The sequence below is a fragment of the Oceanobacillus sp. M60 genome (assembly GCF_053839645.1).
In genome coordinates, this window is sequence record NZ_JBSSNH010000001.1 from 633,570 (window position 1) to 691,240 (window position 57,671).

At 39.1% G+C, this 57,671-nt stretch carries 58 protein-coding genes (2 of these 58 cut by a window edge); 24 read left to right on the forward strand and 34 right to left on the reverse strand.

Features of this window, described 5'->3' with window-relative positions; all coding sequences use genetic code 11:
• Positions 1–873, forward strand: the 3' portion of a protein-coding gene (locus ACW0TQ_RS03085; protein WP_332093920.1) for a DUF4352 domain-containing protein. The gene continues 252 nt to the left of window position 1, outside the view; only the last 873 of its 1,125 coding nucleotides appear in the window; the start codon falls outside the window, past its left edge; its stop codon occupies positions 871–873.
• Positions 874–979: 106 nt separating this feature from the next.
• Here the strand turns inward: ACW0TQ_RS03085 and ACW0TQ_RS03090 are convergent, their stop codons facing one another.
• The 15 genes from ACW0TQ_RS03090 to ACW0TQ_RS03160 all read right to left on the reverse strand — a co-directional run bounded on the left by ACW0TQ_RS03090 (position 980) and on the right by ACW0TQ_RS03160 (position 15,886).
• Positions 980–1,852 carry an AraC family transcriptional regulator gene (locus ACW0TQ_RS03090; RefSeq protein WP_455725323.1) on the reverse strand — a complete coding sequence of 291 codons (873 nt, stop codon included), beginning with the start codon at positions 1,850–1,852 and terminating at the stop codon, positions 980–982.
• Between the two features lie 91 nt (positions 1,853–1,943).
• Complete coding sequence (locus ACW0TQ_RS03095) at positions 1,944–2,924, reverse strand: zinc-dependent alcohol dehydrogenase family protein (RefSeq protein WP_193062713.1); 981 nt, start codon at positions 2,922–2,924, stop codon at positions 1,944–1,946.
• 95 nt (positions 2,925–3,019) lie between these two features.
• Positions 3,020–3,748, reverse strand: a complete 729-nt coding sequence (locus ACW0TQ_RS03100) for an ABC transporter permease (protein WP_193062711.1) — start codon at positions 3,746–3,748, stop codon at positions 3,020–3,022.
• Entirely contained in the window at positions 3,749–4,459 is a 711-nt protein-coding gene (locus tag ACW0TQ_RS03105; protein WP_455725324.1) for an ABC transporter permease, read from the reverse strand.
• Entirely contained in the window at positions 4,456–5,367 is a 912-nt protein-coding gene (locus ACW0TQ_RS03110; protein WP_455725325.1) for an ABC transporter ATP-binding protein, read from the reverse strand. The genes ACW0TQ_RS03105 and ACW0TQ_RS03110 overlap by 4 nt, the downstream gene beginning before the upstream one ends.
• 136 nt (positions 5,368–5,503) lie before the next feature.
• Complete coding sequence (locus tag ACW0TQ_RS03115) at positions 5,504–5,998, reverse strand: NUDIX hydrolase (protein ID WP_455725326.1); 495 nt, start codon at positions 5,996–5,998, stop codon at positions 5,504–5,506.
• Positions 5,999–6,041: 43 nt separating this feature from the next.
• The gene (locus ACW0TQ_RS03120; protein ID WP_455725327.1) at positions 6,042–7,409 is read right to left on the reverse strand and encodes a sensor histidine kinase; all 1,368 of its coding nucleotides are present in this window, start codon (positions 7,407–7,409) and stop codon (positions 6,042–6,044) included.
• Positions 7,406–8,074, reverse strand: coding sequence for a response regulator transcription factor (locus tag ACW0TQ_RS03125; protein WP_455725328.1), 669 nt, complete (start codon positions 8,072–8,074; stop codon positions 7,406–7,408). The genes ACW0TQ_RS03120 and ACW0TQ_RS03125 overlap by 4 nt, the downstream gene beginning before the upstream one ends.
• Positions 8,075–8,357: 283 nt before the next feature.
• Positions 8,358–9,518: an FAD/NAD(P)-binding protein gene (locus tag ACW0TQ_RS03130; protein ID WP_289584724.1), complete on the reverse strand. Its 1,161-nt coding sequence runs from the start codon at positions 9,516–9,518 to the stop codon at positions 8,358–8,360.
• Between the two features lie 126 nt (positions 9,519–9,644).
• Complete coding sequence (locus ACW0TQ_RS03135; RefSeq protein WP_193062692.1) at positions 9,645–10,004, reverse strand: hypothetical protein; 360 nt, start codon at positions 10,002–10,004, stop codon at positions 9,645–9,647.
• A gap of 254 nt (positions 10,005–10,258) precedes the next feature.
• Positions 10,259–10,384: a hypothetical protein gene (locus ACW0TQ_RS03140; RefSeq protein WP_256705596.1), complete on the reverse strand. Its 126-nt coding sequence runs from the start codon at positions 10,382–10,384 to the stop codon at positions 10,259–10,261.
• The gene (locus ACW0TQ_RS03145; RefSeq protein WP_193062690.1) at positions 10,384–11,613 is read right to left on the reverse strand and encodes a helix-turn-helix domain-containing protein; all 1,230 of its coding nucleotides are present in this window, start codon (positions 11,611–11,613) and stop codon (positions 10,384–10,386) included. The genes ACW0TQ_RS03140 and ACW0TQ_RS03145 overlap by 1 nt, the downstream gene beginning before the upstream one ends.
• Before the next feature lie 205 nt (positions 11,614–11,818).
• The gene (locus tag ACW0TQ_RS03150) at positions 11,819–13,270 is read right to left on the reverse strand and encodes a carbon starvation CstA family protein (RefSeq protein ID WP_343765040.1); all 1,452 of its coding nucleotides are present in this window, start codon (positions 13,268–13,270) and stop codon (positions 11,819–11,821) included.
• A gap of 148 nt (positions 13,271–13,418) precedes the next feature.
• Positions 13,419–14,150 carry a LytR/AlgR family response regulator transcription factor gene (locus ACW0TQ_RS03155; protein ID WP_455725329.1) on the reverse strand — a complete coding sequence of 244 codons (732 nt, stop codon included), beginning with the start codon at positions 14,148–14,150 and terminating at the stop codon, positions 13,419–13,421.
• The gene (locus tag ACW0TQ_RS03160) at positions 14,138–15,886 is read right to left on the reverse strand and encodes a LytS/YhcK type 5TM receptor domain-containing protein (protein WP_455725330.1); all 1,749 of its coding nucleotides are present in this window, start codon (positions 15,884–15,886) and stop codon (positions 14,138–14,140) included. Before ACW0TQ_RS03160 ends, ACW0TQ_RS03155 begins: the two co-directional genes overlap by 13 nt.
• A gap of 250 nt (positions 15,887–16,136) precedes the next feature.
• Here ACW0TQ_RS03160 and corA point away from each other — a divergent pair, with 250 nt between their 5' ends.
• Positions 16,137–17,087 (forward strand): magnesium/cobalt transporter CorA, encoded by a 951-nt coding sequence (gene corA, locus ACW0TQ_RS03165; protein WP_289584721.1) that lies wholly within the window; start codon positions 16,137–16,139, stop codon positions 17,085–17,087.
• A 52-nt stretch (positions 17,088–17,139) separates the two neighbouring features.
• Here corA and ACW0TQ_RS03170 read toward each other — a convergent pair whose 3' ends face one another.
• Positions 17,140–17,424 (reverse strand): YrhK family protein, encoded by a 285-nt coding sequence (locus tag ACW0TQ_RS03170; RefSeq protein WP_332093928.1) that lies wholly within the window; start codon positions 17,422–17,424, stop codon positions 17,140–17,142.
• Between the two features lie 617 nt (positions 17,425–18,041).
• Here ACW0TQ_RS03170 and ACW0TQ_RS03175 point away from each other — a divergent pair.
• The gene (locus ACW0TQ_RS03175) at positions 18,042–18,992 is read left to right on the forward strand and encodes a WD40/YVTN/BNR-like repeat-containing protein (protein ID WP_455725331.1); all 951 of its coding nucleotides are present in this window, start codon (positions 18,042–18,044) and stop codon (positions 18,990–18,992) included.
• The gene (locus ACW0TQ_RS03180) at positions 18,973–19,842 is read left to right on the forward strand and encodes a hypothetical protein (protein WP_455725332.1); all 870 of its coding nucleotides are present in this window, start codon (positions 18,973–18,975) and stop codon (positions 19,840–19,842) included. The genes ACW0TQ_RS03175 and ACW0TQ_RS03180 overlap by 20 nt, the downstream gene beginning before the upstream one ends.
• A 114-nt stretch (positions 19,843–19,956) precedes the next feature.
• Here ACW0TQ_RS03180 and murQ read toward each other — a convergent pair whose 3' ends face one another.
• The 7 genes from murQ to ACW0TQ_RS03215 all read right to left on the reverse strand — a co-directional run bounded on the left by murQ (position 19,957) and on the right by ACW0TQ_RS03215 (position 26,529).
• Positions 19,957–20,844, reverse strand: a complete 888-nt coding sequence (gene murQ / locus ACW0TQ_RS03185; protein ID WP_193062674.1) for an N-acetylmuramic acid 6-phosphate etherase — start codon at positions 20,842–20,844, stop codon at positions 19,957–19,959.
• Between the two features lie 32 nt (positions 20,845–20,876).
• Positions 20,877–21,899, reverse strand: a complete 1,023-nt coding sequence (locus ACW0TQ_RS03190; protein WP_193062673.1) for a serine hydrolase domain-containing protein — start codon at positions 21,897–21,899, stop codon at positions 20,877–20,879.
• Positions 21,886–22,878: an N-acetylglucosamine kinase gene (locus ACW0TQ_RS03195; protein WP_455725333.1), complete on the reverse strand. Its 993-nt coding sequence runs from the start codon at positions 22,876–22,878 to the stop codon at positions 21,886–21,888. Before ACW0TQ_RS03195 ends, ACW0TQ_RS03190 begins: the two co-directional genes overlap by 14 nt.
• 6 nt (positions 22,879–22,884) lie before the next feature.
• The gene (locus ACW0TQ_RS03200; protein WP_193062669.1) at positions 22,885–23,757 is read right to left on the reverse strand and encodes a MurR/RpiR family transcriptional regulator; all 873 of its coding nucleotides are present in this window, start codon (positions 23,755–23,757) and stop codon (positions 22,885–22,887) included.
• A gap of 52 nt (positions 23,758–23,809) precedes the next feature.
• The gene (gene anmK, locus ACW0TQ_RS03205) at positions 23,810–24,982 is read right to left on the reverse strand and encodes an anhydro-N-acetylmuramic acid kinase AnmK (RefSeq protein ID WP_193062667.1); all 1,173 of its coding nucleotides are present in this window, start codon (positions 24,980–24,982) and stop codon (positions 23,810–23,812) included.
• Positions 24,983–25,089: 107 nt separating this feature from the next.
• Positions 25,090–26,178, reverse strand: a complete 1,089-nt coding sequence (locus ACW0TQ_RS03210; RefSeq protein ID WP_256705592.1) for a DUF871 domain-containing protein — start codon at positions 26,176–26,178, stop codon at positions 25,090–25,092.
• Positions 26,179–26,208: 30 nt separating this feature from the next.
• The gene (locus tag ACW0TQ_RS03215; protein WP_246528981.1) at positions 26,209–26,529 is read right to left on the reverse strand and encodes a PTS lactose/cellobiose transporter subunit IIA; all 321 of its coding nucleotides are present in this window, start codon (positions 26,527–26,529) and stop codon (positions 26,209–26,211) included.
• Between the two features lie 270 nt (positions 26,530–26,799).
• Here ACW0TQ_RS03215 and ACW0TQ_RS03220 point away from each other — a divergent pair, with 270 nt between their 5' ends.
• The 3 genes from ACW0TQ_RS03220 to ACW0TQ_RS03230 all read left to right on the forward strand — a co-directional run bounded on the left by ACW0TQ_RS03220 (position 26,800) and on the right by ACW0TQ_RS03230 (position 28,809).
• Complete coding sequence (locus tag ACW0TQ_RS03220) at positions 26,800–27,108, forward strand: PTS sugar transporter subunit IIB (RefSeq protein ID WP_042531409.1); 309 nt, start codon at positions 26,800–26,802, stop codon at positions 27,106–27,108.
• A gap of 26 nt (positions 27,109–27,134) precedes the next feature.
• A complete protein-coding gene (locus ACW0TQ_RS03225; RefSeq protein ID WP_256705591.1) occupies positions 27,135–28,406 on the forward strand; it encodes a PTS sugar transporter subunit IIC in 1,272 nt (423 codons plus the stop codon).
• Positions 28,407–28,503: 97 nt separating this feature from the next.
• The gene (locus ACW0TQ_RS03230; protein ID WP_193062663.1) at positions 28,504–28,809 is read left to right on the forward strand and encodes a hypothetical protein; all 306 of its coding nucleotides are present in this window, start codon (positions 28,504–28,506) and stop codon (positions 28,807–28,809) included.
• Between the two features lie 91 nt (positions 28,810–28,900).
• Here ACW0TQ_RS03230 and hmpA read toward each other — a convergent pair whose 3' ends face one another.
• Positions 28,901–30,118 (reverse strand): NO-inducible flavohemoprotein, encoded by a 1,218-nt coding sequence (gene hmpA, locus ACW0TQ_RS03235; protein WP_455725334.1) that lies wholly within the window; start codon positions 30,116–30,118, stop codon positions 28,901–28,903.
• A 308-nt stretch (positions 30,119–30,426) separates the two neighbouring features.
• Between hmpA and ACW0TQ_RS03240 the strand changes: the two genes are divergently transcribed.
• Positions 30,427–30,867, forward strand: a complete 441-nt coding sequence (locus tag ACW0TQ_RS03240) for an RrF2 family transcriptional regulator (protein ID WP_193062659.1) — start codon at positions 30,427–30,429, stop codon at positions 30,865–30,867.
• Between the two features lie 267 nt (positions 30,868–31,134).
• Here the strand turns inward: ACW0TQ_RS03240 and ACW0TQ_RS03245 are convergent, their stop codons facing one another.
• The 5 genes from ACW0TQ_RS03245 to ACW0TQ_RS03265 all read right to left on the reverse strand — a co-directional run bounded on the left by ACW0TQ_RS03245 (position 31,135) and on the right by ACW0TQ_RS03265 (position 35,967).
• On the reverse strand, positions 31,135–32,004 hold the full coding sequence (locus ACW0TQ_RS03245; RefSeq protein WP_256705589.1) for a GNAT family N-acetyltransferase: 870 nt from the start codon (positions 32,002–32,004) through the stop codon (positions 31,135–31,137).
• A 115-nt stretch (positions 32,005–32,119) separates the two neighbouring features.
• A complete protein-coding gene (locus tag ACW0TQ_RS03250; protein ID WP_042531387.1) occupies positions 32,120–33,124 on the reverse strand; it encodes a LacI family DNA-binding transcriptional regulator in 1,005 nt (334 codons plus the stop codon).
• A 152-nt stretch (positions 33,125–33,276) separates the two neighbouring features.
• On the reverse strand, positions 33,277–34,215 hold the full coding sequence (locus tag ACW0TQ_RS03255; RefSeq protein ID WP_193062655.1) for a dihydrodipicolinate synthase family protein: 939 nt from the start codon (positions 34,213–34,215) through the stop codon (positions 33,277–33,279).
• Positions 34,216–34,321: 106 nt separating this feature from the next.
• The gene (locus tag ACW0TQ_RS03260) at positions 34,322–35,599 is read right to left on the reverse strand and encodes an Nramp family divalent metal transporter (protein ID WP_193062653.1); all 1,278 of its coding nucleotides are present in this window, start codon (positions 35,597–35,599) and stop codon (positions 34,322–34,324) included.
• Between the two features lie 107 nt (positions 35,600–35,706).
• Positions 35,707–35,967, reverse strand: coding sequence for a hypothetical protein (locus ACW0TQ_RS03265; RefSeq protein WP_193062651.1), 261 nt, complete (start codon positions 35,965–35,967; stop codon positions 35,707–35,709).
• A gap of 162 nt (positions 35,968–36,129) precedes the next feature.
• Here ACW0TQ_RS03265 and ACW0TQ_RS03270 point away from each other — a divergent pair, with 162 nt between their 5' ends.
• The gene (locus ACW0TQ_RS03270; protein ID WP_289584709.1) at positions 36,130–37,299 is read left to right on the forward strand and encodes a short-chain dehydrogenase; all 1,170 of its coding nucleotides are present in this window, start codon (positions 36,130–36,132) and stop codon (positions 37,297–37,299) included.
• A gap of 198 nt (positions 37,300–37,497) precedes the next feature.
• The gene (locus ACW0TQ_RS03275) at positions 37,498–37,719 is read left to right on the forward strand and encodes a hypothetical protein (RefSeq protein WP_193062647.1); all 222 of its coding nucleotides are present in this window, start codon (positions 37,498–37,500) and stop codon (positions 37,717–37,719) included.
• 69 nt (positions 37,720–37,788) lie between these two features.
• Here ACW0TQ_RS03275 and ACW0TQ_RS03280 read toward each other — a convergent pair whose 3' ends face one another.
• On the reverse strand, positions 37,789–39,786 hold the full coding sequence (locus ACW0TQ_RS03280; RefSeq protein ID WP_455725335.1) for a penicillin-binding transpeptidase domain-containing protein: 1,998 nt from the start codon (positions 39,784–39,786) through the stop codon (positions 37,789–37,791).
• 12 nt (positions 39,787–39,798) lie between these two features.
• Positions 39,799–40,722 carry a class A beta-lactamase gene (bla, locus tag ACW0TQ_RS03285; protein WP_455725336.1) on the reverse strand — a complete coding sequence of 308 codons (924 nt, stop codon included), beginning with the start codon at positions 40,720–40,722 and terminating at the stop codon, positions 39,799–39,801.
• Positions 40,723–40,986: 264 nt separating this feature from the next.
• Between bla and ACW0TQ_RS03290 the strand changes: the two genes are divergently transcribed.
• The 3 genes from ACW0TQ_RS03290 (at position 40,987) to ACW0TQ_RS03300 (ending at position 43,794) form a co-directional block, all read left to right on the forward strand.
• Positions 40,987–42,771, forward strand: coding sequence for a BlaR1 family beta-lactam sensor/signal transducer (locus ACW0TQ_RS03290; RefSeq protein ID WP_455725337.1), 1,785 nt, complete (start codon positions 40,987–40,989; stop codon positions 42,769–42,771).
• Positions 42,772–42,787: 16 nt separating this feature from the next.
• The gene (gene blaI, locus ACW0TQ_RS03295; protein ID WP_042531371.1) at positions 42,788–43,174 is read left to right on the forward strand and encodes a penicillinase repressor BlaI; all 387 of its coding nucleotides are present in this window, start codon (positions 42,788–42,790) and stop codon (positions 43,172–43,174) included.
• 89 nt (positions 43,175–43,263) lie between these two features.
• On the forward strand, positions 43,264–43,794 hold the full coding sequence (locus ACW0TQ_RS03300) for a GNAT family N-acetyltransferase (RefSeq protein ID WP_455725338.1): 531 nt from the start codon (positions 43,264–43,266) through the stop codon (positions 43,792–43,794).
• A gap of 133 nt (positions 43,795–43,927) precedes the next feature.
• Here the strand turns inward: ACW0TQ_RS03300 and ACW0TQ_RS03305 are convergent, their stop codons facing one another.
• Complete coding sequence (locus ACW0TQ_RS03305) at positions 43,928–44,578, reverse strand: FusB/FusC family EF-G-binding protein (protein ID WP_341172440.1); 651 nt, start codon at positions 44,576–44,578, stop codon at positions 43,928–43,930.
• A 291-nt stretch (positions 44,579–44,869) separates the two neighbouring features.
• Here ACW0TQ_RS03305 and ACW0TQ_RS03310 point away from each other — a divergent pair, with 291 nt between their 5' ends.
• The 6 genes from ACW0TQ_RS03310 (at position 44,870) to ACW0TQ_RS03335 (ending at position 50,853) form a co-directional block, all read left to right on the forward strand.
• Positions 44,870–45,613: a hypothetical protein gene (locus ACW0TQ_RS03310; RefSeq protein WP_455725339.1), complete on the forward strand. Its 744-nt coding sequence runs from the start codon at positions 44,870–44,872 to the stop codon at positions 45,611–45,613.
• 180 nt (positions 45,614–45,793) lie between these two features.
• Positions 45,794–46,543, forward strand: coding sequence for a class I SAM-dependent DNA methyltransferase (locus tag ACW0TQ_RS03315; protein ID WP_042531366.1), 750 nt, complete (start codon positions 45,794–45,796; stop codon positions 46,541–46,543).
• Between the two features lie 15 nt (positions 46,544–46,558).
• Positions 46,559–46,726 carry a hypothetical protein gene (locus tag ACW0TQ_RS03320; RefSeq protein WP_175297024.1) on the forward strand — a complete coding sequence of 56 codons (168 nt, stop codon included), beginning with the start codon at positions 46,559–46,561 and terminating at the stop codon, positions 46,724–46,726.
• A 406-nt stretch (positions 46,727–47,132) separates the two neighbouring features.
• Complete coding sequence (locus ACW0TQ_RS03325) at positions 47,133–47,888, forward strand: MurR/RpiR family transcriptional regulator (protein WP_042531364.1); 756 nt, start codon at positions 47,133–47,135, stop codon at positions 47,886–47,888.
• A gap of 42 nt (positions 47,889–47,930) precedes the next feature.
• Positions 47,931–49,496 (forward strand): alpha-glucoside-specific PTS transporter subunit IIBC, encoded by a 1,566-nt coding sequence (locus tag ACW0TQ_RS03330; RefSeq protein ID WP_042531362.1) that lies wholly within the window; start codon positions 47,931–47,933, stop codon positions 49,494–49,496.
• 31 nt (positions 49,497–49,527) lie between these two features.
• Positions 49,528–50,853, forward strand: coding sequence for a family 4 glycosyl hydrolase (locus ACW0TQ_RS03335; protein WP_455725340.1), 1,326 nt, complete (start codon positions 49,528–49,530; stop codon positions 50,851–50,853).
• A 66-nt stretch (positions 50,854–50,919) separates the two neighbouring features.
• On the opposite strand, the gene ACW0TQ_RS03340 is transcribed toward ACW0TQ_RS03335, so the two are convergent.
• A complete protein-coding gene (locus tag ACW0TQ_RS03340) occupies positions 50,920–51,453 on the reverse strand; it encodes a DUF1572 family protein (RefSeq protein WP_341173460.1) in 534 nt (177 codons plus the stop codon).
• Positions 51,454–51,830: 377 nt separating this feature from the next.
• On the opposite strand from ACW0TQ_RS03340, the gene treP reads away from it, so the two are divergent.
• The 3 genes from treP (at position 51,831) to treR (ending at position 55,758) form a co-directional block, all read left to right on the forward strand.
• Positions 51,831–53,267 carry a PTS system trehalose-specific EIIBC component gene (gene treP / locus ACW0TQ_RS03345; RefSeq protein ID WP_455725341.1) on the forward strand — a complete coding sequence of 479 codons (1,437 nt, stop codon included), beginning with the start codon at positions 51,831–51,833 and terminating at the stop codon, positions 53,265–53,267.
• 76 nt (positions 53,268–53,343) lie between these two features.
• Positions 53,344–55,029, forward strand: a complete 1,686-nt coding sequence (treC, locus tag ACW0TQ_RS03350; RefSeq protein ID WP_193062633.1) for an alpha,alpha-phosphotrehalase — start codon at positions 53,344–53,346, stop codon at positions 55,027–55,029.
• A gap of 15 nt (positions 55,030–55,044) precedes the next feature.
• Entirely contained in the window at positions 55,045–55,758 is a 714-nt protein-coding gene (gene treR / locus ACW0TQ_RS03355; RefSeq protein WP_042531352.1) for a trehalose operon repressor, read from the forward strand.
• A 70-nt stretch (positions 55,759–55,828) separates the two neighbouring features.
• On the opposite strand, the gene ACW0TQ_RS03360 is transcribed toward treR, so the two are convergent.
• Complete coding sequence (locus ACW0TQ_RS03360) at positions 55,829–56,239, reverse strand: GIY-YIG nuclease family protein (RefSeq protein ID WP_226894740.1); 411 nt, start codon at positions 56,237–56,239, stop codon at positions 55,829–55,831.
• Positions 56,240–56,437: 198 nt separating this feature from the next.
• Between ACW0TQ_RS03360 and ACW0TQ_RS03365 the strand changes: the two genes are divergently transcribed.
• Complete coding sequence (locus ACW0TQ_RS03365; protein ID WP_042531350.1) at positions 56,438–57,310, forward strand: Hsp33 family molecular chaperone HslO; 873 nt, start codon at positions 56,438–56,440, stop codon at positions 57,308–57,310.
• A gap of 4 nt (positions 57,311–57,314) precedes the next feature.
• Positions 57,315–57,671, forward strand: the beginning of a protein-coding gene (locus ACW0TQ_RS03370) for a MerR family transcriptional regulator (protein ID WP_193062627.1). It continues 366 nt past the right edge of the window; 357 of the gene's 723 nt are visible here — the first part of the coding sequence; its start codon is at positions 57,315–57,317; its stop codon lies beyond the right edge, outside the window.

Here is a 57,671-nt window from a genome sequence, read left to right on the forward strand (position 1 = left end):
TCTGGTGTCCCTGCAGAAATTACCGTTAATGAGATATGGATAGAGGACGGAGATGATCATCAAGCATTTATTGAAGAAAGTATCGCTTCCCCATCAGAGGATGACGCTGTTGCGTTTGTTGATTATACCGTAGAAAATATCGGGGATCGTTCCATTAATATGGGGGACGTTATACCGGAATATGCAGCTCTTAATGGAAGTTTCGACCTTGATTTAAGTTACCCTGAAAACGATACATTCACTGACCAGCTGGCGTCTTTCCAGGAAAGTTTAGACGAAGGCGAATCCATGGATTTGGTCGGAGCTGTTGCGGCAGATGAAAAATCACTCTATGCCGGTGCACTCATGTGGAATTTCATGCAGGATATACCTGAAATTGTTTTCCACACTCCTCAGGATGAGCGCAGAGATCAGATTGGCACTTATGATATTGGAGAAGACATGTATTTAAACGATTATGGAGAAGATACATTTTTCAAGGTGAATATCAGCAATGTGGAAATCAATGAAGGGAATGAAAATCTTGATTTAAGAGATGAAACGGAATCTGTGCTTGCTGTTGATATGACATTTGAAAATCAACTTGATGAAGATGTAACTTTATATCATAAATTTCCACAGCCGCATGTAGAAGGCCTGGTAGATGGTCAAGGAGCAAACAGTTCTAATCACCTTGTAATCGATGGACAACCTGTCGAAGATTTATATGAAGGACCTGAGGGAAAAATTGGTCCAGGTGAAACGCTGGAAGGAACCGTCTATTATGAAATAGTCAGTGATGATGTCGAGGATGTTCAGCTGCTTTTTCCAAATCCATCCCTGCTTACATTTCCGGATTACGGGATGTGGGTTGATTATAATTTGGAGGGTTAACATATCGTAAGGGAAGCATCCTTTATGAATCTCCAAAACAAATATCATCATTATGAAAAACGAGGCGCTCTAAAGCAGCACCTCGTTTTTCACATTTGTGTCCCTTCTAATCCTTTCTCTTTACAGCCATCCAAATCTCACTATATACATTATCCAGATTGCTATAATCTTCTACAAAAGAGATTTCAGGTGCTTCCACTAATTCATAACTGGAGGAAGGAAACCATTCAGCAGTAATTTTTGCCCATATTTCCTGCATCGTTTGAGGGAACGGTCCTTGTGAAGAGAAAATAGCCCAAGTATGGGCAGGTACCTCCAGCACATCCAGCCCGCCAAACGGTCCTTCTTCGTCTGTCAATACACCAATCATATGCTCTAAATATCCTTCTTCTTTCATTCTGCCTTCATCAAAATGATACGAAGCATTAATTACTTGTCTAGGCTCTAGATTAGCATGTTCATGCATTTTGCCTTTTTGAGATTCCGTAATACTTTGCGCCAGCTTTTCAATTTCCGGATTAACTCCTTCAAACTGCATTGGCACTTTTTTACTGACACCAATTATTTTAAATGCTTCTTTTTCCACAATTCGATAATTCATATCTGCTCCTCCTTGAATCGTTAGTTGGAAGGTTAGTTTCGGAAAAGCTTTAAGTTTGTGCTTTTGCTGATGCTTCACTTCAGAAGGTTTACATCTTGCCCATTCCCGGAATGCGCGGGAGAAACCATCAACAGAATGATAACCATACTTAAAAGCCATATCTGTCACATTAACATCCTCCCGCAGCAGATCAAACATTGCATTGGAAAGCCTCCGATTGCGAATATAGGCTGTGAGAGTCATCCCGGCCAAGAAAGAAAACATTCGCCGGAAATGGTAAATCGACGTACCAGTAATTTTTTCAATTTCTTTCTCATCGATTTCTGTATCCAAGTTCTCTTCAATATATTGTAATGCTTCGTTCATGCTGCTTTGCATTTCCTTTCCCTCCTTCCATTGATTCAAGTATAGAGACTTCTTCGGTAAACCACTCGACAAAAAAGAAACGGGTTTTATCGGAAAAACATCGTCAGCTGCCGGATAAGATTACTTTACCCTTTCTGCCATCGGTAAGTGTATCCAATGCCTGCTTTATATCTGCCAAATCATAATTTGCTTTCTCAATACCCAGCAGCAGCTCTTCCTTCTCCACAAGCCTCAAAATTTGCTGGAAGGCCCCCTGCCATTTCCCCTGGCTTACCCCCTTATTCCAATGTCTTAAATGAAAAATATTCATTTTCACTTTATCTGCAAAGCCTCCCCAATCCATCTGCTGTCCAGACAACAAGCCGATACTCAAAAAACGTCCCTGATTGCGCAAACAGCCAGCTAAATCAGAACCAGCACTGCCTCCCAATGAGTCAATCGCCGCATCGGCTCCTTTTCCATTTGTTTTGTCCATCACCATTTCAAAAAGGGATTGGCTTGAGATATCTACCACTTCAGAAGCGCCAAGTTCTAAAAGCTTCTGTGTATGTTTATCATTTCTCACAACTGCAATCAAACGTAAATTTAAAACTCTTGCAAGCTGCGCATATAAATGTCCAATTGCCGACCCACAAGCGTTAACTAACAGCACACTACCTGACTGTAATTTCAATATCTCTGTCAGCGTAACCCACGCCGTCAAAGGATTAATATATAGTTGTGCAGCCTGTATCTTATCAATGGATTCCGGTACAGGTACAGCAAATGCAGCAGGCACCCGGACAAAATCCTGCCATGTCCCCTCTCCCCGTAATGGTAAAACACGCTTGCCTATTAGCTCTTTGCTGACATTAGCACCAACATCCGCTACAACTCCGACGCCTTCGTAGCCCGGAATATAGGGCAGAGGAATTCTGTGTGAATAGCTTCCTCTTACCGGGATTAAGTCTGATGGGTTAATTGGTCTGGCTAACATGCGTACAAGTACTTCTCCTGCTTCAGGGGGAGTGATTTCTTTGTCTGTTATTTTTAATACTTCATTAGGATTACCAAATGAATCACAATAAATATATCTGTTTCGCACTTTAAGATATCCTCTCTTTTAAAACGTTGCCTTCTCCCTATTATAATGGAAAAAGGAACAGCAGACGACTGCCATTCCTTTTGTGTTTCTTCTTATTAAATCGCTTTTCTCTGGAAATACAGATAGCCTCCAATGAAAAACAATAGAAAACTGCCGCCAATCACCATTAATATTTGATTCCAGGGAACAAAAAAGACATCTCCTGTACTTCCGCCAATATTCATCATTAGAAATGGCTGTCCCCACGGATAATATGGGCCAAAACGCTCCGAATTAATAACTAAAATCGTTGGTAATGTAAAAATAACATTTATCGCGAATGGGGCGGCAAAACTTTTAAATGCGATCGAAACCCATAACTGTAAAGCAATTAATGGAAAAGTGGCCAGCCAGCCTCCTACAATCGTTTTCCAGACAATATCCATCGGAAAAGGATCAGTGATCCCCTCTATCATTCCAACCAGATAAATAGAGACCAGATACAATAATTGCATCGCAAACACCAGAAGCAGCAGCAATAGATATTTAGATAGAAAGACTTTTCTCCTTGTCACTGGCAGCGCCAGCAGCTGCTTCCAACCTCCTTCCTGATGCTCGTACCGGCAAATCACACTAGCTAAGACCCCTGAAATTAACGGCAGGAATAAAACAGCGTAGGTAAAATTCATCATTATCAATTTTTCATACCATGGATTGGGTGCCCCTATATCGCCTAGCGGACTGGACATTCCTATAAATAATCCAATCAGCGGTGCCACTAATAGAAGTAGTAGTACTTTTGACTTTCGCAGCTTATACCATTCAGAACTTATTACGGAAAACATTTATTTAACGTCCCTTCTTTTAAAATCAATCATTCCCAGCAAATACAGAAACACTCCAAAGCCGATTCCTAACAAGGCATTGATATACGTATGACCCCAATCATTAGATAGAGCCGGCCATTTCCACATCATCCAATCAGGTAGAAGCGGAGCAGAATATGCAAAAATAACACCAATCACGCCTAGAGTTACCGGGATAGCCTGATTTTTACTTATCGTAGCCACCCAGAGCTGCAGTCCTAACACCGGCAGAGCAGCAAAGAAAGGTAAAAAACTGTACTCCATTAACCGTAAATACGGAATATCTTCTCCTAATCCCAATGTCAGACCGTAACCAAATACAAACAGGAATAAAAGGACGGAGGACAAAAATAAGATACAGCTGATTACCGTAAACTTAGATAGATATACTGACCGTTTGGATACAGGCAAAGCAACTAACTGCTTCCATGCATTGGTTTCATCTTCAATACTCGACATAAAAGATGTTAAAATCACAATCCCCAAAACAATCGCAAGCGGGGTAAATGTATTGATATTCAAAAGATAGTAAAGCCAGCGATCATCCATCTGCTCAAACAGATAATCTTTTCGCACTCCATAATTGACCATCTGCAATGCCACCACGCCCAAAGGGCCAATCAGACACAACAGCCACATACCTTTACGCTTTATCTTTAAAAAATCCGATTGTATCAGTGGAAAAATCATTCTGCATGTTCCTCCTTTGTCATCTCCAAGAAGATATTCTCCAAAGACCGTGTTTCTTCTTGCACCCGATAGATAGAGAAGCCTTGCTGGACGAGGTAGTCAATGGAAGCAGCTACCTGTTCATCGTCCTCCACTTGCAGATTGATATGTTCTTCTCCTAAATCGGCTTTTTGTCCATTGGCAAGCATTGAACGCCAAGCTGCTTCATTATCATTTACCTTTATTTGAATCGAAGCTTGTGCAATTTTACGCATGTTTTCGATAGAATCCTGAAAAATCATTTTCCCTTTAGAAACAACACCAACTCTTGTAGCCATCTGGTCAATCTCAGATAATAAATGGCTGGATATTAATACCGTCATCCCATATTCTTTCGGCAAACTTTGAATCAATTCACGCATTTCAATAATACCGGATGGATCCAGTCCATTTGTAGGCTCATCCAAAATGAGCAGCTCCGGCTGATGAAGCATGGCAGCAGCACTCCCGAGGCGCTGCTTCATTCCAAGTGAAAAACCTTTTACTTTTTTATTCCCAACTCCATGCAGGCGAACCAGCTTCAATACTTCATCTATTCTTTCCTTTGGTGCATGAAGAATTTTTCTGCTTGCTTCTAAATTTTCTTTGGCAGTTAAATGCGGATAATACGAAGGGTTTTCTACCAGCGAACCCACATTTTTCAAAATGTCTATCCGGTTGTTTTTCATATCTTTGCCAAATAATTGAACAGAGCCGGAAGTTGGCCGCATCAACCCTAACAGCATACGAATTGTTGTCGTTTTACCAGCCCCGTTAGGACCAAGGAAGCCATAGATTTCTCCCTTTGGTATCTTCATTTCCAAATTTGACACTGCTTTTTCTTTTCCAAATGATTTTGTTAAGTTCTTTGTTTCTACGATATATTCCATGATTATCACCTCTACTTTCAAGGTTAAAGATGGAAGGTTAAAATAAAGTATGTGCTTTGTTTAAAATTTGTTTAAAAAAGCCGGAATTTTTAAGTTATCTTGCTTGGTGAAATGCCAAAAAAAGAGACAGTTTATATCACCCGTCTCTTTTCATTGCAACATCTAAAATACTTTGATGTAATGTATTCCAATTTTTATTATATTTTTTTATATCTTTCGGATTTATCCATATTCTATCTCTCGATTCATGAGCGGCTTTAAATTCATAAATTTGCTGCACATCCATGCGATAAAAAATCTGATAACCAACTTTTGGGTAACGTCCTTCCGAATTCCATTCGATATTTTCGGTATGATTTACTGCGATATATCCTAAAAGCGAACAACTGCCTGTAATATAGCCTTCTTCATAAGCTTCACGTTTAAAACAATCTGCAGGCGCTTCCTCTTTTTCAATATGCCCGCCCGGTATATCCCAGCCCCTGTGATTTAAATTCACCAGGAGCAATTTATTATCCTTGAAGCATAAACCGTGTGCACTTGTTATCAATTCCTTTTCTGGAAGTTCGTTAGCTTGTATCCAAGTTAATTTTACTTTTCCATTTCCCCAATATACGTAAGCACTTTTCATTATCACTTCTCCCTTAAGAGAATTTCTCTACTCAAAACAAGGCCTAAACATCAGATCTTTTTACTCTAATAATTTTTATCGTTGTTCCTTCTTCCGTAGAATTCATGTCCCAATCCAGGTCCATACCTTTTACCATCATATCAACAATAGAAAGACCAATCCCAGCACCATTTTGATCTGTACTCGTCTGCATTCCTTTTCCTTTATCTATAATAACAATGGCATCGTGGTGCTCCGTTGACTCTGTTCGCACTGCGATATATTTGCCATCTGCCGCATGACGCAGCACATTTTGTAACAAATTATCTAAAATCCGGCTGAACCACAATGAATCTACTTTCCACATATTTTGTTCAAAAGGTTCTATGTCAATATTAACTTCAAACCTTTCCTTTTCAAAGGCTGGATACCAGCTTGCCAAATACTGTCGGAGGAACCTTGCCATATCTATTTCTTTTAAATCTTTCTTATACTTACTCGCCATAAGCAGCGTATAAGACAGTAGATTTTCGATTAATTTATCCACGTCTTCAATAGAGGTTGTCGCCAACTTAAGGGAATGCTTTGCCTCTTTTGGCAAATTCATTTTCTGCAATGTATAGGCTTGTGCGTTTATTTTAGTTAAAGGTGTTCGTAAATCATGTGATAAATTAGCAATTAGCTCTTTACGCAGTTGTTCCTCTTCTTGTTCACGCTCTCTGCTCTCTCTTAATTCCTGTACCATTTGATTAAAAGACTTCTCTAAATCACCAATCTCATCCTGCTTTTTTTCTTCAATAAGGATCGGTAACCCATCTGTATCTCGAATTTCCATTGCTTCTTGCAGATGGACAAGACGTTTACGAATTCCTCTGAAAAACCATAGGGATATAAAAATAAACAAAAACACAACACCTATCGTTAACATAACAATAGCCCAGCTATACTGATCAAAAAGGCGTTGTCCCTGGGGTTTCATCACTTCCCGCTCCAGTTGAAAGACAATAAAGCCATCTTCCTCATTTTCTCCTGCAAAAGCAACAACAGTAAATGGATCATTATTGTAATTCCTTTTTAAGAAATCTGCAGTATAAGCTGCATCCCATTCCACAGGTAAGTTTTCTTGAAGGTTACTTTGTTCAGCCAAAATACCATTCCCATTCACCCAAAACATAGACGCGTTTGGATAGACCTCCCGCCACTCTTCAAATAGTTGATTCACATCGTCTTCCGATACTACGGCAGTGGCTTCCTGATGCCATTTCTCTTCTATTTCTGTAAATGTATATTCCCCTTCCTCTGGGGAATCCGAATCGTCTACTAAATTAAAGAAAACAAAAATGATAATGAAGTAGGCTGCTTGTACTAAAAAAATGGCAATGAGGATAATCAATATATATTTTGCTAATAAAGATTTCAAAAACCGCTTCATTTTTTCACCCGATATCCAATCCCACGAATCGTCTCAATAATTGTTGGTTTCGCTGGATTTTCTTCAATTTTTTCACGCAAATATCGGATATGCACCATCAACGTTTTATCTCCCTCCATAAACCGTTCGCCCCATACGCCTTCATAAAGCTGCTCCTTCGTTAAAATTTGATTCAGATGGCGAAGGAAATATTGAAACAGCTGATATTGCTTTCCTGTCAGCAAAATTTCTTCTCCTGTATGCTTATTGATAATAACCAATGATTTCGTATCTACTTGCAGATGCCCAATTTCGAGACTGTCATTCTCTTTTTGAAAGCGGCGCAGCAAAGCTTCCACACGTGCTGCTAATTCATCCGGATGGAACGGCTTGGTAACATAATCATCTGCAAAGCTTAATCCTTCTATCTTGTCCTCCACGGCAGAGCGCGCAGACAACATCACAATTGGTGTGTCCTGATTCATTTTTTTGATTCGTTTTCCAATAGAGAAACCATCAAGTCCCGGCAGCATAATATCTAAAATGGCAAGGTCGATACCATTTATATATTGTTCTAATTGGTTTCCGGAAATCAGCCAAGTCACATTATGCCCTCTTCCTGTTAAGTCCTCTGTTACCCATTGGCCAATTTCTTGTTCGTCTTCGATATATAGGATGCGTGCCATTTATTCCACCTCATCACTTTATCAATTTCCTTATGATTATTTTTTTCTCTCCTGATGTGCTTTTCAAATAAAGTATAATCATTTATCTATTAACCATCATAGCAATTCTGCGAATGAAAAGAATCGCCAATTTCTATTTTTAAACAAAATTTAAACATCATCCTATATATAATTGCAAAAAATAAACTATCCCAGCTAATTTTATATTTTCATCTCATAAAAAAACCGCCTCACACAATAATCCATAGTCAATGAGGCGGTTCTAACTCCCTATTCTATTTCCTTAAGCAAACTGCAAAATCCGTTCCGCAGCCTTCCTTGCTCCTGCAATATTTCTGGAAACCGGACCTATCTCCAACTCAGCTAACGCTCCTGCCACAAACAAACCATTCTTCCATTCCAGCGATCTAGGAACAATCGGAAAACCACATGGGGCGCAGGGCAGCTGCATCTGCTCAATTACCGGATCTAACCATTCCTTTCCCGGCATTGCAATGGCTGGACCGGTTGCCAGTAAAATAGCGGTTCCTTCCAGCTTTGCTTCATTTTCCATAAACAGCTGCATACTTCCATCCGTGTCTTCTCTAATCTTTTGAATACAGCCTGTATGAATATCCAGCCTTCCTGCTCTCTTTTGCTTCAATAATTTCAAATATAAATCTCTGGTGATGGAACCTCGATTCCTTGCTTCTTGTATAACCAGCCTTCGTTCCTTATAGCTGGTCAATTTATGATACTTATTCAAATACTTAGGCCCGAGCCATCCTGGATCACTATCAAAATGGTGAACACGTAACGGATGCCGCTTCACCATGGTGACAGAATGAATAGATTCTTTTTGTGTAAGTGCATAGGCAAGATGTGCTGCTGTCATCCCGCCGCCAACTACAATCACATCCCCCGTTTCCGGAAGGCTGCTATCCATTTCAAACACATGATTTATTGCTTTATGATCCTTATACGAGTCAATCCATGAGGGATAATGAGGGGTATGATTCACTCCCATAGCAAGCACCACTCTCTCACTAAAGAAACAACGTCCGTCTTCCACCCAAACCTCCCATCCCTGTTCCGTCCATGACAGTCCGTTTACCACTCCCTGCAGCCAACATTCCATGACGCCTGTTTCTTCTAACAAATCCATACTGTGCTGATTAAACATATCCAAACGCGGTCGCTGATACTGTCCTTTCAAACCCGAGGCATAATTGTTTTCAGAAGAGTATTTTTTTAAACTGTATGGATCCGTATGCAAATGATGTACTAAAGGAGAGCGTAAATATTTCATTTCAATCTTCTCTGTGATTGTGCGCCATCTTTCCAATGGCTGTTTATGTGGATCAATAATCAGTACATCTTTTACCTCTGCTTTTTTCTCTTCAAGCAGCCGTGAAGCAACACAGCTTCCTTGGATTCCTCCACCAATCACTATCCATTTATACATACCTGTTCCTCTCCTTCCCAAAAGCGTAATCATTACGGTTGAAAAGTTAAAATTTTTTCTTAAGATTCCTCCCTATTTGATTCCCATATCCGCTTCCGAATGGTTGTTTTTCTCTATTACCTTTCATTACAATCCTTCTGTATAAAAATATTTTCTATGTTCATTTTTTTCAAAGGCAGTCGAAACAACATTTGTACAATCAAGCCAACGTGCTTCTGCTTTTATCATTTTCGTTCTTTTCTCTATCTTTATTTCTATTTCTTTTAACACTTCCAAAAGTTCATGTAAGGATAAATTGAACGCTTCAGCTACATGCTTATGAGGAGATTCAGCTCGGATTAAATCTATAAAATGTTCGGGTGTTAATGCTTTTTCAGAAATCATATTTTCTATATTTATTACTTTTTCATATAATAACTGCTCCTCGTTTGAGAGAAATCGGCTGATCACCTTATTCAAAAGTTTTGCTTCTATGTAGCTTTCCATTTTAAACGCCCCCCATAAAATAATTCACCAAAAACGTAATCATTACGATTTGTAACGGAAATATTATTACTTTACCATGAAATATAAATAAAAACAATCTCTTTTTCGATAAACCGCTCTCTAACTTCCAACGCTTCCTTACGATATGTATCTATTCCCTAAAAAAGTATCCAAATTCATCTGCTCTGCAAAAAAAAAGCCATCTTCCACCAATCTAATGGTACAAGACAGCTTTTCATCCTTCACATACTCTCTTAAAAATCTTTCGGATCAAGGCTATGCGTTGAATCTGGGTACTCGATTTCGTCTGCAGCGCTTACAGACATCGTTACACTGAAAAATGCGAATACGGCTAATGCAGCAATTAATAATTTCTTCATCAAATCCCTCCTTTCATATCCAAAACATTTTTTATCTTAAAATAAGCCTGTTTATATTGCTTATTTTGAGAATAGTAGTTAGATAGCAATACATTATAATGTATTAGAAACTCTTTATCATTTTTCTTTTCCAAAAACGGTATGGCAATGGTTTCTAAGTATTCTTTAATATTCTCTTCATTCAACTGTAAATGAAGTACATGAAACTTAATGATATACTCTTCCAATCCCTTTTTTTCTGCCACTTCTTGTCCTTCCGTAATATACTGCATCGCTTTTTCTTTATTCTCCATGCTCAAGTACAATTTTGCTAAGGCATATATTGTTTTCATACTATGTTGTTCTTCTACAGAGACGGAGAAACTTTTTTGATAATAGTCAATTGCTTTTTCAATATCCTTCTTTTTTTCAAAGGCCAGTCCCAGATTATGATAGACCTTCCGAAGTAAATTTTTATCATCCTCTATAACCTTCTCTATACGATCATAATAATCAATCGCTTCGTCATAATTGCCCATCTTAAAGTAGTTAATACCCAGCAAAAAATAACAAACTGTACATTTATCATAGTTCATTTCCTGTAAATACTCATTTAAAGCTTTTTCCAAGTGCTTAATCGATTTATATATGTTACCTTTCCGGTTGTAAACCAAAGAAAGTTCATAGTGAATATCTGCTTTATACGGATAATTTAAAGAGTTTGCCAGCCCCAGGTATAACTCTAATGCAGCATCGTAATCACCTGTTTCATAATAGTATAAGCCACAAACTCTATTAAATAAAGGCATCGTCTTCAAATTACTATAATCTTGTAAAGATTCTGCCTCTTGAAATTTTTCTTCAATTTCCTCTATTGTTGAAAATCTTAAAGCAAATCGCAACTCTATTAAGCTGATCAGCAGTCTGATACCAGGATCTGATGAATTTTCGAAGTCTTCCAAAAATGATTGATAAGCTTCTTTGGCTGCAGCTTGGTCTTCTTTAATCAAATTATAGATATTCTCTGCTTCTTGAACAACCTGATCATTCACCACTTCTTCTATTTGTACTAATTCTTCAGGGGCGATTCCAAACCGTTCAGCAAGCAATTGTAGAATCTCTTCATTAGGAACGACATTACCGTTTTCAATCTTGCTGTAATAGGATACAGAACAAATACCTTCAACTATCTCATGCTGGGTAGAATTCTGCTTATTTCGTAAAAATTTAAGTTTTTGCCCTAAATCCAAAATCCTCTCTCCTCTTCATGAAATTTTTTACCTAGTTTAAATGTAACATAATTTCAATGGGAAGTAGAAGCATTCTTTTAATTTTTAAGGGATATCCTCATAATTATGGTTAATATTCACAAATAATTAAATAAAATAAAATGAATTTGTAAAATTTATAAAAAAAGAACAAGATAACCGCTTCCAGTCATCTTGTTTTTTATAATTAAGAAGCTTGCTTCCAATCAGAGACATCCACTTCAAGCGGAATATTATTAGCACGTGCCTTTGCAGCTGCTTTAAAAAATAGAACTACTAGCAGCGCTGCTCCAATAAAGCCGCCTCCCCATGATATATTCATAGGTAAATTAAAACCGATTGGCTGTGACAAAATATAGGTGATAACCATGATCAGCATAAATGTTCCCGGAATCAATGCGACGAAATAATTTTTTCCTGCAATATAGAGATACATCGAACCAACAAATAGAGCAATTACTGCCGTTGACTGGTTTGCCCAGTTAAAATAGCGCCACAATAATTCAAAATCAATTTGCGTTAAAATCATCGATACTGCAAATAATGGCAAGGCAATCCACAAACGGCTGGAGAACTTTTTCTGTCCAATTTTTAAGTAGTCTGCAATAATCATTCGCGCACTGCGAAATGCTGTATCTCCAGAAGTAATTGGAAGTATGATAACACCCAGCACGGCTAGTGTTCCGCCAATTGCTCCCAGAAGCGTAGTGGAAGCTTCACTTACAATGGCTCCTGGTCCGCCAGCCGCTAAAATGTCATTCAATCCATTATAGCCGTTAAACATGCTCATGGCAGCTGCAGCCCATATCATTGCAATAATCCCTTCTGCAATCATCATGCCATAGAAAATTTTACGTCCTTCTTTTTCTTTTCTGGTTGTCCGCGATATAATCGGTGTTTGTGTAGCATGAAAACCTGATAAAGCACCACATGAAATAGTAAAAAACAATAATGGAAAGATAGCTGCCCCTTCAGGATGAAAATTTTGGAAAGAAAGCTCTGGAATTGGTGCTCCCGTTACTACTAAACCAATTCCAACACCAATTGCACTCAATAAAAGCAATGCTCCAAAATAAGGGTACAGTCTGCCGATAATTTTATCGACTGGAAGCATCGTAGCCAAAATATAGTAAGCAAAAATAAATGCAATAAAGATACCTAGGGCGACACGACCGTCCGCCAATAAATGAAGCAGACTTGCTGGTGTAGAAACAAATACCGTACCAACCAGCAATAGTAAAAGGACTGCAAAGCCGTTAACGACATGCTTCATAACCTTTCCTAAAAACTTGCTCGCAAGCTCCGGCAGATGCGCTCCCCGATTGCGGATAGAAATCATCCCTGTTAAATAATCGTGGACGGCCCCTGCAAAAATGCATCCCACTACTATCCAGATAAATGCTGCCGGTCCATATAACGCTCCCATAATCGGACCAAAAACCGGCCCGGTACCAGCAATATTCAAAAGCTGAATCAGCGAATTTTTAGGTGTACTCATGGGAATATAATCCATGCCGTCACCGTTCACATAGGCAGGTGTCGGCCGGCTTTCTTTGACTCCGAAAAGCTTCTCAATAAATTTCCCATACGTAAAATAACCGATAATTAATAAAACAATTCCTGCTAGAAATGTATACAAACTTTCTCCCCCCTCTTCCACCATCAATGAATACGTTTTCAATAAGTATAGAATATACAAAACAGGAGAAGGGGAAATCAGGAACAAAAGGTTATTTTTAAGCGTTATGATGTTCTTTCAAGAAATTAAGATGCATTGAAAGAAAGCATCAGATTTCTAATTTAGCACGTAATGCTTTTATATAATTTCTGCTGACGGAAAGCGTGTCTTTACTTCCTTCTAATTGCAAATGATAAGCGCCATTAAACCATGGAGTTAATCGTTGAATATGCTCCAGATTAACTAAGAAGCTTTTATGAATTCTGAAAAAGCCATACGCTAACAAGCGATTTTCCAGTTCTTTCAGCGGCGTTTTGGTATCAAATTCTCCCTGCTTTGTGATTAATTTTGTCCGTTTTTCTATTCGTGACATATATAAAATATCTTTCAGATCTATATAGTGAATATCTCCTTCCACTTCTATCGCCAGCTTTCCACGTTCCTTCCCTTGATTTGTCTGCTCTTTCACACCACGTTTTTTCTCCAGCCGCCCGATTGTTTCTTTCAACAGTTCTTCATCATAAGGCTTCAATAAATAATCTACAGCATCATAGCGAAAAGCCTCTGCAGCAAACTGCGGATATGCTGTAGCAAAAACGACCAGCGGTGGCTTTTTCAGTTCTTGTATCGCCTTCGCTACTTCCATTCCGCTCACTTTTGGCATTTCAACATCTAAGAAAATAACATCCGGTTGATGCTGCATAGTCTTCATGATAGCTTCCTCACCTGATTCTGCTTCTTGAACAGATTGTATTTGTGTGAATTCACTTAGTAAATGCTTTAATTCTTCCCGGTTATATGGTTCATCATCAACGATAAGCACTTGCATTAACTGATCCATTGCTTTTCTTCCTCCTTATGCGACAGGACAAAATAAATATTGGTCCCTTCCTCGTTGGTTCTTACTTGAAGTAACGCTTCCTCGCCAAACAGAATACGCAGCCGCCGATTTACATTGTAAAGCGCTAAGCCATTTCCTGATGTCGAACCTATCGGTGCTTGACGTATTTGATTTGCTGCTTCTTCATTCATCCCCATGCCATTATCCTTAATCTCGATATAAACACTGTCTGGGTGTTTTTTCATCGTAACCTCTAAGACACAATCGCTTTCTTTATCTTTAAACCCATGCATGATTGCATTCTCAACGATTGGCTGCAGGGTTAAAGGCGGAATCACTTCCGATAGCGCCTTCTCATCAATTTGATAATTTACCGTTAACTTATCTTTAAATCTTTCTTCATTCAAGGACAGATAAGCCTGGACCTGTTTTAATTCCTGGTCTAAAGTCGTTATTTTTTGTGTGGTAGCGGATAGATTCTGCCTAATAAAATGGGACAGGGAAATCAGCATTTTCCGAGCTTTCCCCGGATGAAGACGGATAAGTGATACAATTGTATTTAATGTATTAAATAGAAAATGCGGATGAATCTGAGCCTGAAGCGCTTTTATTTCTGCTTCTTTGGCCAGCTGATATACACGTTCTGCCTGACCAATTTCCAGCTGATGACTGATCATGGAGCTTAACCCTGTAATCAATTCCATATTAACGTTGGTCAAGTCATTTTCTGACTGAAAATAAAATTTTAGTGTACCTATAATTTCACCCTGTTCTTTAAGAGGAGCAATCATAACAGCTTCCAGCGGACAATCTGGGTTTGTACAATGAATCGATTCCGCTGTTGCCATTTTGATTTTCCCGCTTGCTATGGTTTCTGCAGTAATTTTTGTCTGAATTGGGTTTTCCTGCTGATGGTGGTCGTGTCCAAGTCCGACATGTGCAAGGATAGCTGTCTTATTTGTGATGGATACAGCGCTTGTGTTTAACTCTTTATGAATAATACGGCAAACTGCCTCTGCTGCTTCTATTTGCAAGCCCTTACGTAAATGCGTCAGTGTCTGATCTGCAATTCTCAACGTTTTTTGAGCCTGTACAGCACCTGCTTTCTCTTCTTCCTTCAATACACTTTTAATAACCAGCAGAACAAGCACTGAGCCGATGCCGTTAGCTAAAATCATTGGCAGCCCAATTAAATTAACTAGAGCCCAAGCCTGCTCTATCGGCCGGGCTAAAGCCAGAATAACCAGCATTTGTACTGCCTCAGCAATCGCCCCCACAAAAAAAGCGGTTTGCAGTTTAATCCGTTTATTTTTCTTATAGAACAGACTTGCAATAATTCCTGCAATCATTGTGGCAACACCACAGGCTATTGCTGTAAACCCTCCCAGCGTAAAGCGATGAACTCCGGCAATCACCCCGGCTCCAATACCAACCTTAGGCCCTCCGAGTAACCCAGCGATAACGATGCCAATAACCCTTGCGTTTGCAATCGCTTCTTCTGACATCAAGTCCGTTGCCCAACGGTTAAATTGCAGGCTGTCCGTATTTACATTCAGCCCTGTATATGTACCGATAATCCCAAAAAAGGCGAAAAAAAGAATAGCTGTAAGATGCTGCTGACGATTCAGCTGATCCTGATAAAACATTTTCCGGAAGAAGCGAAACCTTGTCAGCACAAAGGCTATTGTTACAATAATTCCAACTCTTTCTACTAACGTAATTAATAATTCAAACATGATAATGCTCCCTTCCGTTTTAATCAAATCTCGAAAACGCTCTCATTATTATAGCAGTTTCCTAGATAGTTGAAAATTGGTTATCAATCTACTATCAATAAACCCTTACCGCCTTCCTGTCTACTTAAATTCATCGATGGTAATATAACCGTAACCTTGGCACACAGCTTTAAAATTAATACTTTATCCGCTTTCCATATAATTATCTTTTATTATATACTTTTAAAAAGTGCAAAAAAGGAGTTTCATTATGCCCATCTCAATACATTACCAAACAGCTTCAAAAGAATGGAAGCAGGCAGAAAGTGATGCAACGGTTCCCAGTGATGCCCTTTTTATTTGGTATGATTTTGTACAAGCCAGTACAGAGGAAAGTGAATTGCTTACCACCCAATTTCATTTTGACCCGCTGGCCATTGAGGATACGATTAAAACAGTGTCACGGCCCAAGCTGAAAGAATACCCAGAATACCACTTTTTAGTTTGTCATCTTGTTAATGCAGATGATTATCGCGCACGGGCGGTAAACCTGTTTATGAAAGATCATATTCTTGTAACCTATCATCAGGATGATCTAAACAAGCTGGGCACTATCGGAGAGGAAATTCAAAAACGCTATCCGTCCCAGCCTCTTACTCCGGCAGATGTCGCTTTTGTTATTTTAGATTTTATTGTGGACAGCTATTTTGAATACGTGTACCACGTAGAAGATGAAGTATTTTCCTTTGAAGATCGGCATGTCAATGATACAGCCGATAATAAGCTGATGGAGGACGTCTTTCAAATCCGGGCGGTGATGATTAAATTAAAGCGTGTTATTCTGCCGATGCAGGAATTGATACAGCATTTAAAAGATGAAACAGCCTTCACCAAAACCAAGAAACAGCAGCTCTACCTTCATCATATTGAAGACCATATTATTAAACAAATGAACATCATTAAATCTGCACAGGAAATGACCAGTGATATCCGCGATAATTATGATTCGTTAAGCTCATACCGTTTAAATAATGTAATGAAGATATTAACTCTCGTTTCAGTTATATTTTTGCCGCTCACGTTAATTACCGGTATTTACGGCATGAATTTCTCGCATATGCCGGAGCTGCAATGGGATTATGGGTACGTTGCAGTGCTTGTTGTTATGCTGCTTATCAGCATGGGGTTAATCATTTATTTCAAATTAAAAAAGTGGTTTTAAAGAACAGAAATGATATAGCAGTTAAAATCATGTTTAGCTGCTATATCATCAGTCAAATGTTTTTATCCCGCTTCTGCTTTTGTTTCACCTTAGACAGATGAAAATCATGGATAATCGAAATGATTGGACGTACCAGCATCTGAATGCTTCCGATCACAAACAAAACGGTCCCGGCAAACATTGTATTGTCACTGAAAAACAGAAAGCTGCCAGTCAAAAAGACGAGTCCGAGAATCAAATCATTTAACTGATAGAGCAACTTATAAATTGAAGTTACTTTTAATTCGACCCTGCTTACATGCAAATCCAGTTCTTGGTTACTTTTAGGTAATAGCATGCCGCTCCTCCTCCATTTATTGCTGTATGTGTAATCGGAAATCCTTCCCTCTCTTACACGATATTTTTCATGCTATTATTTTAACAAATAACCTACTCCAGAAAGAAAAATAGTTTTGTTAAAAAGGATCAACACCAAAATCTATGGTTGGAAAATATAATTAAATGTGATAAAAGCAACTAGCTAGCGGAGGAAATACACGTAGACTCCTATGGGAAAGCGCAATGGTCTTCGATGGGGCGAGTAATCGCAGTCCCAGTCCCAGTCCCAGTGTGAAGACCCCGCAGAAAAAAAGCGAACTTCTTTTTTTCTACCCGCGGGGCATAAGTGCGACTTTGCTTCTGTCTGCGCCTGACGGCTTGCCAATCAGCAAGTCTTCTTTAAAGGAGATGAGCTCGGGGCCCATGGAAAGCGTAGTGTATTTCCGTAGCGGTCGCTTACAGCAAATTTATATCTACTATGTCACCCATAGATTTTGGTGAAGAGCCGTTAAAAAATAAAAGAAGTTTTTTCGTTACACATATATTTCATCTTTTTAACTATGTTATACTTTTTTGTGTTCTAATTTAGAATGAATGTTTCATTTAAAAATAAATCGTCCAAAGGGAGTCTTCTTCGTGAAATCTTTTGTACTTGGTATATCTGCTTTAATGATTGCCTTATTAACTATCATCAGTATTTTCGTTTACCAAAAATCTGATTTTTTTATAACCTCTCCACCAGGATTTTCTGAAATAGACGATACCACTGTTTCAGCACCTGGAGGACCAGCAGCTGACGCCCTGCGCCCAGTTGATTATGAAGCTTCCATTAGTTATTCCTTGCAAAACGATGAGCTGCGTCTCACCTATAATCAGGGGGAAGATTGGGTGAACGTACCAGTCGAGAAAGAGCAGCTATTTTCCGGAGAATATCAAGGAAACAAGCAAGAATTGATGGAGCACAGCTATATACTGACGGAAGACCGGGCTGCCTTCTTACATGCAAAATCATCAAATCAACGTCTGCGAAGCATTTTTCTCACTTATTCTTTAGATCAGGGAGCGACATGGGAAACGTCTGAAATAACCGATGCTTTTCCAGCAATGCGTTTTAGAAAAGTTGATTTTGTAAATAATCAATTTGGTTATGTCATCGTTTCGGGTGATCGCACGATGTCTCAGGAATTTTCTACCGTCTTCCTAACCCATGACGGCGGAGAAACTTGGGAGGAGACCAATAATTCAGGAGTATCAAGAATGATTGCAGACGGCGGATTTGTAGATGAATCAACAGGTTTTTTATCATTTGGAACCATTGATCCCGCAGAACCAATGCTTTATGTGACACAAAATGGCGGAGATAGCTGGGAAGAAGCTGCATTTCATATTCCTGAGGAATACAATCATGTCTTTGTTATCGCCGAACCCCCCGTACAGGAAGAAGACCAATTGACTGTTTTAGTGAACCAGGGCCCTAATGGCGATTATGCCGGCGGTTTCGTTAAAGGAAAATTTGTATCTGAAGACAATGGAGAAACATGGGACTTTTTAGAGGAGGTGGATCCTGATGAAACAGCGTCAGAATAAAGATAGAAAGTGGCAAAAAATCATTGGTGCTATTTTATTACTTCTTGCAATTGGCTTTTTCTGTTTGCAGATGGGCTACCTCTTTATCCGGTCCAGCCGTTTAATTGATTATCTTGATCACAGGCTTTTTTACATTATCAATATCGCCTGTATGGGTTTTCTCTCGTCTGGGGTTTTTCTTTTTATTTCCACGACAAGAAGGTTGAAAATCATTGGTTCAGGTATTGTACTTCTTCTCATCGTGGTACAGCTTATCATGCTCTTCAATAGTAATAACCTGATTAAAAGCGTAACAAGTCTGTCTCCCGACCGGAAAAATGTTTTATCTATTAAAGAAAATCTGCAGACGACTGAGGTCGTTTATTATCGGCCTTATTTCGGTATTATTGGTCGGCCGGAAGAAAGACTGCGGTCTCCAGTAAAAGGAGACTTTAAAGTAGAATGGCTGGCTAATGATGCGGCGGCAGTTACGTATCAAACTGTTGATAACAACACGCAGCAATTTATCGCTACCTATGGAGATCGCGGAGGCGGAACGAGCTACTATTATGTAGGTGCTGAGATTCACGGTACTTGGCAGGGGGAAAACGTACAGCTGGTCAGTGATACAGAAGGGATTTCTATCACAGCTGATGGCGAATCCGAACATTTTGAATGGGACGATATCCATCAGTTCGGAACGCTTGCTGTCGTTTTAGAAAAAAACAACGAGGCTGCCTGGACTGTCTCTTTGGATGAAAATTTTCAGGTTAATGAAGATACACCAGAGCGGCAGAATGGAAATATTACATTATATCAAGCCACGATGGATGATAATGAACCGATAGAGCTGACTATGCAGAGAGAATAAAGTAGATGCACTTCGGCTGAGGGAACTATTTTCAGAGAATATGAGTATGAATCTGGAATTTCAAGCCTGCAGATAACCGTATGTATCTGCAGGTTCAAGGTTTTTTCGGACATATTATACACTATTCAATTCTCCTATGGCTTTGACAAAATTCCCCTTGTACTTGTCCAGTTTTTCCTGCGCTGTTTCCAACTCAACGCCAAACATCTGCATTAAAATAGCTGCTTTTGTATTACCACCTGCTTTATCATAAACTTGCGCAGCTTCCTTATCATCTGCCTGCGTCAACTCTTTGATAATAGAGATTGCCCTCTTACGCAACTTATGATTCTTCGCCTGCAAATTAACCATCAAATTTTCATAGACTTTTCCAGTCCGCACCATTGTTGCTGTGGACAGCATATTTAAAACAAGTTTTTGAGCCGTTCCCGCCTTTAGCCTTGTAGAACCTGTGACAACCTCCGGACCAACGGGGAGTTCGATAGCTATATCCGCATCCTGCGATAGTTTTGTATCCTCGTTGCAAGAAATGCCAATCGTTGAAAGCCCTAATGATTTGGCTTTATTCACAGCACCTAATACATAGGGTGTTCCGCCGCTGGATGCAATACCGACAATGACATCTCCTTGTTCTGCAGCCTCCTCTACATCTTTTCCGCCAAGCTGTTCATCATCCTCTGCCCCTTCTACAGCTACACGCAGTGCGCCATCTCCTCCAGCAATAATACCTTGAATGACGTCAGGGGAAACGCCAAAAGTCGGAGGACATTCGGAAGCATCCAGAACACCTAACCTCCCGCTTGTTCCTGCCCCTAAATAAATGACTTTATTCCCTTTTTCTATCGCTGCAACCATTAGCTCTACAGCCCTCTCTATTTGAGGCAGCACGTTCTCAACAACTTCAGGCACCTTCTTATCTTGTTCGTTCATCAATTGTAAGATGTCATAGGTAGATTGTTCATGTAAATGATAGGAATGTTTATTTCTCTTCTCCGTCAGCATATATTAACTCCCTTTCCAAATGTTAATTTTTACTAGGTAAGCAGCGTTTCATAAACCATCGTGTGAAACTTTTTTCTGATTTCAGACAATCGATGCTGTCGTCCATAGTGCACCATATTGGTAAGCAGGACCGTAACGATTTCTTCTTTTGGGTCAATCCATAAACTTGTGCCTGTAAATCCAGTATGTCCAAACGAGCCGATGGACCAGGCTGACCCGCAAGTTGTTCCAAGCGTCTTATCATATAATACTTCAAAGCCTAAACCTCGATTTTGAATTACATTTTCTTTGATTAAAGCCATTGTCTCCGGTCTTAATATCGACTGCTTTTCTGGATACAGCCAATAAGCAGCATAGGTCGCTACATCCGAAATATTAGAAAATAAACCTGCTGAACCGCTAACACCGCCTAAATGATAGGCTTTTTCATCATGCACCTCACCATGAACGTATTTTCCGGAAACTTTTTCTGTCGCAGCAATCTTATTTTTTTCTATTTTGTCAGGAAGAAAGCCTGTGTCTTTCATCCCCCAAGGTTGATACAGCTCCTTATCCGCAAAAACATCCAGCCGTTGGTTTGTTATTGCTTCGACAACTTTTCCTAAAACAATCATGCCAATATCACTATATAAAACCTGAGTCTCTGGCGGGTGAACTGCTGTACAGTTTAAAATTTCCTTCCATACGTCTCTTTGCTGATACCGGTTTTTAACAGATAAATCTGCTGAAACACCTGAGGTATGCTGTAAAAAATGGCGAATGCTGATCTGCTTTTGCGGAAACGCAGGTATATATTTATTTACTGCATCGTCTATATGCAGCTCATTTCGCTCATGTAAAAATAGAATGCTCGGCAGTGTACACATAATTTTTGTTAAAGAAGCCAGGTCAAAGTAAGTTTCTGTAGTAACAGGGATTCTCTTTCCTTCATTATTTAAAAAGGAGCCTGCACTTCGTAACGTTTTCTGTTGTTGATGATGCCTGACAAGATAAACAGCTGCAGGAATCTCATCCTTTGTAACTAATTCCTCTAAATACCGTTCATAAGCCTTCATTTATGCCACCTCTTCTCCCTGTATCTGACAGCATTCGTTTGATTTGTTCCGGCAAATAGCCCTGCTGCTTTAGAACAAGAGCTATACTTCCAATCACTGGGGAATTTTGTGATTTCAAAACATTTAATGAGGGAATTGCAGCTAGTTCTGCTTTCACCTTTTCGACAATGAAATTATTTTGAAAAATGCCTCCTGTCAGTACAAATGAAACAGCCTCGCCCGTTGTTTGAAACAGCCTTTCAAACAAAACCTGACCTCGTTTCGCTATTTGTTTAGCTGTTTCTTGAATAATTATTATTGCGATTTCATCTTTCATTTCAGCTGCTTGAAAGACATAACTTGCGAATGCAGCCACACGCTGTTTTTCAAAATGTTGATAGATTATAGGAATCAATTCTTCTATACAAACGATTTCTTCTCCATCCAAAATAAGGTCTGTCAGCGCAGTTTTTTGTCCCAGCCCGTCTAATTCATTGAATACAGCTATCAAGGCTTGCGAGCCTAAATCATAGCCGCTGCCCGGGTCTCCTCCAATCACGTGACCCCATCCGCCAACCCGGGCAGTCCTTGATTGATGCACCCCAAGCGTTATTGCTCCTGTTCCGCAGATAGACACAATACCATCTGCGCCGAATGTTTCTGAATAAAGAGCAATGGTTCCATCATGCTCCACAACGATTTCATTAATGGGGAAGCTATGCGGTGTTGTTTTTTGAAAGTATTCGACCCATTTTTTCCGGTCCGCTTCTCTGCCTAAGCCTGCTATACCCAAACCTAACGATACCTCTGTATTATCCGAAAAATGATTGTGTTCATAAGCCTCGCTTATGATTTGGCTGATGACTTTAGCAGAATGAGTATAGCTGGTACTGTGGGGATTTGCAGCCTCTGCTTCCGTTTCCCATACATGCCCCTCTGTTTTATGAAACAATAACGCTTTCGTTTTCGTTCCACCGCCATCAATTCCCAAGATATACATTTATCATCACCCTTTATGTGGATTCCGAAATTCCTTTTGCAACACTTCTCGTGTCTTATTAAGATAATATAAGGTGGAATCATAACTTCTTGAAGCAACGCCGGTAAACAAAATATCAATGATATTAAGCTGTGCCATCCGTGATGCAGTTGCTGCACTTCTAACCAGTTCTGACTCAACAGAGGATACATATAAAGGAATATCAGCCATCTCAGACAGAGTATTCTTTCCGTACCTTGTAATCGTTATCACCGTTGCATTATTTTTTTTCGCATTTTCAATCGATGAATTGACATGCTTTGTTTCTCCTGAATAAGAAATCCCGACTGCCACATCCTTTTCTGTTAATGTAACGGAGGAGGTCAACTGTAAGTGCGCATCTTCAAATGCGGTACAATATTTGTTAATTCTTAAAAATTTCTGCTGTGCGTCCTGTGCAATAACCTGTGAAGCAGCCGCTCCATAGAAATCAATTCGATTTGCCTTATCTAATGCTTCAATGGCTCTCTCCACACTGGATAAATCAAGTATCTTCAATGTCTGCTCAATAGATTGTATGTTTTTCTGTGAAATGATATCCATAATGGAGCTTACCTTTTCCCCTGAGGAAATTTCTGTATTGTTATAGTTGCTCAGCTCACTAGTTTGCAAATTCCCAGCAACTCGCAGCTTTAAATCTTGAAATCCGGATACGCCTATGTTCTTACATAGACGTATAATAGCGGCTTGGCTGGATCCGCTTCTTTCAGAGAGTTCTTTGATTGACAGCCGGACTGCTTCTTCCGGATGCTCTAATATATAATTTGCGGCATTTCTTTCAGCTGGTTTGATGATATTCAATGCTTCTCTAATTCGGATTAATCCATCATTATTTCTCATTTTATAAAACCTTTCATTGTTAATTTTTCGACTTGTGCATCGTATAGACTTATTATAGAAGGAAATTTGGATTAACTCCATAAGGAGGAAGCGTTATCTGCCCCAATATAACCGGCTCTCTGGCACCTGTCGCGTTAGGTACATTCGTTTTTTGCTGATGAATGGTCTCATTCGCCAGAACAGCAAATCCGACTGCTTCCTTCTCATCTGCAGTTATCCCTATCTGTTCCGCTGTGTACACATTTTTAGAAGGCAATAAACTCTGGAGCATTGTGATTAATGTCTTATTATTTCCTCCCCCTCCGCTGATAATAATGTCTGTAATATCTGTTTTGGGAAACACAAATTTCTGATAAGCATCCGCAATAGAATATGCCGTGAAATAGGTGGCAGTCGCTACTAAATCCTCGTATGGCAAATCTTTATGGTTCTTGATAACTCTAGAGGTAAACGTTTCTCCAAACTGTTCTCTTCCTGTTGATTTAGGCGGCTGAAGAGCAAAGAAATCATGTTCCATCCATTCTGCTGCGATAGCTTGATGAACCGTTCCTTTTTTCGCAATTGCACCTTCTGCATCATAGCCCACCTGAAACAATTTTCTGCACAGGGCATCAATAATCATATTCCCCGGGCCTGTATCAAATGCATAAATCGTTTCTAAAGATGAATCCTTTTCCATAACCGTACAGTTTCCAATGCCGCCAATGTTTTGTAAAATTCTTCCCTTATGCTGATCTCTATATAATAACCAGTCAATATACGGAATTAAGGGAGCACCTTCCCCTCCAGCAGCAATATCCATCATTCGAAAATTGGAAACAACCATTGTTTTGGTTTCATAAGCAATCACCGAGGAATCTCCTATTTGTAAGGTGGACCGCACCTTGGAGCCATCTGCTTCAGGAATATGATAGACCGTCTGCCCATGAGAGCCGATTAAATCAACATCTTCTAAATTGACCCCAGCCTCTCTGCAAACCCTTTTAACTGCCTCTGCAAAGGAATAGCTTAATTTCACATTTAAGCTGCACAGCTTTTCAACATTTGATTTATCAACGTCCATAGCATCCAATAATTCTTGTTTTAAAGCACCATCATAGGGCCATGAAATGCTTTTTATAATATCGATTTCTGTATCGGTGCCATAACCATCTATTTTTACAAGTGACGCATCCAGACCATCTAAGGATGTCCCGGACATTAACCCTACAACCAATTTACTCATGTCATCTCCCCTTTACGAAAATTTTCATGCTACACAACAGAAAAAGCGCCACAGCCTCCGTCACACTGTTTACCTAAACATCTGATAAGATACCCTTCATTCTTTGCTTATGCTCTTGCCGTAAATGCAAACTTTTCCCATGGCTTTAAATAATCAATTAAGAAAATCTCTTCCTCTCTAATTCTTGCAACTACGTTGGATTTACCGGAATTGACCATATCTTTTAAAGCAATCTGCAATTCTCCGGCATACTGTTGATATAAATCACTTTCTATAATGATATCTCCTCTTTTTATATCCGGCGTATGATGAGCCGGGAAGGTATGCCCGCGATATTTCACTCTGCTCTGCGTAGAACGAATCATATAATCGGAAACGTCTCCCCTGTAAAAATGCGGCTCACGAAAAATAATTTCTTTTTCCAAATCACTTGCGGTAGAAACCGTATCGACAGTAAACGTTATTTTCTCCTTGTTTATCTCACTGAGGCGCTTCATTTCCGCTTCAGATGCATAAGCATTACTGATAATGACATCATCAATAACGTTTGTAGCAAATAAATGCTTCGCTTGCACGTCAATTGGCAATTCACGATGCATCTCAACTGTCGGCAGACCCTCTACGATTGGCCAAGGTCCAAAAGCAGCATCCTTGGAAGAGATAAAAGCTGCTGTTCTCAAACCATGCTGTTTAAATTTCCGGCTGCATTCCATAAAAAAATCATAGGATAGCCCGGCGTAGCAATGCGGGTAAAAGTTATGGCATCCTGTCAGTTTAGATAAATTAGGCTGATAGCTTAACAGATTTTCCAGATATTTATTGGAGTTACTCATATTAATCTCGATGCTCAATCCATAAGAATTATACGTCATCATTGCTTCTTCATTACCGGTAAATCCCATATCTAATCGGATACCATCCACTCCAAGATCAGCGAAAAAAGATAAGTCTTGATAGGAAATATTCAATGCAGCAAATATGCGCGGACTGATATCACAAATCACTTCCATTTCTTTTTCTTTCGCAAAAGAAATTGTTTTCTTAAAATCAGAGATTATTTTTTCTTTATCCCCTTCTACGGATAGCAGACAAGTGAAGATACGTTCAAAACCATATTTCCTTGCTGTTTGTATATATTCCAAGTCTTCTTCGACACTTGATTTATTGGGATAGATGGAAATACCAAGCTTTTTCATTTCGAACACCTCTCTCCTCATGTATTCATTTTAATTCTTCTCTAATTCGGAAATTCTTTTTAACAGCTTAATCATATTTTCAATCAATGACATTTCACTTATCGCTGCCATCAGATGGTCTTGGGCGTGAACCATCAGCAAAGTCATTGGAACACCTTCTCCATTCAACTCTGCTTGAATCAGTTTGGTCTGCGTATTATGAGCCGTGTTTAGTGTTTGATTTGCTTCTTTCAATTTCTCTTCCGCTTGCTGAAAATCATTTTCATGCGCTAGTTCAAGCGCTTCATAAGCCATTGCTTTCGCATCTCCACCATTCGATATAATTTCAAAAATTTCTTTTTCCATATCCATCTGAACCCCTCCCGCTGATTTCCGCATGATAGCGGATTGAATTTTAATTTTACAATTTTAAAATATATTTGAAATTTTATTTTATATATTCTATAATACAAGTATATGAAAGCCCTTTCAAGAAATTAATCATTTATCCAAAAAAATATTTTCAGGAAGGAGGCCACCAATAAAAAAATCGAGCTTATTTTTAAGTTGCTTACTGTTTATAGGAAACGGATAAAAGGCTGCAGTAAAATCCAAATAATTATTTTTAAAGGACGTGACGTGATGAAAAAAGTATTATTTGTATGCTCTGGTGGAATGTCGAGTGAAATTGTGGTGAATGCATTAAAAAAAGAAGCGGGAAAACACGGACAGGATCTTGACGTAAAGGCTGTAGGTTCCAGTGAGGTAGACGCAGAACTTGACCATCATTGGGATGCCATTATGGTTGCACCGCAAATAAGACACCGCTTTAAAGGCATCAAGGAAAAAGCGGATGAACATGGCGTTCCATGCGGATCCATACCTGCTCAGGCCTATAACCCATTGGGCGGACCTACGTTATTAAAAGCGCTGAATGAATTGATTTCATAGCTCGGGATGGAAAGGAGTTACGTATCATGGCTAAATTTACAGATTTTTTGGAGGAGAAGGTTTCTAATCCGATGGCCAGATTGGCGGAACAAAGACATCTTTTAGCTATTCGTGATGGTGTTATTTCTTCCCTGCCATTCATTATTGTAGGGTCTTTCTTTTTACTTATTGCCTCTCCGCCTTTGCCCGAATCATGGGCAATTACTCAATGGGCGGCAGATAATGCAGCAGAAATATTAATCCCTTATCGGATGACCATGTTCATTATGTCCCTTTACGTCGCATTCGGTATTGGCTATAATCTAGCGCAATCCTATAAGGTCGACCCTTTGTCAGGGGCACAAATTGCAGTTGCTTCTTTGCTTCTTACCATTACACCAACAGTAATTGATGAGTTGTTTTATTTACCAATGGAGTTTCTCGGCGGAAGCGGTCTGTTTGTAACGATTATTGTTTCCATCCTGTCTGTAGAAATCTTCCGAATATGTAAACAGAAAGGGATAACGATCAAACTCCCGGATGCCGTCCCCAAATCTGTCAGCAGATCCTTTGAAGCACTTATTCCGGTAGCCATCGTTATCGTATTAATGACTCTTATTACGGTAGTTATCGGAGTGAATTTGCATACAGTTGTTGAAAAGCTGGCCGCTCCGCTCGTTACAGCTGGAGACAGTTTATTTGGTGTATTAGTCCCTGTTTTTCTCATTACCTTTTTCTGGTCGTTTGGTATCCATGGTGTTTCGGTTGTCGGATCGGTCGCACGTCCGGTATGGGAAGTATATTTGTTAAATAACGGAGAAGCCGCCGCCGCAGGAGAGGTTCTGCCTCATGTTGCCCCTGAGCCTTTATACCAATGGTTCATATGGGTCGGCGGCTCAGGCGCCACACTTGGTCTTGTTATTGTGATGATCTTATTTGCACGATCAAAATATTTAAAAAATCTAGGCAGAACAGTGAGTGTACCTGCCCTTTTCAACATTAATGAACCGGTTATTTTCGGACTGCCGATTGTCTTAAACCCGATACTGATTATTCCTTTTATCATTACACCTATCGTTCTTGCAATTATTTCTTATTTTGCAACGTCCATAGGTCTGGTATCGCCGACATTTATACGAGCCCCCTGGACGCTGCCGGCTCCAATCGGCGCTTATCTGGCAACGGGAGGTGATTGGCGGGCTATCCTCCTGGTTCTTGTCAATATCGCGATATCCGTAGCAATCTATTTCCCATTCTTTAAAGTCTATGATCGAAAAATGGTGGATTTAGAAACGGAAGAAGATAATACAGCTCCATAAGACGAAACGTCACTCAGCGGGAGCTTTACGGACGATTCTCCGTAATAAATTCAAGAGAGGAAATCAGCAGGTTTCCTCTCCCAGGGAGGAAAATATAATGGAAGAGTCCAAATTAATACCTCGTATCAGCTTTAAAGGGGTGCTTGTGTTTTTATTTATATTATTTGTTGGAATGCTCGTCTTTCCGACTTTCTTAAGTTATTTCCAGCTTCCGGATGCAGTAAGCTATTTTATCAGCGCCGGGATAGCAGCTTCATTAGGTATTGGCATTGTTCTTACCAAAATAGACGGGAAAGCGGAAGATAAACCTTATTTCAAAAAACGTATAATCGTTGCCCTTCTTGTTGGATTTGTCAGCAGTGCTTTAATGACCTTTGTATTTGGAGGAGATGTTATTGGTTAAGGAAAGGATTAAACAAAGGCAATTGAGGAGGTTCTCTAAAATTTATTATCAAGTTGAAAAGGCTGGTTTTTTCAACCAGCCTTCCCATTGTTTAATTCGCTATCTCATCCATTGGCGCAAATAATTCAAAGTGAATATCATTATCTGCCACATTCATTTCTCGTAAATGACCATGCATCGCACCCATAAATCCTTTTGGACCGCATAAATAAAAAGATGCGTCCACCATTGGAATAACTGTTTTTAGCCAATCCAAGTCAATATGCCCTTCTTTATCACATACCCCTGCGTCTGTATTATCCGCATAAACCGTATATTGCGTTACTTGTTTATTGGATTCTGCAATAGAGGCTATTTTATCCTTCATTGCATGATAGGCGCGAGATCTTGCCGCATGGATAAAGATAACTTCTCTCTCCGGCTGTTCTTCTACCACTGTTTCCAGCATACTCATTAATGGGGTTAATCCAACTCCTCCGCTGATTAACACTAGTGGTTTTTGTTCTGTTTCGTTTAATACAAAATCTCCAGCTGGCGCGCTAATTGCCAGAATAGCACCTTCTTCTATTTGGTTATGAAGATAATTAGATACAATTCCTTCCGGATGATGCTCATCTTCCCGCTTCACACTGATTCGCAAGAAATCCTGTCCCGGCGCAGTGGATAAACTATATTGACGTAAATGGTCATAGGCTTCCCCTTCCATTTGTGCTTTTACAGTAATATATTGTCCAGCTTGATAAGGTGGAAGCTTTCCGTTATCTGCAGGCTTTAAATAAAAAGAGGTAATGACTTCACTTTCCGGAACTTTCTTAGCAACTGTAAAATCACGAAATCCAACCCAGCCTCCTGGCGTATTTTGCTTTTCTTCATACATTTCTTTTTCTACGCTGATAAACACATCTGCAATCACGCCATATGCTTTTTCCCATGCATTAATAATGTCATCTGTAGCAGCATCTCCAAGCACATCCTTGATGGCAATTAATAAATATTTTCCTACAATCGGGTATTGTTCTGGTCTGATATTTAAGCTTGTGTGTTTATGCGCTATCTGTTTTACATGCGGCAGGATATCCTCTAAATGCTCGATGTTTGCCGCTGCTGCATATACTGTATTTGCCAACGCTTTTGGCTGTCCGCCCTTCCGCTGATTGGTCTGATTAAAAACATTTTTCAGTTCCGGGTGATTTTCTAACATAATTTTATAAAAGTGTCCTGTGATTGCTTCTCCGTGCTCCTGCAAGACAGGAACCGTTGCCTTTATTGTTTCTATTGTTTTTTGATCTAATCCCGCTGTTGTTGCCATTATAAAACACTCCTTTGTTAAATAGTGAAAATTCACTCCATGGAGGGCTGCTTCCCTCTTACAGAGTTTTAGCTAAATCAATCGGGGTATTCACGTCCGCTGCTTCCCGTTTTCTCTTCATAAATCACCTTAATCCTTGAAACAGAGAGGTTACAGACGATTGCACCAAGGTACATTTTATCTTGATCATTTAAAAGATGTATTTTGAATACATCTTTTATTTTAATACGGTTAAAATGTGAATTCAATGTGTCAAAAGCAAATTTATGTTACAATTATGTGAAACAATTAACAATTGGAGAGATATCATGAACTTAAAAAAATATACAGACTTCTCCTTGCGCGTCTTGATTTTGGCAGGTTTAAAGTCAGGGGATGAACTTTCGACAATTAAAGAAGTATCCGATGTGTATGCCATCTCACCAGAGCATCTGAGAAAGGTTGTCCATGATTTAACCAAAAGAGGATTACTGACCTCTGTAAGAGGCAGAAATGGGGGATTTCGTCTTGCTAAGCCTGCTGCTGACATCAATATCGGATTATTGATCCGCTCGCTGGAAAGTGATTTCAATTTACTCGAATGCTTTGATAAGGGAACCAACCATTGTGTGATTTCACCAGGATGCTCCTTAAAGCATGTCCTGAATAAAGCGTTATTTCAATTTTTTAAAGTGCTGGAAGAATATACATTAGAGGATTTAATACAGAATGAAGAGGAACTGAAGGAATTGATGGGGATGAAAGATTAATTCGGGGGATGATCTTGTATTTCATCCTGTTATTTACAAGACGGCTAAGGCAGCCCACTACAAGACCCCCCCCTATCTCAATTTGATTATTAAAATGAAAAAGCCGTGATTTTTACTAATGGCCTGTATAGTGATATCCTCTAAACTTATTTAACGAAGCCGGAATTAACGGAAGGTCATTCCTACCTTTTTGAACAATCTCTTAAATAAATAAAAACAGCCTTTCCTGGAAAAGACTGCTTTTACTCCTTACTCACTGTATATCCGCTAGTACTGAATTTTATAATGAATCAATGTATCTCCCTTTTTAAATCCTATTTTTTCATAAACATGATTCGCATGATGGTTGTCGGCATCCACAGTGAGATGTATCTCATCTATTTTAGGAAAAGCAAATATAGCTGTTAACACTTCCTTTAATAAAAGCCTTCCAAATCCTTTATTTTGATACCTGTCTGCTACGGCAATATATTCTAATGAAGCCTCTGAAAGCTCTTTGTTTATTTCAAAATAAGCATAACCAACGAAATCACCATGATCATCCTTCAAAACCTTCAGTACATTATTCTTGTTTAACCTGTTCCGAATTGTTTCTGCGTCATAATATGTATTTGGAAAAATGCTGTCATGCAGCTGCCGGAATGCTGGAAAATCAGGCTCAGTAAAGAAACGGCATTTTCGTTCATCAGCGTTTTCAAAACGGTTCCGATAAATAACTAAATTTAAGTGTTTCCTTCCTTGTTTTGCTCCAATCTGTTTCATAAATGCCTGCTGCTTTCTATTTTCTTCGTTAATAAAGAAGGAAAAATACTGAACAGATGGATATCGATCGATTAATCGCTGCCAAAGCTGAACATCCCATTCCATTCTTTCCGTCTTATTAAACGGACCCCAGACTTCTGCTTCGTTATTCTCTATATCCAATCCGCAGGCAGCCATCATTTCTCCCGTATTGCGTTTAGCTATTAGAAAGGAAACTTCTCCCTTCTCATTCACAAAGTCTTCTTTAAGCGCTTGTAAAATATCCGCTTTATCTGTTCCGCAGAAACCAATATGATTGGTCTTTTGATGATTCATATCCGCAAGAAAATCAACTAATAATTCAAGGTTATTTGCTCGTTCTATTATAACGGTCATCTTCATACACCTTCTTTTATAGAGCTAAGCATGTCATTTTACAAAAAGGTTTTTTGTAAAATGACAATAGCACCGGGAAAATTCTGTTCGTTCTTAATTAATTATTATATTCAAACTAATCCTTCACAATTCCAGTTGTGTCTCTTGAAATAAAATCCATTTCAAAAACTATCTCTTTTTTGCGAATTTGTTTACCCTTTAACAAATTAATTAAAATTGCTGAAGCTCTTTTTCCTATTCCAATCAAATCAACATGCACGGTCGATAGCGCAGGAGTAATATGGCTTGATAATGGCACATCATCTAATCCAACAACAGATAAATCTTCAGGTATCTTTAAACCAACTTTTCCGGCAGCTTTGATTAAACCAATTGCTAAATAATCAGATGAACAAACAAATCCAGTTATTCTTGAATTTTCAATTAAAAATTTTTCTAAATCCTGATTTCTTGCTTGTATTTCAAATTCACCCACTTCAAACACATTATTTTTAGTGTATTCCATATTTAATGACTCTATTGTATTTTTATACCCTCTCAAGCATTTCACACTATGCATAGAGTCCATAGGCCCATTTATAAAACCAATATTTCTGTGTCCTAATTTGTAGAGTTCTTCTACCGCTTTTTTGGTCCCCATCTCGTCATTTGGCCGTACACAAGGGAATGGCGAATCTTCTAAATAACTACCGATTACTACAATCGGCAATCCGATACTTTCTAACCATTCTAATTTCAACTCTTTGTATCTCGGAGCAAATAATATTACTCCATCAACTGATTGAGTTTCCAGCAACCTTTTTTGCTGCAGGGAAGTAAAAGACATCACCATATTGTAATCTGTTTTATCTAAACCTTTCGCAATACCTTCTAGTACAGTAGAAAAAAAAGGGTTATTTAAAGTAAATGTACCTCTGGGTATTACTATAGCAATATTTCCGGTCGATTTCATAACTAACCCACGAGCACCCATATTAGGACGGTAATCTAGTTCATCCATGACTTCGCGTATTTTTTTTTCAGTTTCTTTGCCTACACCTGGTTTTCCACTTATGACTCGTGAAACCGAGGCAATTGAAACTCCTGCCTTTAATGCAACATCTTTCATACTGACAGTCACTATCTTATCCCCCATTTAATGATTGTTGTTTTTATTATAAAACATTCTTACACCAATTCATAGAATAGGGATATATGTAAAAGCTAATATGTTCTTTTTCCAGGAACATACTAGCTTTTTATTTATCATAAAACATTTTTAATTAATAATACTTATACTTCTACAGATAACCCTACTTTTTTAAGTCCATCAGATATTTCTTGTTTTTCTTCCTCAGTTAATGGTAATACTGGACGACGAGCTAGAGAACTGCTGATTAAACCACGTTGATACATTGCTTCTTTCATTCTTAAATGTGAGGTAGATGAAGGTTCATCCATCTTATAGATTGCCTGTTTTAATTCGTAAATACGATCATATACTTTATTAGCTTCTGCTAAATTTTGATTCTTAACTTGTTTGACCAGTTCTGCAATCAAATCTGGAACAAAGCAACCGAATCCTACTAATGCACCGTCAATACCTTGTACAAGTGTCGGTAACAAATATTCATCGTGGCATGTTAACAGTGAAACATCTGGCGCATGCTCCTTAAGCGCTCTTACGTCTACTTCATATTGTGCCATATCACGTTGACCGATTTTAAAGGAGACCACATTAGGTATTTTCGCCATTTCCAATAATTGACTCGTCGTATATGATGGTTTAGTCCATGTAGGATATTGATGGACTACAATTCCAATATTGACCGATTCAGCTACATCTTTAAAAAATTCAACAGGTGAATCCGGCTGCATTCCAAAGCGTAACCATGAATGTGGAGGCATTAATAAAATTCCTTCCCCACCAGCTTGCTCAACTGCCTGACTATGTTGAATGGCTTCAATTGACCCTTCTGCAGAAACACCAGAGATTACTGGAATACGCCCTTGTAATTCATCTGCTGCTATCCTTACTGCTTCTGCACGCTCTTCCGGTAATAAAGTCATGATTTCTCCCGTATGCCCATTAACCACTATTCCATTTACACCTTCATGACTTGCCACCCATCTAACTAATTTACGAAATTCTGGTTCTTCAATTGAATAATCATCCTTAAAAGGAATTAATACTGCAGGAAATACTCCACTCCATTTTTCTTTATTTTTCATTATAATCTCCTCCTGTTTTTAACGTAAACGTTTACGTAATAATGGTAAAACGGTTTCATTATATTGTCAATAATAAATAATGACCTTATATAAATCCTTCCGTTTATTAACTGAATATTTTAGAAATTACATCTATAATTACAAAAGTAATTAATATTAAAGAAAATAAATAACTTATGGTCATACATACTTGCAATAATTTTGGTTTTTTCAAGCCTTTATTTACTTCTTTGTTATATAAAAGCAAACACATAAAAAGGCCTCCAAACGGCGCAGCAACAGCCGTAGCTATATTTGCCACATATATCAATTGTATTGGTGACCCTCCATAACTGAAACTAACAACTGCAGAAATAACCAAGACAACAAGAGACCCCCAACGGACACTTTTTTCTTCTAAGCCAGTCGGTTTATTAAAACCTGCATTTAATAATACAATTGATCTGTGTGTGTTTCCCAGAAGTGATGAAAACGCACAAGCAACTAGGGCAAGTCCCATAACTATACTTGCAGCTCTTCCCATAAAAGGAACTAGCATATCCGCCAGCTGCGTAGGAGAGCTTATTATTACTTGATTAGGAAATAACACAATAGCGCCCACTAGAACTATTGCGCCGCTCACTAATATTACTCCCGCTATATGCGCTATCGAATCAGCCAGCATACCGCCATTAAATAAATCAGCTTTTTTCCACTTTTTCTCTTTGCTTAAATAAGTACCATATAACGCAGTTGTAATAGAAGCATTTGTACTAATAAAACCTAATACTAAAGCTAAACTTCCAACCGGAAAAGTCCAATGGCTTATTCCGTACGCTAATTCAACTAAATTTGGTCCTCCAGTTTGAAATATTGTGGCGTAAAAAGCCAATATTAACCCAATAACACACAACATTGATATCTTTTCCACTTTCGAATATACACCTTTAGAAAAATAACAGTACACTAGGAAGGCCAACATAATTAACGCACCTATTTTCCAGTCTATCCCGAATAGCAGATTCATACCTGCACCTGTACCAGAAATATTCCCTATAGTAAAAAATACACAAGATAAAAAAGTTGTTATTCCAACAATCTGAGCAGCTAAAGGGCCAAAATAATGTCTAATCGCATGTAACGCTGGCATGCCAGTCAAAAGAGCTACTCTATATGTTGTTAATAAGAAAGATATACCCATAAAAGCAATTGGTATCATAATCCAAAGTAACGAGTATCCATACATCGCCCCTACCATAGAAGCTGTTGTAATCGCTCCAGGTCCAATAACAATCCCAGCCAATATTATACCCGGACCAATTCTCTTCATTAAATCTTTAAAAGGAAGGCGCCTAATATTGGATTCATGAACAGGTTCTTGTTCAATTAGGTTTTCCTGGCTCATAATCTACCTCCAGTTCCATTTTCCTTAGTAAACGTTTACGTAAAATTAAAATAACACGAAAGCGCATACAAAGTCAACGTTTTTATAAAATACATTCTGAACTTTCTTTATTTTCTTTTTCTAAAATTATTTCTTGTTTTACCGCAAGCTCTCTTTACCTCAGCGTACTGTACAAAATAATATATAAAAAAGCCAATCACCGGTGGCCCAATATAATCAATTACATTAGCATAATTACTTCGTATAACCATCATCAACAAGGAAGCAAATAAGAACACACTAAAAAATCGTATACTTAATGGAAGCAATTTCTTTTTTTCCTTTTGAAATGCTTCTTTTGTGGATACTTCTTCCGTTTCGAAGTCCATTTTTTACCACTCCCCCACTTTAATGTAACACAAAGATTAATTTCAGAAAATAACAATTTATTTAGCAGGAAAAATGAATAGGTTTCATTGCTGATTCGCGCAAACGCTTTTACAATAAACATAAAAGGTCCTGCTAGAAAATATAAGGAGAGGAGAGATTTTTTGCAGCATTATCCTTGGGAAGCTTTGACAGTGGAAGAAATAAATCACCTGATGAAAGATGTCTCTGTGTCATGGTGGATTGCTGGAGGCTGGGCGCTTGATTTGCATTATGGACAGCAGACAAGAGAGCATGGCGATATGGATATTTTGATTAGAAGCGAAGATTTAGATGCACTAAAAAAGTATTTAGGAGAAAGCTATGAATTATTTATTGCTGATAACAGTATGTTGACACAGCTGGAAGATTCTGAAAGCCTAAGCGTAGCATCAGGCAGTCTTTGGGTCAGAAAGAAGCAGGGAACAAGCTGGTTATTCGAAATCATGCTAATAGATTCAGAGAATGACGAATGGATTTACAAAAGAGAGAACCAAATCAAACGGTCTATCAGCAGGATTGGAGCACTCACAGACGATGGTATACCCTATATAAAGCCAGAGATACAATTGTTATATAAGGGCGGCAGCTCTGTTATCAGAGAGAAGGATCATAAAGATTTAGAACGGCTGCTTCCCGTTCTGAAAAAGAATGAAATAAAGTGGCTTTATTATTCATTACGTCAGCAATTTAACGGGAAGCATCCGTGGCTGGAAATCATCCATAATAAAATGAAAGACCTCCCTGCCCACACCTTGGTTATCGGCGGAACAGGAATGTTATCCACTGCTTCTTTATGGCTTGCTGATCATTCAGATAAAGTTTCCATTATCGCACGCAATCAGACTAAAATGGAGAGAGTACTTAACAAGTCGGATGCGGCTTCCTCTATTACCCCGTTATTTGTTAACTACAAAGATAGGGCGGGGCTGAAAGAAAGGATTAAAGCAGCCATCCTTCAGAACGGTCCAATCGATTTGGTTATTGCATGGATTCATTCGGATGCGCACCATGCGTTAGATATTATCTGTCATGAAGTTGCACAGGAAATTCCAGCTTGGAAACTCTATCACATCTTAGGGAGCAGCTCCAGTTTAAATCAAATAAAAGATGCTGCTGTAAAGAAATATCCAGGCTGCCAGTACAGACAAATTCAGCTTGGATTTATTTTAGAGAAAGAAGACTCCAGATGGCTAACACATCAGGAAATCAGCGATGGAGTGATTGATGCTGTTGTTCACAATCAGGAAATAAAAATTATTGGAACATTAGAGCCTTGGGATAAGCGTCCTTGAGTTATACAAATACGGATACTTTTATGAAGAAGTTGACGGAGAAATAAATAAAGCTATATGAACATTTTGTCCATATTTGAAACGAAATATGACATGTTGTACCTAAATCCCTTTACAAATTATTAACAAAAGCAATTTTTCTGATTTTCTTTGTTAAAATCGGGTAAGAGCATACATTAGAAGGAGTGATAATACATCATGCGATTGAAAAAATCTTACCTTGCAGCCTTAGGAGTTTCATTGATGCTTCTTCTTGGAGCATGTCAGGACGATGAAAATGAAGAACCGGATAATCAAGAACCAAGTCAAGAAGAAAATGACAATGAAGATGGAGCGGAATCAGAAGATACAGAGAAAAATGATAACGAAGGTGGATCAGATGAGGACAAGGTGGAGGACATTTTTGAAGGCGGGGAATAAAAAACCTATCTAAAACATATTCACCTGAATCCTCTTTGCCGGATTCAGGTGAATGCTCATTTTTATTCTTTATTGCATATATTCAAAAATACTTCTCGCCTTGGATATCACATAACCGCTGCCGCCGCGGTCCTTCACATCTTCCACCATCATTACCAATAATATGTCAGAATCGTCCTCTTCAAATCCGACAAACCAGCCATTTTCGTTTCCATTATCATCTTCCTTGCTTCCTTTTATCTCCGCTGTTCCAGATTTCCCGCCAATTACCGCTTCTGGTATATACGTGCTGTGTGCAGTACCATCCGGGCTTTCGACGACCTGAATCAAATTCTCTTTTACCAAATCAGCGGTTTCTTCGCTGATAAGTTTTTCCTTCCAAAACTCAGGTTCATCCGCTTCAACCAGAGAAGGGTATAGCATGTTTCCTTCATTAAGATAGGGCGTGTATGTTAACGCAAGATGGAGTGGGCTCATCATTACCTGCCCTTGTCCATAAGCTGTATCAGCAAGCTGTACTTCATGATCGATTTCTCCATTATTCGTCAGATTCGAAGCTGGAATAGCAAATGGGAACGGGATTTCTTCGCCAAATCCAAAAGCAGCTGCCTCTTCTAAAAAGCTGTCTTTCCCCATCTCTAAAGCTTCCTGCGCAAAATAAATATTATCAGAATGAACAAAAGCATCTCGCAGATTGACATCTGCTTTGTCATGAACACGAGTGACATAATAATCTCCCCATGAATCATCCTTTGTCCAATGAAGACCGTCAATCTGACGGACCTTTTCCGGATTGATAATGCCGGTTTCTAATCCAATCGATGCAGTTATCGTTTTAAATACAGACCCCGGAGCATAACGGCTAATAAAACGATTTAAGAATGGTTCATCTGGGTCTTCACTCCATTTTTCCCATTGCTCGTCTGACAGTCCTCTTACAAAAGCATTTGGATTGTAACTCGGTGAGCTGACAAGTGATAATACTTTTCCTGAATTTGGATCGAGCGCAATGGAGGTTCCAGCATCCCCGTCAAACTGATTATATATTTCTTGCTGCAGTGCAGCATCAATGGTTAATTGTACATCTTCTCCATCGACAGGTTCTTTTTTGGCAAGCGTTTCTTTTACATCTCCATCTGTATTGCTGATATAAATATGAGCGCCTTTTTCTCCCCGTAATTTATCTTCAAATACCTTTTCCAACCCTGCGTTTCCAATTACATCGCCAGCAGCATAACCATCGAGCTTCTCCAGCTGCTCTGCCGATATTTCCCGGACATAGCCTGTTAAATGAGCGGTCGAAGCTCCCAACGGATAGGTACGTACGGTTTCCACGCGGGAGCTTACTCCTGGAAGTTCCACATAGGCTTCTATATCGTCTTCTTCCATTGGCAAGGTTTTTATTGGCACGAACACTTCCGGTGTTACCCAGGATGCATCCAGCGCCTGGTCTATTTCTTCCACCGAAATATCCAAGAGCTCCGCCAGCTTCTCTTTTGTTTGGGCTCCTTCTTCCAGCATGCCCGGGATAACCCCTATAACATTCGCATCATCGTTAACGGCAAGTCCGTTTCCATTCTTATCCTGCAGCTCTCCTCTTTCTGCCTCTAACGTGTTGACCTTTACTTTATCTCCTGTACTTAACTGCGGAAAAATCTGTGAGGTATTCCATTTAACCAGCCACGCTCCCTCATCTCCCTGTTCTAATGTCAGCCGGTGCCTGTATTCAATTGGACCAGCAGCGGTGTTCATTTCTACCTTATATGGAAGAGTCATAACACCTCCATCAGACTTTAACTGCTCCTCGGAATCTACCTGCGATGTCACTTGTAAATTCTCTGCTTCTATCCCATCATATATATTTTCATAGCGTTCGATAAACGCTTCTTCTGTTATTTTATTTTTTACTTCGTCAGAAAGCTGTTCATACATAGCAGAAAAATCTTTATTCTCCCAGTTGGAAAGATAATCATCCAGTACCTCTGACGGCTCTTCTTTTTTGGAGCATCCAACGATTATCAAAAGCAGCATCACCAGCAGGAGGAGAATCATTCGATAACCTTTCATTCTTCCACCTTCCTATTCTTCATTCTGCATCTGCTCGATGACACCTCGTGCTGCTTTTGCAATGACTGCATCATCGAAATCTGCGTCTTCTGTATCACGACTGGACAAAATGGAGATAACAATCGGTGCTTGATGGTCAAGCGGCCATACCACAGCAATATCATTTCTTGTACCATAGCCCCCGGCTCCGCTCTTATCGATAACTTCCCAGCCTTCAGGTACGCCAGCACGAATCAATGTATCTCCAGATTCATTCCCGGTCATCCAATCAATTAACAAATCGTGCTTATCCTCAGAGAGCAAATCACTGAGCACATATTTTTGCAAGCTTTCAGCAAGTGCTTTGGGTGTACTCGTATCTTTGGTATCTCCCGGCGCTGCTTCATTTAGATCCGGCTCCATCCGGTCTGCTTCGATTGTTTCATCACCAATTTCTCTTAGCCTTTCTTCCAGTCCATCCGGCCCTCCTAGCTCTTCCAATAACAGATTTCCAGCTGTATTGTCACTATAGCGAATAGCAGCCTCCATGATTTCTTTTAATTTCATTCCATCATCTACATGATTTTCCGTCACAGGAGAATAAGTTACTAACTCATCCTCCGTATACGTAATGACTTTCTCCAAGTCTTCCATTGATGCGGTTTGTAAAATGGCAGCAGCTGCTAAGACCTTGAACGTAGAAGCATAAGCAAACCTTTCATCCGCGCGATAAGCAACAGTCTGATTTGTTTCCGTATCTATCGCATATACGCCAAGTCTTGTATCAAATTCATCCTCCAGCTCTTTAAAAACTTCTTCACTTTGCGTTTCACGCTCCGCAGCTTCAGGATTTTTATCACTGTTTCCCGCTTCATTGGAACAGCCTGCTAACCCTATCACAGCAATCAATAACAATAAGGCCAATCCTTTTTTATTAAAAATACCTTGAATATACATCGTTTAAATTCCTCCTAAACATTCTTTTTGACTACAACTGTAATCCAATACTACATATGTAGTCCTCATATGTCAATTCCTATTTTTCCATTCTTATTCAACGTTTGATAACTTTACCTCAGCGTGCTAAACTTTAACGTATTACAGATGTAATTTCAGATGCACTTATGCAGAAAGAAATATGGATGTATTTCTTTACGTCAAATAACTTTCGGTAAATTGTTTATATATTATTACCGTAAATGAAGAATGGAGACGAAAAGCATGTTTGTAACAACGCTTCTTACAGGTTTCATCATTTCTTCCATTACAGTCGGATTTATTTTGCTTATAAAAAAGCTTTTCCAAAGCCAATTATCTGCGAAATGGCAATATAACCTATGGTATTTATTGCTTGCTGCTTTGGTCATTCCATTTATCCCTGCGCACTTTCTTCCTACCGGCAACCTATTCCATTCATTTACTGGCCCGTCCAGCGAAGGAAGTACCGCTTCGATAAATACTGCAGCGCCCGAATCCGGGGGAACCAATACAAATTGGATGCAGGACTTTTCTGTAACTGTAACGCAGACAAATACGGATCTGTTCAATGGAATTGCCGGCGGGATCTGGATTGCAGGTGCTCTCGTATTTACCGGGCTTTCCATACATGCATGGCTGAAATTAAAAGGAATAAGAAAATCTATTTCCGCGGTGGAAAATAAAGCTATTCTTGACCTTTTCAAAAGAGCGAAGCAGCAGTTAAATATCTCAAAAAATATTTCATTGGGAGTTTCCGATGAAGTACATTCCCCGTTGACATTCGGCTTGCGTAAAACCTTTGTTGTGCTGCCGGCGAATTTTGAAGAATGGTTATCTGAGGATGATATCAGGCATATCTTCCTGCATGAATTAAACCATTATAAATACAAGGATATCCCTACAAATTATCTGATGGTTTTCTTTCAAATCATCTACTGGTTTAATCCGTTGATTTGGGTTGCATTTAAAGAAATGCGTCTCGACCGGGAAATTGCTTGTGATTACGCAGTACTGTTGTCTTTAGATGACAAAAATCATAAAAAATACGGAAATACCATCATTCATTTTATCGATAAATCCTCCAGCCCTCCGTACAATAAGCTGGCAAATCAATTAAATGGCTCTAAAAAGCAGATAAAGAAACGGATTGTAGAGATTGCTTCCTTTCAAGCAGACTCTAAATTACAGCGTGCCAAAAGCATGGGAATCTTTTTGCTGGTTGGATTATTTGTAATCACGCAGATTCCATTTGCTTCTGTAATGGCAAATGACAATAATCGTTATACTTCCTTTAAGCCTGAGCAGACAAACGAGGAAGACCTGAGTTCTTATTTCCAAAATTACGAGGGCAGTTTTGTTCTGTACGATATGCAGAAGGATGCATACCATATCTATAATGAAGATCAGAGCACACTGCGGATTTCTCCTGATTCTACTTATAAAATCTATAGTGCTTTATTCGGATTAGAAGAAAACATCATCACAACCGAACAAAGCACCATCGAATGGGATGGCACAGAACAGCCTTATGACCAATGGAATCAGGACCAAAATATGGAGACGGCTTTAAACCGTTCTGTCAATTGGTATTTCCAGCAGCTTGATCAAAAATTAGGTGCAAACAGCATTCAATCCTATCTAAGCCGGATTCATTACGGAAACCAGGATATTTCTGACAGAACGAACCCATACTGGCTGGAATCTACTTTAAAAATTTCACCAGTAGAGCAGGTAGAGCTGTTGCAGGAACTTTATACCAATCGCTTTGACTTTCAGGAAGAGCATATCCAAGCTGTCAAAGAGGCCCTGCAAATGGACCAAAAAGACGGTGCTGCTCTCTACGGAAAAACGGGAACAGGTAATGTAAACGGCAAGGATATCAATGGCTGGTTTGTCGGATTTGTTGAAACAGAAACAAACACGTATTTCTTCGCAACAAATGTACAGGACGAAGATAATGCCTCTGGAAGTATAGCAACAGAAATAACCTTAGCGATTTTAAAAGATAAACAAATTTATGAGGAATAAAACCGGGGTGAGGAACATGACGGAGAAAGTACCAAGTATTTCTGAAGCAGAATGGGAAGTAATGAATGTCCTGTGGGAAAAATCACCGCAAACAGCAAATGATGTGATTACCTCCCTGCAGGGGCAAAAAGATTGGAAGGCGAAAACCGTACGCACATTGTTAGATCGGTTAGTGCAGAAAGGCGTTGCCGGTGTAAATAAAGAACAGCGGGTCTATACCTTTTACCCCCTTTATTCACAGGATGAGTGCCAGCGTGCCGAAGCGGAATCCTTTATCAAGCGAATCTATGGCGGCACGGTAAAATCCATGCTTGTACAGTTTATTGAAGAAGATTCTTTGTCTGAAGAAGAAATTGAAGAATTAAAATCGATTTTGGATGAAAAACCGAAAAAGAAAAAGTAAATTAACCAGAAAACCTTGAAGGGACTGAATGATGCGCAGATAGCAATACTTTTTACAATAGATTTAAATGATTATTGGAGGTAAAAGTATTGAAAGAAGAACTATTCACAAAAAGATTAGTCTTGAGAAAAATGCAGACATCTGACGCCAATGCTCTATTTCATATTTGGTCTGACCCGGCAGTAGCAGCATTTATGAATATCTCTGCTTTCACACACGAATCGCAGGCCATAGAAATGATTAACACATTGAATGAATTAGCTGAAACCAATCAAGCCATCCGCTACAGTGTGATTGATTTGGATTCACAGGAAATTATCGGCAGCTGCGGCTTCAATGCTATCGACCTTGAAAATGCCCGGGTTGAGATTGGCTATGATATTGCGAAAGCGCATTGGGGAAATGGATATGCTCCTGAGTCAATCCAGGTACTGATCCATGAAGCTTTTGAGAATTTGGGAATAAATCGGATCGAAGCGAAAGTGGAGCCTGCAAATGTGAATTCGGTGAAAGTATTGCAAAAACTAGGGTTCAGCTTTGAAGGAACATTACGGCAGTATGAAAAGATAAATAAAGGTTTTGTTGATATTCAAATGTATTCCCTTCTGAAAAGTGATTAATCGAATTGAAGCCGTTCTATATCTGTTACAGGATATGGAGCGGTTTTTCTTTAGCATTTTCATTCTAAGAAAAACAGATAAAGAAAGTACGCACCTTCTTTATCTGTCTGCTTTTAAATTACTTTCATAAAAGTTACTTAGTGACTCTATCAAAGAATGTTCTTACCTTCTCTATATCTGTTACTTGCTGATTGCATAATTGACTGTCAGCGCAGATATAATTATAGTGTTTGGTAAATGTTCCGGGAACCTCTCCTTTTACGGAAGTGGTTAAACGAACAACATCTGAGTGCTGATTGCAAAGCGCACAAATACCTTTCGTTGAAGGGTGTGTAAAAGTACCCTTAAGTGCTTTAAACCCACTATCTTGCTCTATCACCATATATCTGCGTAATTTCCCGGGATCATCCCAGGCTAAATAAGAAATGTGCTGAAAATCCATTTCCTCAAGGGTTGGAAGCTTCAACTTTTTCTCCTTTTTAAATAAGCTTTTTAATTTACTCGCTTCTACTGCTTTAAATGGAATAATATAGGATGCTAGCTGTTCTAAAAAAGCTTCTCCCTCTGTCCGGTCTTTTATATCTATCAACGGTTGGATTACTTTTTCTTCTTCTTCAGACCATGTAAAGGAATCGATGACATCTGCTTTTACAATTCCGCGTACTGCCAGCATGACATTTTTATCCTTTGTGGTGGTTAAGGCTCGTAAAATTTTATGTGCCTGCTGCTCTATAAAACGATAATTCGCTACTGTTATAAACGGCTCAATTATTTGTTTTTCCATTTGAACTCACTCCATTATATTAGGCTATTTGTTAAAACTTACGGCCTAAAGAGATCATTCATTATTTATTCCGGCTTACTATATTCAGACCTCTCAGACCAAAAAAGTGCCTAGTCTAGAGCAAGCATTATCAAAGAATGCTTCCATGTCGATTCCTCCTTAAAAAGAAAGCTACAGCCAGTATATCACTTTTTCAACGTAACGTTTTGCTATTTGTCAAAAGCAATCTTGAACTTCAGGATTCATTTAAAAAAACAAGGGAAATATATACATTAGAAGGAGTGATACAGCATGAGACTGAAAAAATCATATTTTGCCGTACCAGGCATATCACTTTTACTTCTTCTTGGTGCTTGTCAGGGGGAAGATGATACTTCACAGGCTGAAACAGAGGTCCCCCACCAGGAACAAGAATCCGATGAAGAAGCACTTTCTGAGAGTGATAAAACAGAAGACAATCAAGAGACTACGGAAAATATTCAAGAAGACGCAGAGTCTGAAGATAATATTAACGAGGAAAAGCAGACAGAATCCAATGACAACACAGATAGGGAAGATGCTTCCTCTGAGGAAGATAGTAAAGAAAGTGAGAATACTACCGATAGTAACATTACGGAAACGAATTATTCCAGCCGACAAGAGGCTGTCGATGCGATTGATAATTATGAGGTTGTGGAGCAAACAAACCTAGGTCTCAGTCCTGATATCCAAGCTTTGTCAGATGCCGGGGCAGGATCGCAGTATATTTCATGGAATATGGGGAATTGGATGGTTTTGGTAAGAGCACCAACTGATCCCGAATTGGCAACTGGGAATTATAAGGATGCAGAAGACCTTGCCCGAGATGTAGTAGACTATCTAGAGACAAATTATCTTCCTGCTCCTGACGAACGAGGTGTTATCCAAATAAATGATTCTGGTGAAGCTCCTAGTACGAATATCCGCTGGCAGCAAGGAAGCACCGTTTATGAAATTGATGAGAGTACCGACAATCCAATAGATGCATTGCAAATAGCTGTTGAAAGTGCATCTTAATACAGAATGGCTTGCCTTTGTTATATTAGGGGCAAGTTTTTTTTCGAATAACATTACTAGCAATACTTCTGCCTTTTTATCCTTTTTTAGATTATTCCTCCATTTTATTATAGAATGGTAATATATGCTTCACGAATGCTGCAGTTTGAAATAAGAATATGACAGAATCGAGGGATAGGTATGTTCAAAGAGTACGGGGAACTAAGTACAAAATTATATGAAGTTACCAAACCAGTTGGACATTCATTGAACGGCGACATGGAATATTATCTTGAGAAAGTAAAAAATAGACAGGGTTCGGTACTGGAGGCCGGTGTTGGTACAGGCAGAATGCTAATCCCCCTTTTAAAAGAAGGAATAGCCATAGACGGCGTAGATATCTCACCAGAGATGCTGACGCAGTGCAAAACCAATATGCAAAAATATCAAGTAAACACCAATTTATTTAATCAAGATTTGATACAGCTTGATTTAAAACAGAAGTATAGCACCATCATTATGCCTTCAGGGAGTTTTTGTCTGCTTTCCAGAAACCAAATCGATACCTTCCTTCAAAGAATCTATCATCATCTGGAGGAAGACGGACTATTTATTTTTGATACCTTATTGCCAATCGGCTTTCAAACGGGTGATATGGAAATAAGCAATTATCCTATAACAGAGGATTCAGGGATATTATTTACAAGTATAAGCAAAGGCATCGACTGGCTGGAACAAAAAATTTCCTATATCCATAAATATGAACTGCTGCATAAAGGTGCTGTAAAGAAAACCGAAATCTCCCATTTCATTCTTTACTGGTATGGATTGAAGGAATTAGAAGGTTTATTAAAACATATCGGTTTCAGTTCCATCGATTATGACATTGGTTATGGTCAAGAAAATGACCCTTCTCTCATAACCTTTAGTGCGAGTAAAGAACATAATTAAGGGAGTGAAGTTATCTTGGAGATTCAAACAGAACAATTGATTCTGCGGCCATTTACCTCATTGGATAAGGATATTCTCGTTACTTTCCGGATGTATCAGCAGATTAATTGGGATAATAAGAAAAATCGCGTATTTAAAAAGTATTGGAATATGTACGCTGAACATTTTATAGAAGATATTTAATATAAACAAAATATTACTCTGAATATAATGAAGCTCTCTGTGAAGGTAACCTCCTGGGGCTTCTTATTATTTTCTTCAAAAACGCCGCTCTCTGTTCCCTCCACCATAATATTTTCAATCAGCTGCTCTAAAAAGGATTTCTCATCCTCTCTAAAATCCCAGCTTCATATAAATGCTTTTTTCATTGGGACATGTCCCGGAAAATGAACGCATGTGTCAGCATGAGTAAAAGCATCCATAATCGCTTCCATCTATTGTTGTTCTTGAAAACAGCATTTAAAATTAAAATCAGTTGAAACCCCTTCCATCGCCGGCAGGAAAAAATTTATGGATAGTGAGGTGATTGCTTTTATACAGATTTTTAAATTATACTCCTTGTAAAGGAAGACTTACAGGAGTGATAAAAATGGATTTAATAGAAGAAGCAGTTAACCAATATTATGAAACATTTAATGCCACAGATAAGTCGATAGCCTCCTATATTCTGAAGCATCGTGAAGCTGTAGAGAAGATGACCATCAGGGAACTGGCTGATGCATGTCATTCATCAAAATCAACGATATCCAGATTTATTAAGAAGATTGGATTCGCGGGTTTTAGCGAAATGAAATATGCAATAAAATGGCAGGAACAAAAGGAGACTTCAGAAAAGTCTTATAAAAAAAGCCTCATCACTGATATACAAATGAATATTGAGCAGCTGCAGCATTGGGACTTTGAAGAAATATGCGAAGCCATTGAATCATCCGAGCGTTTATTTGTATACGGAACAGGAACAGAACAAAAATTGTGTGCAAATGAACTGAAAAGATATTTTTGGGTACTCAATAAATATGTCCATGTGATTGATGACGAAATGGATTTTCATGTATTAATGGACGATTTAACTGAAAACGATTTAATTATTATTATTTCACTTTCAGGCAATACGCCTTCCATGCTTCCTTTTGCACAGCGGATTGCTGCTAAAAAGATTCCATTGATGTCAATAACAGATTTAAAGAATAACAAGCTTGCTCAATTAACTGATTTAAGAATGTATGCGTTTGCTCATCCGCAAAAAAGCCATCTCGCTTTAGAGATTACAACATTTTCTACCTTTTTCGTTATGGTTGAGGCGCTTTTCCGGTCGTATTTAGATTATTTGGAGCAGAAAAAGTAACAACTTTTATCTATTACTATTTTAAGTTAGGGGGAAATACAGATGATGCAGAAATTCCAACGGTTTGGAAGCGCTATGTTTGTTCCGGTTTTATTTTTCGCATTTTCAGGGATTGTCATAGGCTTTTCGACACTTTTTAATGACCCTCTTATTATGGGCAGTCTTGCAGAAGAAGGCACTGCATGGTCTAAGATTTGGTTCATCATTGAAGAAGGTGCCTGGACCGTATTTAATCAAATGCCCCTCATTTTTGCAATGGGCATTCCGGTAGCATTGGCTGCCAAAGCAAATGGCAGAGCGTTAATGGAAACAATTATCATTTTTCTCACCTTTAATTATTTCATTAATGCGATGTTAACAAGCTTTCCTGGATTTTTTAATGTTGATTTCAGCCAAGAGGCCGGCGGTGTCAGCGGGCTAGCAGAGATTGCAGGGATTAAAACATTAGATACGAGCATTCTTGGCGCAATTATTATATCCGCTATTGCGGTATATTTGCACAATAAATACTATGATACGAAACTGCCAGACTATCTCGGTATTTTTCAAGGGTCTGCATTTGTAGTCATTATCGGTTTCTTCGCTATGCTGCCAGTTGCTTTCTTAACTGCCTGGTTATGGCCTTACATCCAAATGGGGATTGCATCCCTTCAAGGATTTTTAGCTAACGCGGGGAATTTCGGTGTATGGCTCTATATCTTTTTAGAAAAGATTTTGCTTCCGACAGGGTTACATCATTTTATTTACGGACCATTCCAGTTTGGACCAGCTATTATTGACGGCGGAACTTATGCCAATTGGGCAGCAAATATGGGTGATTTCGCCCAATCTACTGCTTCCTTGAAAGAACTATTCCCAGAAGGCGGATTCGCCATGCAGGGGAATTCCAATATATTTGGCTTACCAGCTGCCGCTTTAGCTATCTATGTAACAGCACAAAAAGGAAAAAGAAAAGTGGTCGCCGGATTATTAATACCCGCAACCATAACGGCTGTTTTGGCAGGAATTACCGAGCCGCTTGAGTTCACGTATATTTTTGTTGCACCATTATTATTTGCTGTAAAAGCTGTTCTGGATGCTTTTCTGGCTACAACGATGTATATATTTGGCGTCACTGGAAATTTTGGCGGCGGACTGCTGGAATTCATGTCCATGAACTGGATACCTTTATTTAGCAATCACTGGATGACCTATTTAATCCAAATCGCCATTGGTATCGTCTTCTTCTTTATCTACTTCTTTGTATTCCGTTTTATGATTTTGAAATTAAATATTAAAACACCAGGACGTACTGATGAAGAAGTCAAACTTTATGGAAAAGAAGACTATAAAGAAAAGAAAAGCGCAGAATCCACAGAAAAGAATCTGGCTGGTGAATATGTGGACCTTCTCGGCGGACCAGAAAATATTGAGCATGTTACAAATTGCGCTACCCGGTTAAGAGTGCTCGTCACGGATCCTGAAAAAATAGCTTCTGATGAGCATTTTAGAAGCCTCGGCGCATCAGGTGTCGTTAAAAACGGAAATGCCATTCAAGTAATCATCGGATTATCTGTGCAAAATCTCAAAGAGGATGTAGATAATTATCTCGGAAAAGAAACAGAATAAAAAGTTTAGTCATGTACTGGAGGAATAAAGAATGAAGGATAATTTAATCATAACCATTGCCGGCGGCGGAAGTACCTACACACCAGGTATCGTCTCTGCGCTATTAAGTAATAGCAGTAAATTTCCTATTACAGAAATGCGGTTATATGATATCAATCCAAAAAGAAATAAAGATATGAAGTTAATTATCAATCAGTTATTGATTGATAAGGACAGACAAGATATGAAGCTGGTTGTAACAGAAAATCCAGAAGAAGCATTCACAAATGTGGACTTTGTTTTCTCCCAAATTCGTGTTGGCGGTCTTGCTATGCGAGAACAAGATGAGAAAATTCCGTTAAAATACGACCTGGTAGGCCAGGAAACATGCGGACTGGGCGGTTTTGCATACGGGTTACGCTCCATTGGCGGAATATTGGAGATTGTAGGCTATGTACAGCAATATGCTCCAGATGCCTGGATTCTTAACTACACGAACCCGGAATCTATCATTTCCGAAGCAATACGGAGAAAATATCCTGATGCCAATATGATAAATGTGTGTGATATGACCATATCCCTGGAAGAGACCATTGCATCTAACTTTGGGTACGACAGAAAAAACTGGATACCAACTTACTATGGTCTAAATCATTACGGCTGGTATAGCAAAATATATGATACGTCGTTAAAACGGGATGTTATGCCTGAAATTATTGACAAGCTGCGTCAAGTTAGTATGGACGTTGCCGAATTTAATGAAGGAGATCGATATTGGGCGAAGACGTATCAACTGATGTCTGCCATGGTGAAATATTTCCCTGAGGCACTGCCTAATAATTATTTAGAATATTACTGGTTCCCCGATCTTATGGTTGAAAATGAAGATAAAAACTTCACCAGAGCCAATATGGTGATGGAGGGCCGTGAAGCAAACACACGTAAAATGGCAGAACAAATCAGAAATGGAGAAACAGAAGATATTCTGCATTTCAACTTTGGTGAACATGGTAACTATATTGTAGATATAGCTGTTGCGATTTTAAATGATGAACCGAAACGTTTTATGGTTATTACACCTAATAAAGGGTCAATTCCAAATTTAAGAGAAGATGCAGTTGTAGAGGTCCCTGCCTATATCGGCGCCACCGGTGTAGAACAGCTTGCTTTACATCCTATCAATGATTTTCATAAAGGAATGATGGAAGCACAGGTTGCAGCAGAAAAACTGCTTGTGGATGCATTTTTTGAGAATTCCTATGACAAAGCCTTACAAGCATTTACCTTAAATCAAACCGTACCGTCTGCGCGAGCAGCTAAACAAGTCCTTGATGATATGTTGATTGCGAATAAAGATTATTGGCCTGAACTCCGTTAATTCAAAATATAGTGTTCTCTCTCTAAAAAGCTTTTGGGTGGCAAGAAGAAGCCACCCAAAAGCCTTTTATTTATATTTTCTCCGCATTTCTTCTAAATACGCTTCCGATTTCCCTCTAGGAATACTCAGTGTTTCCCAGTCCTCCCCTTTTACTTGTTTACCTATATAAACAATCTGTCCAACATGATAAGCATAATGAGCCAGCTGTCTTTCAATCGCATCTATTACTGTGTGTTCTTCACTCCGAATCAGAATAGTCTTTAATAAATCATCACCGCTTACTTCATGCAATGCTTGAAAGAGGACTTTCCAGCCGTTTTCCCAGGTGTTTCTTAATTCTTGCAAAGAATATATTGTCTCTTCAAATTCCTGGTCACGGTCTCTGGTTGGCTTCTCACCATCTGATGTTAAAAAATTGGTCCATCTCGATACCATATTGCCATACAAATGCTTTACAATCACAGCAATACTGTTGGATTCTTCATTCAAACTCCAATGAATATGCTCTTCCGCCAATTGATTGATTGTTTTATCGCCAAGTTCCTTCACACTCTGAAACCTTTTGCGTACGACATGCAGATATTCTTCCTCTATTCCCATCATCATGTCCCCCTCCTATTTGAATCCATTTTCATTGTCTTCTCTTCGTCATCCTGCCTTCAATATACAAGATTCACAAAATGATAACAATTTATCGCAGTGTAACTGGCTGGGACTGGGGCTGCGATTACTCGTCCCACCGAAGGGTTTTGTAAGACTCCCACTTCAAGAATGGAGGGAAATCAAAAATTCTAAGTGGGAGATCCAACAGCCAGTAACGGCTCGATTCGTTCAACTAATCTTCAGCGGGGATAAAAAAACCCCACTGAAAGAAGTTTCATTTTATCCTTCAACTTCTTATTGACAAACTTGTATATACAAGTTAAACTGTAAGCGATAACACTTGTATATACAAGATACAAAGAGGAGGTAAGACATTGAGTAAATTTACTGGCGATGCAAAGAAGCTGCTGGAAAAAGTCGGTGGAAGTGAAAACATATCTGTGGTCACACACTGCGCTACCAGGATGCGGTTTGTTTTAAATGACCCGGAAAAAGCAGATGTCGAAGCTATAGAAGATATTGATATGGTAAAAGGGACCTTTACACAGGCTGGACAATTCCAAGTAATTATCGGAAATGAAGTTGCTTCCTTTTATAATGAATTCACAAAAATTTCTGGGGTTGGTGACACTTCTAAAGAAGATGTCAAAGAAGCTGCAAAGCAAAATATGAATATCATGCAGCGGCTAGTATCTCATTTAGCAGATATATTCACGCCGATTATTCCCGCATTGGTTGTCGGAGGACTAATCCTAGGTTTCCGAAACGTAATTGGTGATATTGAGATGCTGAATAATGGAACGCTGACCTTGGCTGATTCCTCCCAATTTTGGGCAGGTTTATATGATTTTCTTTGGCTGATTGCTGAAGCGATCTTTCATTTCCTCCCTGTTGCTCTTACCTGGTCTATCTCCAGGAAGATGGGAACGACACAAGTACTCGGAATTATTTTAGGTCTTACATTAATTTCTCCACAGCTTTTAAATGCCTATAGTGTGGTCGAAACATCCGAAGTACCGGTTTGGGATTTTGGCTTCTTCCAAATTGAAATGATTGGCTACCAGGCCCAGGTTATCCCGGCTATTTTAGCAGGTTTTGTATTAGCTTATTTAGAAATTGGCTTGCGAAAAATTATCCCGCAGGTTGTATCCATGATTTTTGTACCTTTCTTTGCATTACTTCCAACAGTAATTATTGCCCATGTAATCTTAGGCCCTATCGGCTGGACAATCGGTACATGGATCTCAAATATTGTATATGACGGATTAACTTCTGCAGTCGGCTGGTTATTTGCAGCGGTATTTGGATTTGCCTACGCACCGCTTGTTATTACTGGTTTGCATCATATGACAAATGCCATTGATTTGCAGTTGATGAGTGAATTCGGGGGAACAAACCTCTGGCCGATGATTGCCTTATCAAACATTGCCCAAGGTTCTGCCGTTGTCGCAATGATTTATCTTAACCGAAAAGATAAGAAAGAACAGCAAGTAACCATCCCGGCAGCAATCTCCTGTTACTTGGGAATTACTGAACCGGCATTGTTTGGTGTTAACTTACGATATCTGTTCCCGCTTTTCGCTGGTATGGCAGGATCTGCCGTTGCAGCAGTGATTTCAGTCGGCTCAGGTGTCATGGCTAACTCCATTGGTGTTGGCGGAATACCAGGAATCTTATCTATTCAGGTACCGCATATGCTGATGTTCGCTGTAGCAATGGTCGCAGCAATTGTTATTCCATTCATCTTGACAGTGATTTTATCCAAAACAAAAATGGGCGTAGACGCGTACAAACGCTTAGGTAAAAAATAAAGTGAGGAGGGAGCCTCTCTCCCTCCTCCATTCATATAAAAATAATTGAAACACAGCAACATTTAGGAGGTTGATTATGGAAGAAAAATGGTGGCAAAAATCCGTCGTTTATCAAATTTATCCAAAAAGCTTTAACGATACGACAAGCAACGGAATGGGCGACATTAACGGAATTACAGAAAAACTCGATTATTTAAAAGAACTGGGGGTTGATGTCATTTGGCTTACCCCTATTTACCTTTCTCCTCAAAAAGACAATGGATACGATATTGCTGATTACTATGCAATTCAACCAGAATTTGGAACCATGGAAGACTTTGAAACAATGATGGAAAAAGCACATCGTCTTGGTTTAAAAATAATTATGGATATCGTTGTAAACCATACATCCACCAGTCATAAATGGTTCCAGGAATCCAGAAAATCGAAGGATAACCCTTACCGAAACTATTATATTTGGAAGGATGGCAAGCCTGGCGAGCTGCCGACAAACTGGGAGTCCAAATTTGGCGGCAACACATGGGAATATGATGAAGCAACCGGCTCTTATTATCTGCATCTCTTCGATGTTACCCAGGCAGATCTCAATTGGGAAAATGAAAAAGTCCGCGACGATGTCTATCAAATGATGAATTTTTGGCTGGATAAAGGGGTAGATGGCTTTCGTTTAGATGTGATCAACTTAATTTCTAAAGACCAGCGTTTTCCAGACGATGATGGCAGTGTACCACCAGGAGACGGACGTAAATTTTACACAGACGGCCCGCGGGTACATGAATTTCTTCATGAAATGAATCAGGAAGTTTTTAAAGGACGTAAAACCCTCACTGTCGGGGAAATGTCCTCTACCTCCATGGAGGATTGTATCAAATATACAAATCCAGAACGCGAAGAACTGGATATGACATTCAACTTCCATCATTTAAAGGTCGATTATCCAAACGGGGATAAGTGGACAAAAGCACCATTTGATTTTCTTTATCTCAAGCAGCTGCTATCCGACTGGCAGACCGGGATGCAAGAAGGCGGCGGCTGGAATGCGCTCTTCTGGTGTAATCACGACCAGCCGCGAATCGTTTCCCGTTTTGGAGATGATACAACATACCATAAGGAATCTGCAAAAATGCTGGCAACAACGATGCACATGATGCAGGGTACGCCTTATATTTATCAGGGAGAAGAAATCGGCATGACCAACCCTGGTTTTGAAGATATTTCCCAATACCGCGATGTCGAATCACTGAATATGTACAAAATAAAAAAAGCTGAAGGCTTATCTAATCAGGAAATTATTGAAATTCTGCAGCAAAAGTCCCGTGATAACTCTCGAACTCCTATGCAATGGAACCATTCAGCCAATGCCGGGTTCACAGAAGGTATTCCTTGGATCGGTCTTCCTGATAATTATCAAGAAATCAATGCAGAAGCTGCAGTGGCTGATAAAACATCTATTTTTTACCATTATCAGAAGCTTATTCAGCTTCGAAAAGACTACCAAGTGATAACAGATGGAAAATATGAGCTGATTTTACCAAAGGACTTTGCAATTTTTGCGTATATAAGAGAAAATGAGGATACAAAACTATTAGTAGTAAACAATTTTTACGCAAACGAAGCAGAGCTGGGTTTACCTGAATCGATTCATCGTGCATTTACAGACAGCGAGATTATACTGTCTAACTATACCGATTCCCCATCTTTAACGTCAGATCAGATTTCACTGCGGCCGTATGAGTCTGTTGTTTACTATCTAAAGAAATAACTGGAGTTAATTGCGATGCGAAATAAATATGTCCTTATTTATCAAGAAATGGTCCAAAAAATAGAAAAAGAAACGTTTAAAGCAAATGAATTTCTTCCCTCGGAAAATGAATTAGCCGAGCAGTATCAAACCTCCCGGGAAACAATTCGGAAAGCATTAAATTTGCTTGCTCAAAACGGGTATATTCAAAAAATCCGCGGGAAAGGATCCACGGTGATTGAACGGAATAAATTTGACTTTCCCGTATCCGGGTTAGTCAGCTTTAAAGAATTAGCTGATAAAATGGGAGAAAAGCCAATTACTGCTGTTCATCAATGTGCCAAAGTCAGCGCAAATGATTTTATCCAGAAGCAATTAAAGCTCAAGGATAACCAGGAAGTCTGGGAAATTATTCGGACCCGTTCCTTCTCTGAACAACGTATTATTTTGGACAAGGATTATTTAATCACAAAAACGGTTCCGTACATTTCCAAAGACATTGCTGAAACGTCTATTTATAACTATCTTGAAAATGAGTTAGGACTGATTATCAGCTTTGCAAAAAAAGAAATCATTGTAGAAGAACCAACAGCAGAGGACCGTGAATTATTAGATTTAGAAGGTTTTCATAATATCGTGGTGATAAAAAATTATGTCTATCTAGACGATGCGACATTATTTCAATATACCGAATCCAGGCATCGTCCAGATAAGTTTCGTTTCGTGGATTTTGCCCGGAGAGAACATTAAAGACAGGCTGCTGCAGGAATAGAATTGACTGCAGCAGCCTTTTCTCTGCCTAAATATTCCGCTGCTGATGCTAAAAACCAATAAAATCAGGCATTTCCTCACCAGAATAAAACAAATGCGAAAAACATCTGCAATCCGATGATCCGAAGCCTTTTACCGGCATTGTTCCTGCATTTTCCCGCATCAACCGCTGAAAAAGCCCGCATTCCCCTTCCAAACCGGGATACGTTTGCACAGCCTCAATTTGTAAATAAGGGCGTAAATAATCTATATGCCAGCGCTTCTTTTTGTCTATCTGAAGATGCCTGTCCACCCGCGCACGAATATTCCGTTTGGCACTGCCAGCATATACATAATACCCTTTTGGAAAATGAAATTGCCCCAGCTTGCCAATTGGAATAGCGCTCATATCTTCCGGAAGCCACGCCTTCACTGCATAAAGTGTATCTGTTTCCTGTACAGAATAATGTATAAGCTTCAACTGTTTTATCACCTCCACGGTAACCATGCTGATGAAAATACCTGAAATGTTCCTTTGCTTTCTATTCCTGTTAATTCTATTTTAAGATAAACTGTCCATATTGTAAAAGACCGTTCTTCCTTTTTACACTCTTCCAAATGAAGCTTGAACCTTACGTCACGTCATGTTTTATCCTATTATTAGAAAGGAGCGGATCACATGATAAATACAATTATAAAAACCCTTATTTTAGATAAAAGTATCCGTTTATACTTTACGGATAACACAAAAATGCTACAGGAAATCATGGAGTTAAGTACAATAAAGGATAAGACCTGCTGTTTTGCTTTAGCTAAAGCGGTTTCCATTCTGAGCCTTCTTTCCGCAGCACTGAAGGATAATCAGCGAATCAGCTTGGTTATTACATTAACGAACAAGAATCATAAAATATATGCAGATACAGATGCAGGAGGAAATGTACGCGGCTACGTCAGCCAAGCACTTTTAAAAGCATCCCGACAACAGAATTCAAACCACTCACTCCAGGACCTTATCGGGACAAAAGCTTCCATACGAATGATGAAAGGATTGGAAATGAGCCAATTCACTGGGGTTACAGATATGCCTTATCAAAATATGGACGATGATTTTGCCTATTATTTTAAACAAAGTGAGCAGACAGATACCATGATACAAACAAATATTGAATTGGACAGGAATAGCTGTCTTCTTAAAAGTTATGGAATCTATGCGCAGGCCTTGCCTGGAGCTGAGGAAGGTGCATTGGATTTTGTACGGGAGCAATTCGAAGCAGAAAACCTTGCTTCTTTGCTGCTTAACATGAATGACGCCGAGATAGAAAAGGCGTTGAACCAGCGCTTTTATCGTTCTAAAGTGTTGGAACATAAGCCAATCCAATTTTCCTGTTCCTGCTCGAAGGAAATGTTTTATGGCTTTCTGTATTCCCTATCTGCAGAAGAATTACAAAAAGCCGTGGAAACAAGCACTTCTATTGATACAACATGCCATATTTGCGGCAGAAGCTATGTATTTCACCCTTCTGAAATACAAACTATTTTACAAACGAGGTGAGCACATGCCAGATTACTGGTCAACCGGGCAATTAGCAGCGCTGACAGGACTTTCCATCCGTACACTAAGGTACTATGATCAAATCGGGTTATTTTCGCCTTCTCTCTATACAGAGGCGGGACATCGGCGCTACACCAGCGAGGATATGCAGATGCTGCTGCAAATTCTCGTGTTGAAAAGAATGTATTTACCATTGGAGGAAATAAAGGAGATTATCCAAACACACAACGAGAACCTATTAGATACACTCGATCAACAAATTAGCCGGGTCAAAGCAGAATTAGCTGTTCAGGAAAAACTGCTGAGCCAGTTAGAATATACCAAACAGGAAGCAGCTAAGATGGAAACTATTTCTTTCCAA

Bases quoted from the DNA above. Each gene is read 5' to 3' on its own strand.
- ACW0TQ_RS03090 (WP_455725323.1), bottom strand. From the start codon at position 1,852: ATGCAAAGCAGCATGAACGAAGCATTACAATATATTGAAGAGAACTTG.
- ACW0TQ_RS03100 (WP_193062711.1), bottom strand. From the start codon at position 3,748: ATGTTTTCCGTAATAAGTTCTGAATGGTATAAGCTGCGAAAGTCAAAA.
- ACW0TQ_RS03105 (WP_455725324.1), bottom strand. From the start codon at position 4,459: ATGATTTTTCCACTGATACAATCGGATTTTTTAAAGATAAAGCGTAAA.
- ACW0TQ_RS03110 (WP_455725325.1), bottom strand. From the start codon at position 5,367: ATGGAATATATCGTAGAAACAAAGAACTTAACAAAATCATTTGGAAAA.
- ACW0TQ_RS03115 (WP_455725326.1), bottom strand. From the start codon at position 5,998: ATGAAAAGTGCTTACGTATATTGGGGAAATGGAAAAGTAAAATTAACT.
- ACW0TQ_RS03120 (WP_455725327.1), bottom strand. From the start codon at position 7,409: ATGAAGCGGTTTTTGAAATCTTTATTAGCAAAATATATATTGATTATC.
- ACW0TQ_RS03125 (WP_455725328.1), bottom strand. From the start codon at position 8,074: ATGGCACGCATCCTATATATCGAAGACGAACAAGAAATTGGCCAATGG.
- ACW0TQ_RS03130 (WP_289584724.1), bottom strand. From the start codon at position 9,518: ATGTATAAATGGATAGTGATTGGTGGAGGAATCCAAGGAAGCTGTGTT.
- ACW0TQ_RS03135 (WP_193062692.1), bottom strand. From the start codon at position 10,004: ATGGAAAGCTACATAGAAGCAAAACTTTTGAATAAGGTGATCAGCCGA.
- ACW0TQ_RS03140 (WP_256705596.1), bottom strand. From the start codon at position 10,384: ATGAAGAAATTATTAATTGCTGCATTAGCCGTATTCGCATTTTTCAGT.
- ACW0TQ_RS03155 (WP_455725329.1), bottom strand. From the start codon at position 14,150: ATGGATCAGTTAATGCAAGTGCTTATCGTTGATGATGAACCATATAAC.
- ACW0TQ_RS03160 (WP_455725330.1), bottom strand. From the start codon at position 15,886: ATGTTTGAATTATTAATTACGTTAGTAGAAAGAGTTGGAATTATTGTA.
- corA (WP_289584721.1), top strand. From the start codon at position 16,137: ATGCCCATCTCAATACATTACCAAACAGCTTCAAAAGAATGGAAGCAG.
- ACW0TQ_RS03170 (WP_332093928.1), bottom strand. From the start codon at position 17,424: ATGCTATTACCTAAAAGTAACCAAGAACTGGATTTGCATGTAAGCAGG.
- ACW0TQ_RS03180 (WP_455725332.1), top strand. From the start codon at position 18,973: ATGAAACAGCGTCAGAATAAAGATAGAAAGTGGCAAAAAATCATTGGT.
- murQ (WP_193062674.1), bottom strand. From the start codon at position 20,844: ATGCTGACGGAGAAGAGAAATAAACATTCCTATCATTTACATGAACAA.
- ACW0TQ_RS03190 (WP_193062673.1), bottom strand. From the start codon at position 21,899: ATGAAGGCTTATGAACGGTATTTAGAGGAATTAGTTACAAAGGATGAG.
- ACW0TQ_RS03195 (WP_455725333.1), bottom strand. From the start codon at position 22,878: ATGTATATCTTGGGAATTGATGGCGGTGGAACGAAAACGAAAGCGTTA.
- ACW0TQ_RS03200 (WP_193062669.1), bottom strand. From the start codon at position 23,757: ATGAGAAATAATGATGGATTAATCCGAATTAGAGAAGCATTGAATATC.
- anmK (WP_193062667.1), bottom strand. From the start codon at position 24,982: ATGAGTAAATTGGTTGTAGGGTTAATGTCCGGGACATCCTTAGATGGT.
- ACW0TQ_RS03210 (WP_256705592.1), bottom strand. From the start codon at position 26,178: ATGAAAAAGCTTGGTATTTCCATCTATCCCAATAAATCAAGTGTCGAA.
- ACW0TQ_RS03215 (WP_246528981.1), bottom strand. From the start codon at position 26,529: ATGGATATGGAAAAAGAAATTTTTGAAATTATATCGAATGGTGGAGAT.
- ACW0TQ_RS03220 (WP_042531409.1), top strand. From the start codon at position 26,800: ATGAAAAAAGTATTATTTGTATGCTCTGGTGGAATGTCGAGTGAAATT.
- ACW0TQ_RS03225 (WP_256705591.1), top strand. From the start codon at position 27,135: ATGGCTAAATTTACAGATTTTTTGGAGGAGAAGGTTTCTAATCCGATG.
- ACW0TQ_RS03230 (WP_193062663.1), top strand. From the start codon at position 28,504: ATGGAAGAGTCCAAATTAATACCTCGTATCAGCTTTAAAGGGGTGCTT.
- hmpA (WP_455725334.1), bottom strand. From the start codon at position 30,118: ATGGCAACAACAGCGGGATTAGATCAAAAAACAATAGAAACAATAAAG.
- ACW0TQ_RS03240 (WP_193062659.1), top strand. From the start codon at position 30,427: ATGAACTTAAAAAAATATACAGACTTCTCCTTGCGCGTCTTGATTTTG.
- ACW0TQ_RS03245 (WP_256705589.1), bottom strand. From the start codon at position 32,004: ATGACCGTTATAATAGAACGAGCAAATAACCTTGAATTATTAGTTGAT.
- ACW0TQ_RS03255 (WP_193062655.1), bottom strand. From the start codon at position 34,215: ATGAAAAATAAAGAAAAATGGAGTGGAGTATTTCCTGCAGTATTAATT.
- ACW0TQ_RS03260 (WP_193062653.1), bottom strand. From the start codon at position 35,599: ATGAGCCAGGAAAACCTAATTGAACAAGAACCTGTTCATGAATCCAAT.
- ACW0TQ_RS03265 (WP_193062651.1), bottom strand. From the start codon at position 35,967: ATGGACTTCGAAACGGAAGAAGTATCCACAAAAGAAGCATTTCAAAAG.
- ACW0TQ_RS03275 (WP_193062647.1), top strand. From the start codon at position 37,498: ATGCGATTGAAAAAATCTTACCTTGCAGCCTTAGGAGTTTCATTGATG.
- ACW0TQ_RS03280 (WP_455725335.1), bottom strand. From the start codon at position 39,786: ATGAAAGGTTATCGAATGATTCTCCTCCTGCTGGTGATGCTGCTTTTG.
- bla (WP_455725336.1), bottom strand. From the start codon at position 40,722: ATGTATATTCAAGGTATTTTTAATAAAAAAGGATTGGCCTTATTGTTA.
- ACW0TQ_RS03290 (WP_455725337.1), top strand. From the start codon at position 40,987: ATGTTTGTAACAACGCTTCTTACAGGTTTCATCATTTCTTCCATTACA.
- blaI (WP_042531371.1), top strand. From the start codon at position 42,788: ATGACGGAGAAAGTACCAAGTATTTCTGAAGCAGAATGGGAAGTAATG.
- ACW0TQ_RS03305 (WP_341172440.1), bottom strand. From the start codon at position 44,578: ATGGAAAAACAAATAATTGAGCCGTTTATAACAGTAGCGAATTATCGT.
- ACW0TQ_RS03310 (WP_455725339.1), top strand. From the start codon at position 44,870: ATGAGACTGAAAAAATCATATTTTGCCGTACCAGGCATATCACTTTTA.
- ACW0TQ_RS03315 (WP_042531366.1), top strand. From the start codon at position 45,794: ATGTTCAAAGAGTACGGGGAACTAAGTACAAAATTATATGAAGTTACC.
- ACW0TQ_RS03325 (WP_042531364.1), top strand. From the start codon at position 47,133: ATGGATTTAATAGAAGAAGCAGTTAACCAATATTATGAAACATTTAAT.
- ACW0TQ_RS03330 (WP_042531362.1), top strand. From the start codon at position 47,931: ATGATGCAGAAATTCCAACGGTTTGGAAGCGCTATGTTTGTTCCGGTT.
- ACW0TQ_RS03335 (WP_455725340.1), top strand. From the start codon at position 49,528: ATGAAGGATAATTTAATCATAACCATTGCCGGCGGCGGAAGTACCTAC.
- ACW0TQ_RS03340 (WP_341173460.1), bottom strand. From the start codon at position 51,453: ATGGGAATAGAGGAAGAATATCTGCATGTCGTACGCAAAAGGTTTCAG.
- treC (WP_193062633.1), top strand. From the start codon at position 53,344: ATGGAAGAAAAATGGTGGCAAAAATCCGTCGTTTATCAAATTTATCCA.
- treR (WP_042531352.1), top strand. From the start codon at position 55,045: ATGCGAAATAAATATGTCCTTATTTATCAAGAAATGGTCCAAAAAATA.
- ACW0TQ_RS03365 (WP_042531350.1), top strand. From the start codon at position 56,438: ATGATAAATACAATTATAAAAACCCTTATTTTAGATAAAAGTATCCGT.